Consider the following 57,518-nt stretch of genomic DNA (forward strand, 5'->3'; position numbering starts at 1 on the left):
CGTGAGACACCGGGCGGCCAGGTGATCTGAACCATCGAGGGCAACCGACTGAAAGCCACACCCGGTGTCTCTGGGCCCCATGACCATACGACTGGCCATGATCAACCCACACAACAACGTAGGACCGGCTGACCGCGGCGCCGCGGGGCGTCCGGTCAGTGCATGCCGGCGTGTTCTGCCTCGCCGGCCTGCTCGGTCGGGTCGGGCGGGGTGGGGCGGGTCGCGCGGTCGGCGTGGCCGGGCCACCAGGCGGCGTGGCCGATCAGGGCGGTGACCGAGGGGACGAGGAACATCGACATGATGAACGCGGCGATGATGATGCCGACCGAGACCGCGAAGCCCATCTGCGTCATCATCGCGATGCCCGCGAACATCAGCGAGGCGAACGTGCCGGCCAGGATGACGCCGGCCGCGCCGATCGACGGGCCGGCGTGCTCGACCGCCAATGCGGCGGCCTCGCGGGGCTCGTGGCCCTGCTGCGCCTCCTCGCGCAGCCGGGCGACCATCAGGATGTTGTAGTCCGTGCCGATCGCCACCACGAACATGTAGATCATGATGGGCAGTGAGAACATCACGCCCGGATCGCCCACCAGCCCCTGGAAGACGTACACCGTCGCGCCCAGCGTGGCCAGGAAGCCCAGCACCACGGCGGCCATCAGGTACCACGGCGCCACGAGGCTGCGCAGCAGCAGCGCGAGGATCAGGATGATCAGCGCGCCGGCCACCGGGAAGATGACCTTCATGTCGTGGTTGGTGGCGTCCCGGATGTCCGCGAACTGCGCGGTGCCGCCGCTGACCAGGACCTCCGTGCCCGGCGGCGCCTGCGCCTTCGCGGTCTCGCGCAGCGGGCCGATCGCGTCCAGCGCCTCGGTGGTGTACGGGCTTTCCTCGAGGACGACCTGGATCATCGCGGCGGTGCGGTCCGCGCTGTACGTCACGTACTCGGGGACCGCCGCGCCCGGGTTGACCGGCTTGAGCGTGCCCACGTCGTCGTCGGTCTCCAGCGAGCGGGCGAACGCGCCGACCGCGACCGGGTCCAGCGGGGCGCCGCCGGTGGACGAGACGAACACCTGCGTCGGATTGAGCAGGCCGGCCGGGAAGCCCGTCTCCAGGTCCTTGGCGGCCTTCGCTGACTCGGTGTTGTCCGGCAGCTGGCCGAGCGCGTCGTAGTCGGCCTTGAAGCCGAGCACGCCCGCGGACAGCGCCAGCATGATCAGCGCGGCGATGCCGCCGACCAGCACCGGGCGGCGGCCCACCTGGGCGCCGAGGCGCTGGAAGCCGTGGCCCTGCGGCACCTGCTGCCAGCTCTTGGACGGCCAGAACACCTTCGGGCCGAGCAGCGAGACCACCGCCGGGACCAGCGTCAGGGCGGCCAGCGCCATCACCACGACGGCGATCGCCAGGCCCGGGCCCATCGACCGGTAGCCCCCGAAGGTGGCCAGGATCATCGCGCCGAACGCCACCACGACCGCACCGGCCGCGGACGCGATCGCCTCGCCGACCCGCTCGACCGCGACCACCATCGCGAGCTTCGCGTCGTCGCCCGCGCGCAGGCGCTCCCGGTACCGGAACAGCAGGAAGATGATGTAGTCGGTGCCGATGCCGAACAGCACCACGATGAGGATCGTCATCAGCGACTGCTCGACATGCAGCCCGAACGCCTTGCCGAACAGCGCGATGACCGGCGGCGCGACCATCGCCACCAGGCCCACCATGACGATCGGCATGAGCGCGGCGACCGGGCTGCGGAAGATGACCAGCAGCAGGATGAGGATCAGCACGACGGTGGCGATGCCGACGATCGCCTCGGCGCGCTTGAAGGCGTCCTCGTTGTCCAGCGACATCGCCGGGCCGCCCGCGTAGCCGACCACCAGCCCGGTGTTCGCCACCAGCGGCTTGGTCGCGTCGCGCAGATGTTTGACCGCTTCGTTGACCGCGGTGTCCTGGGCGCTGCCCTTGATGGTCGCGGTGGCCACCGCGATCTGCCGGTTCGGCGAGACGAGCGCGGGGCTGACCGAGGTGACGTCGCCGACCTGCGGATCGGTCGGCACCACGGTCTGCGCGCCGACCTGCGTGAGGATCTCCTGCGTCCTGGCGACGTCGGCCTCGGTCAGCGGCGCGCCGTCCGCCCGCTTGACCACGATCTGCGCCAACTGGTCCTGGGACTGCGGGAACTGCGCCTCGGCGAGCTCGGCAGCCTGCGCCGACTCGTACTTGGAGGGCAGGAAGCTCGCGGTGTCCTGATCGGTGATGTCGGACAACTTCGGCGCGAACGCCACGAGGACGACGGCGGCGAGCACCCAGAGCCCGATGACCTTCCACGGGTTGTGGACCACCAGCCGGCCGAGTCGTCCGAACATGGAGGGCTCCTGTCCTCGTGGTCCTCGGGGCGGCCGCCACCGGGCCGCTGCCTTTTTGCGACATTAGGTGCATATGGCGCAGGGCGCGTCCGGAGCGGGGCACGCGCTGCGCCGAGTGGGGGACGGACCGTCGGAGGCGCCGCAGGACGGTAATTCGGTGGGCGGCGCTGCGGGCGCGGCGTAGCGTACGAACGCTTCCGAGGGGGTGGCATGCCGTCGCGTGCGTTGTTCCGGAACCGGGTCTTCCGGCGGGTCTGGGCCGGAGAAGCCCTGTCGGGACTGGGCGACCTGGCCTTCGAGGTCGCCTTCCTGTGGCTGGTCCTCGAACACACCGGATCCCCGGCCCTGCTGGCCGCCGTACTGGTCGTGCAGGCCGTGCCGCGCGGCGTCCTGATGCTGCTCGGCGGCGCGGTCACCGACCGCGTGTCGCCGCGGACCGTGCTGCTCGCCTGCCATCTGGTCCGGGCCGCGGCAGTCCTCGCGCTGGGCGCCGCATCGGCCGCCGGACAGGTGCACACCTGGCAGTTCTTCGCGCTCGGCCTCGCGGCCGGCGCCGCCGAGGCGTTCTCGGTGCCGGCCGGCGGCAGCATCCTGCCGCAGCTCGTGCCGCACGACGACCTCGCCCGCGCGAACGCCTGGGTGGGCTTCGGCGAGCAGGGCGGACGCCTGGCCGGCCCGGTGCTGGGCGGCGCCCTGGTGGTGTGGGCCGGGACCGCCACCGCGGCCTGGTTCAACGCCGCGACGTTCCTGGCCGCCGCGGCGGCGATCGCGTCGGTGCCGCGGCGGCAGCCCGCGGCCGAGCGCCCGGCACCCGCTGCCGACGGCGGGCCCGGCGCCGCGGGCACCGGTTCGGCGCTGCGCCGCGACATCACCGCGGGGCTCGCGTACGCCCGGCGCAGCCGCGACGTGCGGACCGTGCTCCTGCTGGTCGGCGCCGCGACGCTCAGCTACGCCGGGCTGTTCGCGGTCGGCCTGCCCGCCCTCGCCGCGACGTACCCGGACGGCCCGATGACGCTCGGCCTGCTGGTCTCGGCCTGGGGCCTCGGCCAGCTCCTGGGCTCCGCGGCCGCCGCGGCCACCGGGCTCCCGGAACGCTGGGGCCTGCTCATCGTCGGCATGACCCTGACCGAAGGCGCCGCCTTCGCGGTACTCGGCTTCGCCCCGACCGCCTGGGGAGCGGCCGCCCTGCTCGCCATGCTGGGCTTCGGCGTCGCCTACTCGAGCGACGTCGCCCTGCCGACGTACGTGCAGACGCGCACCCCGCCGGAGTACCTCGGGCGCGTCAACAGCGTCATCTACCTGCCGCGGGTGGTCCTCGAACCGGTCTCCGTCGCCCTCATGGGCGTCGTGGTCGCCGCCGGGGTGCGGTGGGGGTTCGCGGCCGCAGCCGTGCCGATGCTGGCGGTCGGCCTGCTGCTCGCCGCCGACCCCCGGGCCCGCGGCCTGCGCACGACGCCGACCGCCGAACCGGGCTGAGGCACGGCTGCCGCCTCCGGCTATCGGCACCCGGCTGTGGAACTTGCCCGCCTCGTGTGCCAGAGTCGGCGGCACTTGTGACCGGGGCGAGGGGAGAGGGGCGGCGTGAAACTGCGCACCCTGATACGGGGATTCGGCGAGCTGTTCATCACGCTCAGCATCGTGATGCTGCTGTTCGTGGTCTTCGAGCTGTATTGGACCGGTGTGCTCGCCCGCGAGGCGCAGGCCGACGAACTGTCCAAGCTGGAGAAGAAGACCGAGCAGGTCCAGGCCAAGGCGGCCGCCACCGGTACGCCCGCGCCGGTCGCACCGGTCGTCGGCCAGCCCGCCGTCGAGACCCCGGCCGTCCCGCCGCCGCCCCCGTACGAGATCGGCGAGACCTTCGCGGTCATGTACATCCCGCGCTTCGGCAAGGACTGGGACTGGACCGTGCTGGCCGGCGCCCGCACCGAGATCCTCAAGAAGGGCCTGGGCTGGTACGAGGGTTCCGCGGCGCTCGGTGCCGACGGCAACTTCGCGGTGGCCGGCCACCGCAAGACGTACGGCGACCCGATGCTGGACTTCGACAAGCTCAAGGTCGGCGACAAGGTCATCCTGCGCGACACCATGAACTGGTACGTGTACACGCTCGACCAGCCGCTGGTGAACGCCGCGAACAACCCCGGCAAGGCGGTCTACAAGACCGTCCCGAGCGACGTCGGCGTGGTCGCCGCGCTGCCGGAGTCCGCGTACGACAAGCCCGGCAAGTACATCACCCTCACCACCTGCGAGCCGAAGAACGGCAGCACGCACCGGCTGATCGTGTGGGGCCACCTGGAGTCCGTCCAGCCGCTGTCGGCGGGCGAGCCGGCGGCCCTCAAGGGCAAGAAGTAGCCGGATTTCAGGGCGAAACGGCCCTGTCGAGAGGCACCCCGCGGGCCCGCTTGGCGCCGAGCAGCCGGGCGTAGCGCGGCCGCGCGGCGAACTCCGCGTACCGCCACACCACCGGGACGCCGACCTCCTGGCACAGATGCAGCACGTGGTCCGGCCCGACGTGGACCGCGACGTGCGCCGCATAGCCTTCTTCCAGCCCGGGCTTGGGCCCCGAGTCGAAGAGCAGCAGGTCGAGCGGCGCCGGATCCGCCACGGTCTGCACGGCGTCGTGCTCGGCCCACAACCCGGAAGAGTGCAGCGGCGGCACGTACCGCCCGAAGTGCGCGAGCACGGCGTACGCGTAGACCTGGCAGTTCGCCCCGCCCGACACGTCCCCGGGCTCGGTCGCCTCCGGATGCCGCGCGTAGACGTACGGAACGCCTCGCAGATGCTCGGGCAAGAACGCGAGCGAAGCCAAGTCGCCGGAAAACTCCATGGGTCAAGAATTCCGCATGGCATGTACCCGACCTGCGCCGCCCCGGCTCGCCGCGCTGTTCGGTCCGGTGGCGCCTGTTCGCGCAGGGTGGTTCACCCGTTCGAATGAGTGCGGGCGTCCGCTGCCGCGGGGGTGGGCGACGATATGTCCTTGTGTCGGTTGCTGCGGCGGTGCGGTTGCTCGACGCCGGGCTGCGCGAAGGGCCCGCGGCCATGCGGGCCGCGGTGCTGCGCACCCAGGAGACCGCCGACCTCAGCAGTGGTCCTCGACGTACAGCATCCGCCAGCCGTCGTCGGACCGGAACTCGTGGCCCAAGTAGCGACCGTCCGGCTTTCCACCCGGGCCTGCGTACGCGTCCTTGAGCTGTGCCCAGACTTCACCCCGCTCCGCCTCCGACAACGCACGCGGGCTGATCCCGCCCATGTCTCCCCAGATGACGACCGCATCCCGGTCTTTGGCGAGCCGTCGGACCACGCGCAGGTCGAGGCGCTTGCGGTGCAGGCTCCACCGGCCCCCGCCGTCGTCGACGAGGACGACCGGACCGGCAAGGCTGTCAGGGTTCATGGGGAAGCTCTGCATGGGCGGAATCGTGCCGTCCCTGGCCTCGCGAGGGAAAGCGGGATTTCGGAGTGGGAGCCACCGGGGTCGCGACCGCCCGGGGATCGGGCCGTCACCCGTTCGCGGCTGGGCCGAGCGGGTGACGGGCCGCAGAGAGCCCTGTTGCTGCGGCTCGGGCGCGCCCGTTGCGCTGCGTACGCCGGCAGGTTGCCCCTTTTGCGGGCCTTCTGGGCCTCTGTTTGAGTGGGAAGGCACGTGCCCCCGACGGTTTCTCGCGAGGACTCCCCATGTCGTTGTCGTCCTTCGGTTCCTATGGCCCGTCCGACCCGTTCGCCGATCTCCTGAACCGGTTCTTCGGTACCTCGCCCGCGGCCTCGCCGCCCGCGGTGCAGCGGGTGCCTATCGGCCGACTGCTGACCGAGTCGTCCCGGGAACTCCTCGCGCGGGCCTCCGGCAAGGCCGAGGAAGACGGCAGTGCCGACCTGGACACGCTGCACCTGCTGTGGGCGGCCACCCAGACCGAGCCCTCCCGGGCGCTGCTGGCCAAGGCCGGTGCGGCCCCCGAACGGCTCGGGCAGGACATCGCGGCGGTGCTGCCGCGCGAGGACGGCATGCCGTCCGCCGAGCCGGGCCTCACCCCCGCCGCGAAGCGCGTGCTCATCGCCTCGCACGCGCGTTCGCAGGCCGCGGGCGGCTCGTACATCGGCCCTGAGCACATCCTCGGCGCGCTGCTCGACGACCCCGACACCGGCGCGGCCAAGCTGCTGCGCGCCCGCGGCACCGACGTCGACGCGCTGGACCAGGCCGTGGACCGCGGCGCCGGCAGCGGCCGCGGCGAACGGCAAGGTCCCGGAGCGGGGTCCGGCACCGGGCAGCCCAGCGAGACCCCGACCCTCGACGAGTACGGCCGCGACCTCACCGAGGACGCCCGCTCCGGCCGGCTCGACCCCGTGGTCGGCCGCGCCGAGGAGATCGAGCAGACCGTCGAGATCCTCTCCCGCCGCTCCAAGAACAACCCGGTGCTCATCGGCGAACCCGGCGTCGGCAAGACCGCGATCGTCGAGGGCCTCGCGCAGCGCATCGTGTCCGGCGACGTGCCGCAGACGCTCAAGGACAAGCGCGTGGTCGCCCTCGACCTCTCCGGCCTGGTGGCCGGCTCCAAGTACCGCGGCGAGTTCGAGGAACGCCTCAAGAAGGTCATCGACGAGGTGGCCGCCGCCGAGCACTCGACCATCTTGTTCATCGACGAATTGCACACCGTCGTCGGAGCGGGCGCGGGCGGGGAAGGGGCGATGGACGCCGGCAACATGCTCAAGCCGGCTCTGGCCCGCGGCGAACTCCACGCGGTCGGCGCCACCACGCTCGACGAATACCGCAAGCACATCGAGAAGGACCCCGCGCTGGAACGCCGCTTCCAGCCCGTCATCATCCCCGAGCCGACGGTCTCCGAGACCGTGGAGATCCTCCAGGGCCTGCGCGACGCCTACGAGGCCCATCACCAGGTGCGCTTCTCCGACGAGGCGCTGGTGGCCGCCGCCGAGCTGTCCGACCGCTACGTGTCGGACCGCTTCCTGCCCGACAAGGCCATCGACCTCATGGACCAGGCCGGCGCGCGCGTCCGGCTCGCCTCGCTGGGCCGGAGCACGGCCGTCGCGGACGGCGAGGACGAGCTCGCCAAGCTGCGCCGGGAGAAGGACGAGGCGGTGGCCGCCGAGGACTTCGAACGCGCCGCGGAGGTCAAGAGCAAGATCGCCGACGCCGAGTCCGTCCTGGCCGGCCTCGGGGAACGCCGCGAAGGCGTGGTCGCGGTGACCGCCGCCGACATCGCCGAGGTGCTCTCCCGCCGCACCGGCATCCCCGTCTCGCGCCTCACCGAGAGCGAGAAGGACAAGCTCCTCAAGCTGGAGGACGCCCTCCACGAACGTGTCGTCGGGCAGGACGAGGCGGTCGTCGCGGTCTCGCAGGCGGTACGCCGCAACCGGGCCGGCATGGGCGACCCGAACCGCCCGGTCGGCTCGTTCCTCTTCCTGGGCCCGACCGGCGTCGGCAAGACCGAGCTGGCCAAGGCGCTGGCCGGACTGCTGTTCGGCGACGAGGACCGGATGATCCGGTTCGACATGAGCGAGTTCCAGGAGAAGCACACCGTCTCCCGGCTGCTCGGCGCCCCGCCCGGATACGTCGGCCACGAAGAAGCCGGCCAGCTGACCGAGAAGGTCCGCCGGCAGCCGTACAGCGTGCTGCTCTTCGACGAGGTGGAGAAGGCCCACCCGGACGTCTTCAACACCCTGCTGCAGGTCCTGGACGACGGACGCCTGACCGACGCGCGCGGCCGCACCGTCGACTTCCGCAACACCGTGGTCATCATGACCAGCAACATCGGCGCGCAGCGGATCCTCGCGCACCAGGGCGACACCGCCGCGATCCGCGACGAGCTGATGGCCGACCTCCGGGGCCGGTTCCTGCCCGAATTCCTCAACCGCATCGACGACATCATCATCTTCCACGCCCTCGGCGAGGACGAGCTCGGCCGCATCGTCGACCTGCTCCTCGACCACAGCCGGCGCCGCGTCCGCGCCCAGAACATGGAGCTGCGGGTCACCGAGGCGGCCAAGAAGCTGCTCGTCGAGCAGGGCCATCAGCCCGAGTTCGGGGCGCGCCCGCTGCGCCGCACGATCCAGGCGGAGCTCGACAACCGGATCGCGACCCTGCTGCTCGGCGGCGAGGCGCAACCCGGCGACGAGATCGTCGCGGACGTCCGGGACGGCGAACTGGTCTGCACGATCGCCCGCCCGGCCGCGTCGGCGGCAGCGCCCGGTGCCGCGGAGCCGCCGGGCTCCCCGAAGGCTTCGGACTCCTAGGCGTTCCGCGCCGCGGCGTCGGCAATGCCGGCTGAACCGGCCGCATCAGCCGCATCCGCGGTGCCGCGGGTTGCCGTTTCCTCGTAGGCGAAGACCGCGGCCAGGACCAGGGCTGCGCCGGCGACCTGGGCCAGGGCGGAACCCTCGGTGCCCAGCGGTACGGTGGCGGCCACCGCGGCGGCGCCGATCAGCCTCGGGGTGTGCGGGGTCAGGCCCACCGAGCCGCGGATCGCCGCGTTCGCCAGGAGGAAGACCACGACGCCGCCGGCCAGTGCGGCGGCCGGTGCGGTGCCGATGGTGTCGGCCGGGTGGGCGACCACCGACTTCGCGCCGACCGCGGTCAGCAGCACGCCGAGCAGCAGGAAGTAGTGCGCGAGGTTGTAGAGGCGGACCGCCAGGCGGTTGCGGCGGGCGTCGTCGAGGGAGGCCAGGAAGTCCGCGCAGTGCTCGTCGTCCCCGTGGCCGAAGTACGCCCACCACAAGCCGACCAGGACGGCCAGCGACAGCAGCGCCGAGACCAGCAGCGGTGCGGTCAGCCGGGCGTCGCCCGCACCGATCCCGATGGCGAGGACCGTCTCGCCGAACGCCACGATCACCACCAGGCCGTGCCGCTCCACGAAGTGCGGGGCCTGCAGCCGGAACACCGGCAGGTCGACCAGCCGCGGGATCGCGAACTGGAGGGCGAACGCCAGTGCCCACAGGACCAGCTGCGGCCGGCCCTCGACGTAGCCGCCGAGCGTCACCAGGCCTCCGCCCAGCAGGTTGAGGCCGCCCATCCGCAGTACCGGGCCGGCCGGCACGCCCGAGGCGGCGAACATGCCGGTGTGCAGCACCACGATCGCCAGGTACGCCCAGCCGAACGCCACGCCGCTGCCGTCGAACGCGTGCGGAATGGTCAGCGCGATGACCAGGAACGCGCCCATGCCCAGCAGGTGCAGGCCGCGCCGCCGGTGGTTGGACGGCGGCATGGCGTTGGACAGCCATATGAACGCGTCGTACATCCACCAGATCACCGCCAGTATCACCAGCACGCGGGCCAGGCCGCCCGCGTCCAGGTGGTGCGCCAGGCTGTCGCCCAGCTGCATGACGGTGAAGACGAAGACGAGGTCGAAGAAGAGTTCCAGCGGGCTGACCCGCAGTTCGGAGCCGTGGTGCACGGCGTGCGGGCCGGCGGCTCCGGAGGCGGCGGCTTCGGGGATCATGGGCGACGAGTATGGGGCAGAGCGAAGCCGTCCCGTCGGCCGGGTGGCCGCGGCGGGCGGTATTCCGCACCGCCGGGACCCCGCGGCGGTGCGCCGCCGGAGCGCCGTACCGCCGCGGGGAAGCGGGGGAGTGGGGGAGCGGGAAAGAGCGTCAGGCTCCGGGCAGTTCTCCGGCCGCGACCTCGCCGCCCTTGAGCACCGCCAGCGGCTTGCCCTCGGCGATGACGCCGATGTCGGTGGCCGGGTCGCCGTCCAGGACCAGCAGGTCGGCCAGCTTGCCGGGCTCCAGGGTGCCCAGGTCGTGTCCGCGGCGGGCGAGTTCGGCGCCGTTGCGGGTGGCCCAGCCGATCACTTCGAGCGGAGAGATCCCGGCCTGCTCGGTGTACAGGCGCAGTTCGCGCCCGTAGAGGCCGTGTGCGAAGCCGATCGCGCCGTAGTCGTCGCCCAGCACAAACCGCACGCCGGCCGCCTGCGCCTTGGGGATCGCCTCGTACATGTGCGCGAGGTCGGCGCGGATCGCCTCGGCACCGAAGCCGAACCCGTCGCCCATGAGTTCGAGGAAGTGCTTGGGGAAGTGCAGCGACGGGACGACGGATGCGCCCGTCTCCACCAGCGCGGCGATGATCTCGTCGTCCATCTCGTCGCAGTGGTCGACGATGTCGATGCCGAGTTCGAGCGCCATCATGATGGCGGGCTTGTTGACCAGGTGCGCGCGGATCAGCACATTGCGCGAGTGCGCGGCCTCGATCGCCGCGGCCAGTTCGTCCCGCGTCATCTCGATGCGGTCTTTGGGGGCGAGCGTGCCGTGCCCGCCGGTCACGAACAGCTTGATGACCTCGGCGCCGCGCTTGATCTCCTCGCGCACCCCGAACCGGAACTCGTCCGCGCCGTCGCAGATCCGCACCGCGCCCGACTGCGGCATGCCCCAGTGCCACGGCACCGTGTCGTTGGCGTGCCCGGTCGTGGACAGTTCGCGGCCGCACGGCCAGAAGCGCGGGCCGGGGATCAGGCCGTCCTCGACGGCCCGCTTGACGCCGGGCTCGACCTCGTTCGCGCCGCCCGCGCCGACTACGCCGGTGTAGCCGTGTTCGAGCGCGGTCCGCAGGTTCTTCGCTGCGATCAGCGCCTGGTACGAGGGCGGGAAGTCGTTGCCGTACGGCACGTTCGGGCGCGAGCCGAGCTCGTGGTACGTGGAGTGGAAGTGGCAGCTCCACATGCCCGGCATCACGGTGCGCCCGGCGAGGTCCACCACGGTGTCGCCGGGGGCCGGGACCAGCGACGCGGCCGCCTCGGCGCCGTCGGCCGCGCTCGGACCCGGGCCGTCCGCGGGTGTCCCGATCGCGGCGATCCGGTCGCCGTCGATCACCACCGTGCGTCCCGCCGCGGGCCCGTCGATCCCGTTCAGCACCGTGGCGTTCGTCAGCAGCAATCGACCTTCTCGACCCACAACAGCCTCGTTTCCCCGGCGGAGCGGCTGCCGCTCCGCGTCCGCGTGACGTGTCCGCGAGCCGGATGCCGCGTCGTCCCTGCATATATCGCACGGCCGAAGGCAAGGAACAAGACCCACAACAGCGCGACTTGATCAATGCGCGGGTGCGGGAGGCCATGCCCCCGGTGCGGCCCGCCGGGGTCAGGCGTCCGCTGCCACCAGTTCGGCGCCGAACTCGGCCAGCGCGGTGACCAGCAGATGCGTGTTGGCCCGAGGCACGGCCGGCACCACCGACGCGTCCACGATGCGCAGACCGGCCAAGCCGTGCACGCGCAGCCCCGCGTCCACGACGGACGAGGCCGGGCCGTCGCCGATCCGGCAGGTGCCGACGCCGTGGTAGAAGGCGTAGAAGCCGGAGGCGGGGGCGAGTACGTCGTCCGGCGCCTCGCGGGTCGCGTGCGCGGCGCGTAGGGCGGCGTGGTCGAGCAGCAGTCCCGATTCCGCCACGACGTGGGCGGCCAGCCGCATACCTGCCGCGAGCCGGGACAGATTCCCGGCGTCGTCCGTGAACGGCCATGCGATCCGCGCCGGGTCCGCCGGCGCGGCTCCGCCGGGCGTCACCGATCCGCTGCCGTCCGGGAGTTGGAGGGCCACGCTGATCTCGATCTCGCGCGTGCCGTCCGCGTTGCGCCGGGCGATCGGCGTGAGTTGGAGGTCGTGCCGCCGGTCGGCGGCCGAACCCGGGGCGGTGGCGCGGGCGATGGTCTGCAATGTCGGACCGCCGTCCGGGACCGCCTCGGGGCGTACCGGGGCGCGGTACGACACCACCATATGGTCCGTCAGGTTCCGTCCCACCGCGGCCAGTTCGTGGACCGGGTCGATGCCGAGCGCGGCGATGCCGGCGGCCGGTCCTATGCCGGAGCGCCACAGCAGCAGCGGATTCTGCACGACCCCGGCGGCCAGCACGACCTCGCCCGCGTACAGGCTTGCCCCGTCGGCCAGTTCGACGCCGATCGCACGGCCCGCGGCCGGGTCCAGCAGGATGCGGCGTACGTGGGCGTCGCCGCGTACGGTCAGGTTGCGGCGCTCGCGGGCCGGCGCGAGGTACGCGGCCGCATTGGAGACCCGCTCGGTGCCGCGCCGGTTCATCGGGATCGGCCCGGCCCCGGTCGAGCCCGGGCGGCTGTGGTCGGCGCAGAACTCGAGGCCGGCACCCACGCATCCGGTCACGAAGCCGTGCTGCAGCGGCGACCAGTCGGCCTCCGGGTGCCGGACGATCGGGATCGGACCCGCGTCCCCGTGGTAGTCCGCGGCCCCGAAGTCCAGGTCGCGCTCGATGCGGTTGAGGTACGGCAGCATCCGGTCCCAGCCCAGCTCCGCGGGCCAGGCCGCGAAGTCCTCGGGCTCGGGCCGCATCGCGACCGCGCCGTTGGTCGCGGACGAGCCGCCGACGCCGCGGCCGCGGGCGTAGTTGAGGAGGCGCCCGTCGGCCGCGGCGACCTTGTCGCCCCAGTTGTACGGCCATGCCACCGGACGCGACAGGTACCTCAGCTCGTCCGGCACCGCGCCGTCCGCGGCATGGTCGGGCCCGGCCTCCAGGAGCAGGACCGTGCGGTCGGCCCGCTCGGACAGGCGGGCGGCGAGTACGCAGCCGGCGGATCCGGCGCCGACCACGATCACGTCGAACTCCGCGGTGGCCTGCGGTTGCTGCGGCTGAGCCTGTGCCATGGTGCGACGCCTCCAAGTCCGGGCAAGGCAGTCATCATAGCTATGATGGCTATGTTGAGACAGGGCGCGGCGCCGGTTTTCTGATGAATGGTCAGCAGTCCTGCACGGTGGGCCTTTCGGTTGCGGGGAGGGCTGCGCCTACGCCGCGCCTACGCCGCGCCTGGCCTCGGACTACGGCCCGGCGTCGGCGCCGGATGCGCGGCGGTCCAATTCGCCGTGGTCGACCTTGCCGTTCGGCAGCCGGGGCAGCGCGGGCACCACGACCACGCGCCCGGGCACGGCTGCGGCGGGGAGGCGCTCCGCGAGGTGGGCGCGCAGCGCGCGGCGGTCGAGCGGCGCGCCGGATCCCGCTGCGTCCGGGGCCGAGCCGAGCGCCGCGTCGACTGCAGTGCCGGGAGCGGTGTCGAGAGGGGCGTCGGGGGCGGTGTCGAGAGCGGTGAAGGCGACGACGCGCACCCGCTCGCCCGCGTAGGCGATGCCCGCACCCGCCTCGGCGACCCCGTCGAAGGATGCGACGGCGCTCTCGATCTCGGCCCGCTCGACCCGCATGCCGCCCAGCTTCACCTGCAGGTCGGCGCGGCCGCGGAAGACCAGCGCGCCGTCCTCGCGCAGCGCCACCAGATCGCCGGTGGGATAGGCGCGGACCGGGGGTCCGTCCGCGTCCGGGAGGACTGTGACGCCGACATCGCCCTCGGCCAACCCCGGCCCGGAGACGATGAGTTCGGCGCTGCCGTCGTCGGCTTCTGCGGGCCGCAGATATACGGTCGCCCCCGGGATCGGCCGCCCGATCGGCACCGCGGGGCCGTCCGCGTCCTCCGGTACGCAGCGGTGCACCGTGCTCCAGACTGTGCACTCGGTGGGCCCGTACTCGTTGTACAGCGCCGTCTCCGGCAGTGCCGCGAAGTGCCGGCCCACCAGGTCCGGCGGGCACGCCTCGCCCGCCACGATCACCGCCGCCAGGCCGCCGAGCCGCGCGCCCAGCCCGCCGCGCAGCGCGATCGCGTACAGCGACGGGACCAGCAGCAGATGGGATGCGTCCGGGGATTCGGCCGCCCGCGCGAGAGCCAGCAGGTCGCCGGTGCGCGCGCCCGGCAGGATGAGCCGGCCGCCGGAGGCAAGCGTCCACCAGATGCCCGCCGCGGAACTGTCGAACGCGATCGACGACGCAAGGACGAAGCCGCGCACCGGGGCGCCGTAGTAGGCGAGCCGCGCGGCCGTCGAGTAGCCGAGGGCCTGCGCCGAGACCACCACCGGTTTGGGCACGCCTGTGGAACCGCTCGTGAAGCAGGTGTACGCGTACGGCCCCCGCGCGACCTCGACCTCGGTCCCGGCGTCGGCCTGACCGCATGCGGCGATCACGGTCGTCTCCGCGCCGGGCCGCAACTCCGGCAGGCCGTCCTCGGCCAGCACGATCCGCGCGCCGGACGCCTCGGCTGTCTGCCGCTGCCGGGCGGCCGGGAACGCGGCGTCCACCGGCACGAACCTCGCGCCTGCGCACAGCACGCCGACCATCGCCGCCACCGACCACCGCGTCCCGCCGCCGTGCACCACCACCGGCTCGCCGGTCTGCACACCCGCCTTGCGCAGATGCTCGGCCACGCCGCCGGCCATCGCCGCCAACTCGGCGTACGACACGGTGCCTTCCGGATCCGCGACGGCCACCGCCGGCGATGCGAAATGCGGCTCCAGCAGATCGAGGATGTGCGGGACCGGCTCCGGGAAGTCCGGACCGCGCATGAGCGGCCAGGGCGCTCCGGGAGCCGCCGCGTCCCGTCCTCCTCGTCCGCCGGCCTGCCCCTGCGCCGCCTCTGCCACAGCCACGCCCCCTGTCCCGTCGCCCTGCCACCTGTGCCCCGCCGTGCCTTCGCGCCGTTGTCCCGTCTCCGCGGACGCGCATGATCGTGCCGGGACCGCGCCGCCGCCGGAACCCCCAATCAGGCCAATCGCCAAGGGCATCCGCCGTCTGCACGCCCCGTTCGTCTGCCCCGTCCGGGCACCCGGGTAGCCCGAACGGGCGGAATCGGCGGACACGCATCAGCCAGGTCCTCTTCCCCTCCCGGGTCCGTGATCGAGTGGCCGAGTGGGAGGACGACGATCAGGAAAATGCCGGCGCTGCTGCGCGGCACTGCTGCTCGGCGCGCTGACGCTCGGGCTGCCGGCCGCGGCGTACGCCGATCCGCTGCCCGTACCGCCGGCCGCCCCGGCGCCGGTGCCACCGGTCGCCGAACCGGCCTTGCAGAGCGGCAAGTTGCCGAGTTCCAGATCAGCAGTCGAGAACCTGCGCCCGGCGTCCGGCCCGCTCGCCGCCCTCACGCTGCCGTCCGCCCCGGCCACCGGCCCCGTCGGCCGCATCAGCCCCCGGACCCCCGCCGACCGCCTGCCGGGTATCGGCGAGACCCCGGCCGCGCAGATCCCGGCGGCCCCGCCCGACTTCGAACTCCTGCGCGTGGGACAGCGCATCGCCGTCCTCGCCAAGTCCATCGACGAAGCCGGAGCCCGCGCCGAGACCGCCCGCGCAGCCGCCGACCGCGAACGCACCCGCCTCGCCGAACTCCAAGGGCGGCAGGCGACCCTGCAAGCCCGGCTGGACGCGATGAAGGTCGAGATCGGCCAACTTGCCAGCCTGCAATACCGATCCGGCGGCGTCTCGCCGACCGCCGACCTCATCCTCAGCGGCGACGCGTTCGGCTACCTGCACATGGGCGCGGTCTACCGCCGCATCGCGGACGGCCAAGCGTCCCTGGAGAAGACCTACACCGAGCGCTACCACGATCTCGACGGCGTGGTAGCCGAAGCCGCCGCGGCAGCCCGCGCACTGGCCGTCGAGGAAGCCGCCGCGGCCCGCGAACTCACCACGCTGCGCGAGGCGTCCGCCGAGGCCACCCGGCTGCTCACCGGCCTCGACCTGGCCGGCCTGATGGCCGCTCCCGGCCACGACCCCGGTCCCGCGGCACGCACCGCGCTGCACTACGCGGTCTCCCAGATCGGCCGCCCCTACGTGTGGGGCGCCACCGGACCCGACTCGTTCGACTGCTCCGGACTCACGTCCCGCGCTTGGCAGTCCGCAGGCGCCACCGTGCCGCGGACGTCCCAGGAGCAGTGGGCGCAACTGCCCCGCATCCCGCTGAACGAGATGCGTCCGGGCGACCTCGTCGTCTACTTCCCCGACGCCACCCACATCGGCATGTACCTCGGCGCCGGCATCATGGTCCACGCCCCGCGCCCGGGCCGCCACGTCACCACGGCCAAGGTCGACTCCCTCCCCATCCTCGGAGTCGTCCGCCCCGCCGCCCCTGCCGCGCCCGCCGCCCCCGCAACGCCGCCACCCGCAGCGAGCAACTGAGGCTGTCGGCGGCCCGCGCGCGGGTCAGATGTACTCGGTCTCCTGGACGCCGCGGGACTGCGCGTAGGCGCACAGCGCGCGGGCCTCGGCGGAGAGGGGGCGGCGGGTCCAGGCGAGGGCCACAGTGCGGAGCAGCGGGGGAGAGAGCGACCGGATGGCCACCGTGGAGGCGAAGCGGGTGGCGAGGTCGCGGTACCAGAGGAGCGACCCGTGGCCGGCCGCGACGCACGAGACCCAGGCGCCGCGTTCGTCGGTCTCCATGACGATCTCGGGCTGGATCTCGTGGCGGCTGAACAACTGGTCGAACTGTCTTCGGCGCACGCTGCCCGCAGCGGGCATGATCATCGGCAGACCCTGCATGTCCGGCCAGGCGACCGGGTCGGGCAGCTGGAGGCCGGGCGGCGAGACGAGCACGATCTCGTGGTGGGCGAACGGCTGGACGCGCAGGTCGGAGGGGACCGGCAGATCGATCATGACCATGTCGATCGCGTTCTCGCGCAGGGCCTCGACGGCCAGATCCGGGCTCTCGTACGGCTGGACGTCGATGCCGATGCGGGGGTGGCGGTTCCGGAACGGCGGCAGGATCGTGGTGATCAGCTCGATGGCCAGGCTCTGCGTCGAGCCCAGCACGAGGCGGCCGGTCGGCTCCGGGATGTCGGCGGGCGCGAAGGTGTCCTCGATGGCCCGCACCCCGGTGAGGATGCGTTTGGCCAGGTGCGCGATGCGGGCGCCCTCGGGAGTGGGCGCCACGCCGCGGCCCGAGCGGACGAACAACTCGGTGCGCAGCTCGCGTTCGAGGGCCTGCAGGGCGCGCGAGAGAGCCGATTGGTCGACGAAGAGCGCCTGTGCGGCGGCGGTCATGCCGCCGTGCTCGACGACCGCGAGCAGGTAGCGCAGTTGCTGGAGGGTCACTGATCCCCCGTCCCGGCGGCGGCATCCGCTCGGAGGATCGCGAGGAATGCGCCGCGGATCTGCTCGGGGGCCAGGGGTTCCGGCGAGACGAGGCCCAGCATGGAGAGCCCGTCCATCGCGGCGGTCAGCGCGAGCGCGGTGGCCGGCGAGGTCATGCGGGACAGCATGGCGACCGTCGCGGTGGTGTAGACGGTGGCGAGTTCGCGTAATTCCGGGTGCCGCATGGCGGCCACGCTCAGCTCGAAATCGACGACGACCTGGTGCCGGTGGTCGCGGTGCGCCATGACGATCAAGTCGGTCAGCGCGGTGGCGAGTTCCTCGGGGGAGGGGCGGCCGAGCTCCTCGGCCCAGCCGTGCATCCAGCCGACGTAGCGCCGCACGACGCGCTGCAGCGCGGCGTGTCGCAGGTCGCCCAGGGTGGCGAAGTAGTACGTGGTGGAGCCCAGCGGCACGTCGGCCTGCTTGGCCACCGCCCGGTGGGTGAGGCCTTCCAGGCCGTGCGCCAGCAGGACTTCCTCGGTGGCCGCGATGACCCGCTCGCGGCGCTGCGGATCTGCCGGACCACGCCGGGCACGGTCGTGCGACAACATCGGGTCCCCCTCCCACGGATGCCGTAACACCGTACAGAGAACCGGAACACGTGTACACAGATTCGCGGCGAAGGCCCGGCGAAGGGCAGGGCCGCGACAGGCGTCCGTGGCAGGAGGATGATCGGACGACGGATTCCGTCGTGGACCAGCGGGTCAGTTGACGGCTTCGGCTGCCGCGGAGGCGTCCGGCTGCGCGTCCGGCCGCGGCGCGGGCCAGCCCGGGACCAGCCCGAGGTCCTTGCAGACCTTCTGCGCGCGCACGATCTCGCCGCAGTACGCGTCGGCTTCGGGCGCCGACGCCAGCCACCCGATCACCTCGCCCGGCACCTCGGCCGGCGCGCTGCGGAAGTGCGCGCTCAGGTGCGCCGCCGACCCGCGGGCCTTCTGCGCCTCGGTCACGATGTGCCCCGGGTCGACGTTGTACGCGCGCAGCCCGCGGTCGCGGTACTCGGCGTGCAGCACCCCGGCCACGCGCGCGAAGGCCGCCTTCGAGGCGGCGTACGCGACGCCCCAGCCGCCCGAACCGGCCGGGCCGGGCGGGTTGAGGGTGGCCGATCCGGAGGTCATGTTGATCACGTACGACCGCTCGTGCTCCAGCAGGTGCGGCACCAGGCGCTGGATCAGGACGAGTTGGTGGAGGTAGTTTCCGGTCAGCATGTTCTGCGCGGCGTCCAGCGGCAGGTCGAGCAGCCGGTCCATGGCGCCCGGGCCCTGGTAGATCGCGTTGTTGAACAGCACGTCGACCCGGCCCCACGCGTCCAGCGCGGCATCGCAGGCCGCGTCGAGCGAGGCCCGGTCCATGAGGTCCATGCGCAGCGGCAGCGCGCGGCGGCCCAGCGCGGTGATCTCGCGCGCGGTCGTCTCCAGGCTGCCGGGCACGGCCACCGCGGCCTGCCCGCTGCCCGAGGTGGTCGGGCCGGTGCGGCCCTCGCCCTCGTGCACGGTGCGCGCGGTCAGCACGATGTCGTAGCCCGCGCGGGCCAGCGCCAGCGCGCCGCAGCGGCCGATGCCGCGGCTCGCGCCGGTCACGAAGGCGACCGGCGCGCCTGCGGATCGGCGGCCGGGGGACTGGGGTTCGGTTGCCGGGGTGCCCATGATCGCACCCTTGCAGAATTAGTTGACCATGTCCATCACTTGGTGGCGTCGACCAGCTCCCCGGCCCGGCGCCGGGCCGCGGCCGCCTCGGCCGCCCGGCCCAGCCGGTCGGCCAGCCGGGCCTGCGCCAGCCAGTTGTAGGGACTGCTGGGCCGGACCCCGATCCGCTCGCTCAGCAGCGTGCGCGCCACATCGTCCCGGCCGGCCCGCAGCGCCGCCTCCACCAGCGTCTTCTGCACCGCGTCCCGCTGCGCGTGGCTGCCGCCGTAGGTGTTGAGCCGGTGCCGCAGCGGCAGCAGCAGGTCGACGGTCTGGTCGTAGCGGCCCTGCGCATACGCGATCAGCGCCCGCCCGACCGGCACCCCGATCTCCTCGGTCATCGCGTGGTTGGCCACCCCCGGATGCGGGGCGGCCAGCCAGACCTGCCGCTCCTTGACCAGCGCCTCGGCGTCCGCGATCCGCCCCGCGCCCAGGTACGCCATCAGCGCGTGCACGTCGTTGAACGCGTAGTACGGCCCGTCCCGCCGCGCCGCCCACGCGTCGGCCAGCCGCGCCCAGCGCTCCGACTCGTCCTCGCCGGCCAGCAGCAGCCGCCACAACAGCGCCGAGGCGTCGAGGAGTTCCATCGCCAGGCCCTCGGACTCCGGGGTGTGGATGGACGCGTCGTAGATCTCCAGCGCCTGCGCGGTGTTCCCGGACTCCAGCGCGTACAGCGCGTAGTGCCACCAGTTGTGCACGTTCAGGTAGTTGCCGCTCGACCAGTCGTCCGTCCGGGCGTCCAGGTACGCGATGCCCTCCGCGAACCGGCCCTGCATCTCGTACGTGTGCACCACCGCGTGGATGCCCCACACGTCCCGCGGATTCGCCTCGACCGCGGCCAGCCCGACCTGCTCGGACCGGTCGTAATGCCCGGCCTCCTCCAGGCCGAACGCGAACATCCCCAGCAGCAGGCCGTAATGCGGATCCGCGTCGTCCCACGCGGACAGCACCCCGCCCACCCGGTCGCGCAGCTGCACCGCGTTGCCGGTGAAGAAGTCGATCTGGTGCCCGACGGCCAGCGCGAGCAGGTCGCGCGGGTACGCCACGCTCACCTCGCCGAGCAGCCGCCCGGCCTTGTGGATGTCGCCCTCCAGCCAGGCCGACACCGCGTCCACATGGGCGAGTTCGCGCGGCGTCGCGGCCGCGCGGTCCAGCCCGGCACGGAACCGGCCGAACCATTCGAGCGTCTGCGCGGCGTCCTTCTCCTCGGTGCCGAGGAGCCCCAGGTACGCGGCGAACACCTGGGCGGACGGCGAACCCGGGGCCGCCTCCACCGCGCCCGCCGCCGCCTCGGCCACCGCCGGACGCAGGAACAGCATGTCGTCCAGGCCCTGTTCGAGCAGGGCTGCGGCCTCCGCGCCGGTGTCCGTCAACGCGTGCCCATGCCGGTCGGCAGTCATGGCAACTCCCCATCCCGGGCGGACGGCCCGCCCGACGTTCCGGTCTCCATTGTCCGCCGCAGTTGCCGCCGGTGGGCTCAGGCAACGCCGAACAGTGGGTCTGGACCCACCCCTGCCGGGCGCCTGGGGCCAATGTCCGCACCCCGGCGGCCCAGAAGACTCGAACCCGTGAGCAGGACCGACACACCGCACACACCGCAGACACCGGGAACACCGCACACCGGCATACCGAATCGAGGGGACGGGACCGCCATGGGAGCCGACCGCACGCCGTACCAGCCGTACGAAGGGCACGAGGCGTATGCGCCGCAGCGGCCGGACGGCGCCGCACACCGGCCGCAGTACGCAACGCCGCGGCCCGGGCACGCACCGCCGCGCCGGACCGCCACCGTGCGCCTCGCCCGGTGGAGCGCCACCCACCCGTGGCGGGCCATCGGCATCTGGGTGGCCATGGTCATCGCGTGCCTCGTGGTCGGCGGCATCGCCGGCACCGAGAAGGCCACCAACGCCGACATGGGCGTCGGCCAGTCCGGCCGGGCCGGCGAGATCGCCCGCGAATACGGCCTGGTCGCCCCGGCCTCCGAGAACATCCTGATCACCGCCGAGCAGGGCACCCTCGACCAGGAGGCGGGCCGCCGGGCGGCCGCCGCGATCGCGGCGAGCGCCGCAGGGCTGCCGGACGTCGCGAAGGTCGGCGAGGTCGCCGCCGCCGCGGACGGCAGCGGCTTCCTCGTCCCGGTCGACCTCAAGGGCGACCCGGACAAGGCCCAGGACCACGTCGGCGACCTCGAGAAGGCCGTCGCGCAGGCCGACAAGGACCATCCGGGCCTGCGCATCGAGCAGTTCGGCGACGGCTCCGCCGGCAAGGCCATCGAGAAGCAGATCGGCAGCGACCTCGCGCAGGCCGAGCTGTTCAGCCTCCCGGTCACCCTGCTCATCCTCATGGTCGCGTTCGGCGCGCTGATCGCCGCATCCGTGCCCGTGGTCCTCGCGATCACCGCGGTCGCCGCCTCGATCGGCCTGTACGGCCTCGCCTCCGCGGTCTTCCCCGACCCGGGCAGCGCGGCCAACGTGATCATGATGATGGGCATGGCGGTCGGCGTCGACTACTCGCTCTTCTATGTGCGCCGCGAACGCGAGGAGCGCGCCAAGGGCCGCACCCGCGTCGACGCCATCGAGATCGCCGCGGCCACCTCGGGCCACGCGGTCGTCGTCTCCGCCTTCGCCGTCGCGGTCGCGATGGCCGGCATGTACGTGGCCGGCGACGCGATCTTCTCCGGCCTGGCCACCGCGGGCATCATCGTCGTGGTCGTCGCCTGCGCCGGCTCGCTGACCGTGCTCCCCGCACTGCTCGCCAAGCTGGGCAACAAGATGGACCGGCCGCGCATCCCCGTGCTGTGGCGGCTCAGCAGCCGCCCGGAGAGCGAGCCGCGCATCTGGAAGGCCATGCTGCGCCCCGCCCTGAACCACCCGCGCGCGACGCTCGGCATCTCGGTCGCGGCCCTGATCGCGCTCGCGCTGCCGGCCTTCGGGATGAAGCTGCAGAACACCGCGGTCGACGACTTCCCGCGCGAGATGCCGGCCATGCAGACCTACGACCGGCTGACCGCCGCGTTCCCGAACGAGCACTCGCCCAGCGGCATCGTCGTCCTCGCCGCGCAGGGCCGGGAGGCCGCGACGCGTGCCGCACTCGACCAGGCGGTGGCCCGGACCGCCGCCGACCCGCTGTTCACCAAGGACCCGGCGGAGATCCGCGTCTCGGCGGACGGCCGCGCCTTCGCCGTGCAGGTCACCTCGCCGTACGGCAGCAGCAGCGACGAGGCGAAGGACGCGCTCGCCGCGCTGCGCGGCGACATCCTGCCCGGCACGGTCGGCAAGGTGCCCGGCGCGGAGTTCGCGGTGGAAGGCGAGACCGCCGAGAACGTCGACTACGCGGCGCACGTCAAGGACAAGCTGCCGCTGGTCATCGCCTTCGTGCTGCTGCTGACCTTCGTGATGATGGCGTTCACGTTCCGGTCGGTGGTCATCGCGCTCAGCGCGATCGCCATCAACCTGCTCTCCGCGCTCGCCGCGTTCGGCCTGCTCGTGGTGGTGTTCCAGTACGGCTGGGGCGAAGGCCTGCTGGACTTCACCTCGAACGGCGCGGTGATCTCCTGGCTGCCGCTCTTCCTGTTCGTGGTGCTCTTCGGCCTCTCGATGGACTACCACGTCTTCGTGGTCAGCCGGATCCGCGAGGCCGCCGAGACCGGGCTCGACACCAAGCGCGCGGTCGAGAAGGGCATCACCGGCTCGGCCGGCGTCATCACCAGTGCCGCCGTCGTGATGGTCTCGGTGTTCGCGGTCTTCGCCACGCTGAGCATGATCGACATGAAGCAGATGGGGTTCGGCCTCGCGGCCGCGGTCCTCATCGACGCGGTCGTGGTCCGCATCGTGGTGCTGCCCTCGCTGATGGTCCTGCTGGGCGACCGCAACTGGTGGCCGGGCAAGGTCCCGGGCGCCCGGGCGCAGCGGCAGGTGTCCGACCAGGCGTATGAACCGGCCCGCTCGGTGGGCTGAGCCGGTACGGCAAGACCGGCGGGGCACGGACCACCGCACAGGACGAAACGCCGTGCCGCAGGGAAATGCCGCGAGGCGCGGGAGGAGACCTCCCGCGCCTCGCGGCGTTCTGCCTGCCCGCCCTACTGCCCGCCTACTGCTCCCGCATGCCCCACGGGGAGCCGTACGCGGTGAGCAGGTCCAGGAACGGGCGCGGCGGCAGCGCCTCCGGGCCCAGCACCCCGGCACCCGACCAGGTGCCCGCCGCCATCAGCTCCAGCGCGACCACCGGGTTGATCGCGGTCTGCCACACCACGGCCTGCGAGCCGTACTCCGCCATCGACCACTGGTTGTCGACCACGTGGTAGAGGTACACCTCGCGCGCGGCGCCGTCCTTGACGCCCTTGACCCAGGTGCCCGCGCAGGTCTTGCCGTGCATGCGCTCGCCGAGCCCGGCCGGGTCCGGCAGGCACGCGGCGACCACGTCGCGCGGGGACACCTGCACGCGGCCCTGGTCCGAGGCGACCCCGACCGGCTCGGTGCGGTCCAGGCCGAGCTTGTGCAGCGTCTTGAGGACCTCGATGAACTCGTCGCCGAGCCCGTACTTGAAGGTCACGCGCTTGGCGTCGACCCAGCGCGGCATGAGGAGGACCTCCTCGTGCTCGACGTTGACGCACTCCACCGGGCCGATGCCCTCGGGGAAGTCGAAGACCTCCGGCTCGCTGAACGGCGGCGTGGTGAACCAGCCGCGCCCGGCCTCGTAGACCACCGGCGGGTTGAGGCACTCCTCGATGGTGGTCCAGATCGAGAACGACGGCGCGAAGTCGTAGCCGTCCACGGTCAGGTTGGCGCCGTCGCGCACCCCGATCTCCTCGATCTCGTCGAAGAGTTCGTCGGCGGCGTAGCGGGCGAAGACGTCCGAGAGACCGGGCTCGACGCCCATGCCGCACAGCGCCAGCCGGCCGGCCTGCTCCCATTCGCCGGACATCGCGAACTGCTCGTCGCCCAGCTTGACGCCGGTCAGCGCATGCGGCTGCTCGGGGTGCGGGTACGACAGCGACATCGCCATGTCCAGGTAGTTCGCACCGGCCGCCAGCGCGGCCCGGAACAGCGGCATCACGAAGCGCGGGTCGGTGGCGTTGAGCAGCACGTCGCAGCCGGTCTCGGCGAGCAGCGCGGTGACCGCGGCGGTGTCCGAGGCATCGACCCGGGCGGCCGAGAAGCGGTCGTCGGCGACCGCGGCGACCGCCTTGGCGGCGCGCTCGGGGTCGTAGTCGGCGACGACCATGTGGGCGAAGAAGTCCCGGCGGGCCGCGATCCGGACGACCGCCGAACCGACGCCGCCCGCTCCTACCAGCAGGATCCGCATGCTGAACGCACTTCCTTAACCGGCGCGGGGGCCGCGCCGTACCGCCGAATGAACGGGTCGTTCATCCGGACTGAACAATTTGTTAAGTGGACGCTAGCACGTCCGGCGCGGCGGTTTGCCCGGTTGTCGCCGTGCTCGCTAGGTTGCGCCGGTGCACATCGGAGAACGGGTCCGCGAATACCGCCTCATGCGCAGACTGACTCTCCGTCAGCTCGGTGCTGCGGCGGGTGTCAGCGCGAGCTTCCTCAGCCAGCTGGAGAACGGCCGCACCGACGCCAGCGTCGGCTCGCTGCGCAAGCTCGCCACCGCGCTCGGCGTGTCGGTCGCCGACCTCATCGAGGCGGGCCCGCCGGCCGGCCACCGCGTGCTGCGCCGCGCCGACCGCCCCGAGCTCGGACTCGGCGCGGGGGCCCGCAAGTTCATGCTGACCCGGCCGCCGCTGCGGCACCTCGAGGTGTACGCCACCGAATTCGAGCCCGGCGGGTCCACCGGCGACGACCAGTACGTGCACGGCGACGCGCAGGAGATCGTCCTGGTGCTGCGCGGCCGCGCCCGGCTGCTGCTCGGCGACGAGGAGCACGACCTGGCCGAGGGCGACAGCGTCGAGTACGCCACCTCGGTCCCGCACCGGCTGGTCAACCCGGGCCCGGAGACGGCCGAGGTGCTGTGGATCATCAGTCCGCCAACGCCGGACGCCGAGGTGCACAGGCCGCAGACTCCCGATGAATCCCCTTGAATACCAACGAATACCAACGAAAAGAAAAATAGCCCGCAAGGGTCGTGAACTGCGTCACCCCGCGTGCCGACGCGTGTCGGAAAGGGGCTAAGGTCCCCCCTTGTGTACGACACGAACGTCCAAGGCGCAGGAGCTGCGCCGCCTCGCATTCCCAGCCAGATGGGCTCCGGCGACGGCAACGCCAAAGGCAAAGGGCTCGGAAAAGGCTCCATAGGCCTGCTCGGCAGCACCGTCCTCGGCCTCTCCTCGGTGGCCCCGGTCTACGCCCTGACCTCCACGCTCGGCCCCACGGCCGGCGAAGTCGGCGTACACCTCCCGGCGATCTTCCTGGCCGGCTTCCTGCCGATGCTGCTGGTGGCGTTCGCGTACCGCGAGCTGAACCGCCGCATACCGGACTGCGGTACGTCCTTCACCTGGACGGTCAAGGCGTTCGGTCCCTGGGTCGGCTGGATGTGCGGCTGGGGCATGATGCTCTCCACCATCATCGTGCTGGCCAGCCAGGCGGGCGTGGCGACGTCGTTCCTGTACCTGACCGCGGGCGAGGCGTTCAACAGCGACTGGATCGCCGGCCTCGACGACAACAAGCCGGTGCACGTCGCCACGTGCCTGGTCGTCATCGCCGTCGCCACGGTGCTCAGCTGCCGCAAGATGACCGACGGCAAGGTCCTCCAGTACACGCTGGTGTTCTTCCAGATGGCCGTGCTGACCGTCTTCACCGTGGTGCTCTTCCTGCGCGTCGCCGAGGGCGGGACCCCCGGCTCGCTCGACTTCTCGTGGTCCTGGCTGAACCCGGCCAGCGGCTTCTCGGTCGCCGCGTTCACCGCCGGTCTGTCGCTGTCGATCTTCATGTACTGGGGCTGGGACACCTCGCTGTCCGCCAACGAGGAAACCGTCGGCAGCACCCGCACGCCCGGCCGCGCCGCGCTGCTGGCCATGGTCATCCTGGTGCTCTCGTACTGCCTGTGCGGCATCGCCGCCCTCATGTACGCCGGCACCGGCACCGAGGGCCTGGGCCTGAACAACCCGGACACCCAGGACAACGTCTTCGCCGCCCTCGCCGACCCGGTCCTCGGCTCCTGGCTCGGCCTCGCACTCTTCCTCGCCGTGCTGGCCAGCTCCGCGGGCAGCCTGCAGACCACCTTCATCCCCGGCGCCCGCACGCTCCTGGCGATGAGCGCCTACAAGGCCCTCCCGGCGAAGTTCGCCGCCGTGCACCCCCGCATGAAGACCCCCGTCTTCGCCACCGTCGTGCAGGGCGTGGCGACCGGTGTCTTCTACGCGGTGATGACCTTCCTCAGCGAGAACGTCCTCGTGGACGCCATCTACGCGCTCGGCCTCATGATCTGCTTCTACTACTCGCTCACCGCCTTCGCGTGCGCGTGGTACTTCCGGCACGAGGCGATGCGCTCGGTCCGCGACTTCGCGGTCAAGTCGGCCATCCCGATCGTCGGCGGCATCATGCTCTCCGCGGTCTTCCTCAAGACCCTGTACGACATCTGGGACCCGGCCTACGGCAGCGGCTCGCAGATCTTCGGCATGGGCAGCGTCTTCCTCATCGGCGTCGGCCTGCTGGTCCTCGGCGTGTTCGTGATGCTGGCGGTCAACGTCTTCCAGCCCGCGTTCTTCCGCGGCGAGACGCTGAACGCGAAGACCGCCGTGCACACCGAGGACGACCTGCTCAGCGACTGACCCGTCCGTCGCCGTTGGCGGCGCGGTCCGCCCCCGCCGGGCGGGCCGCACCGTCCTTGTCCCCCTTGCTCCCCTTGCCGTCCGCGTACTGCGCGGCCTGCATCGTGTACATCTCCGCGTACCCGCCCCCGCTCGCCATCAGCTCCGGGTGGCTGCCCTGCTCGGTCAGCCGCCCGTGGTCCAGCACGAAGATGCGGTCCGCCAGCCGGGTGCTGGCCAGCCGGTGGGTGATCAGGATGACCGTCTGCCCCCGGTCGGCCAGTTCGCGGATCTTGGCGAACGCGGCGATCTCCGAACGGGCGTCCAGCGCGGACGTCGGCTCGTCCGCGATCACCAGCGCGGCATCGCGGAACCGCGCCCGGGCCAGCACCATGCGCTGCCACTGGCCGCCCGACAGCGCCACCCCGCCGACGTAGGAGCGGTCCAGCAACGTACGCCAGCCCTTGGGCAGTTCGTCGATCACCGCATCGGCCTCGGCGTACTCCGCGGCGGACACCAGTGCGGGCTGCGGCGCCGCGGCCGGACCGGGGAGGTCGGCCGGACCGGGGGAGTCGGCCGGTCCGCGCGGCCGGCCGATCGCGATGTTCGCCGCCGCGGTGAACGGCCACTCGGTGAACGACTGCGACACCAGCGCCACATGCCGGAACAAGTCGTCGCGGTCCAGCCGCCCGTCGTCGGTGCCGTCCCACAGGATCCGCCCCGCCTGCGGCCGGTACAGCCCGGCGATCAACTTGGCCAGCGTGGTCTTGCCCGAACCGTTCTCGCCGACCAGCGCCACGATCTGGCCGCGCCGGATGGTCAGCGACACGGCGTCGACCGCGGGCTTCTCGCGGTCCGCATACGTGTACGACACCTCCTCGAGGGCGATCTCGTCCGGGAACCGCTCCACCGGCACGCCCCCTTCCGGGATCGCATGCTCGTCGGCCAGCACGCACGCCCGCTCGTAGTCCGCCAGGTACAGCGACTGCCGGTACGTCATCTGCACCTGCGTGACCAGCCGGCCGAGCCCGCCGGTCCCCGTCCGGATCGCCAGCACCGCGGTCCCGGACGCGGCCAGCCCGGTATGCCCGTTCAGCACCAGCCAGCCCAGCACCAGATACGTGAGCAGCGACGCCAGTCCGGACAGCGCCGACGACCCCAGGTCCGTCACCGCCTCGGCCCGGGCCAGCCGGCCCGCCTCGGCCTCGCCCGCGGCCGCCATACGGCGGTAGTGGTGCAGCAGATACCGCCCCACGCCGTGCACCCGGACCTCCTGCGCCGACTCGCGGTCCCGCAAGTGCCAGGCCAGCTCGGCCTGCTGCCGGTTGTGGTCGATCCACGCCTGGGTGGACCGGTAGCGGCGCCGCGCGTCGCGCACCGCACCCCACGCCTGGGGGAGGGTGATGAGGAACAGCAGCGGCAGCAGCACCGGGTGCAGCACGGTCAGCACCACGCTTGCCGCGGCCAGCGAGATCAGCGCGTTCACGATCCCGACGCTGTAGCCGACCATCTGCCGCGACGCATCGGTGCCCCACGAGGCGGACTGCAGCAGCCGCTTGAAGTCGCCGTCCTCCAGCTTCTCCATCTCCACCCGGGCCACCTTGGTCATCAGGGTGACCTCCGCGGCGCGCTCGACCTTCGGTTCGAGCCGGCCCGCGGCAATGGTGGACAGCGCCCGCAGCAGTGCGGTCAGCGTCCCGGACACCGCCACCGCGATCAGCGCGGGCAGCGCGTTGCGCACCCGGTCCGGCGTCGGGCCCTGCGCGAACAGCCCGACCAGCACCTCGTTCGTGGCCAGCAGGCTGAACGCGCCGGTCAGCCCCTGACCGAGCTCGGCGGCCGCGACCACCAGCGTGGCATTGCGGTCGGTACGCGCCGCCAGCCGCACGGACCGCGCCACCAGGCGCGGGAGTTGGCGGAACGTGTCCACCAGCGACAGTTCCAGATGCGCCTCGATATGCCTGCGGTAGCCGTGGTCGTACTCCAGCGATCCGCCGAACAGCTCCTCGCCGGAGGCGATCCCGGCCGCGATCGTCTCCGCCGCCTGGTCGCGGCGCCGCTTCCTGCTCCCCACCCGATCCCCCCGTGCCCTGCCGTCGCCGCGCGGACGCGAACGAACAATCGAGTTGTCGAGTGTCGCGCGCCGCGCCGCCCGGGCCAAGGACCGAACCGGGGGCGCGCGAAGCACCGGGAGCGAAGGGGCTCCGGTACGCGCCCCTACATGTGGGTGCCGCCGTCGATGCGGATCTCCGTCCCGGTCACGAACGCCCCGTCGTCCGAGGCCAGCATCGCCACCACGCCCGCGACCGCCTCGGGCCCGGCGAAGCCGAACGGCGAATCGCCGGGCTTCAGGGCAGGCATGAGCTTGGCGAACAGCGCCATGTCGGCGTCCTCGGGGATGCCCGGCCCGCGGTTCTCCCCGCTGGCCCCGGATGCGTCCGTCATGCCGCTGCTGATCGACCCCGGCGCCACGGCCACCGCGCGCAGCCCGCGCCCGGCGTACTCCAGCGCGATCGCATGCGTGAACGACTGCACGCCGCCCTTGCTCGCCGCGTAGGCCGCCATGTACGGATGTGCGAACGACGCCGACGTGGAACTGAAGTTGACCACCACACCGCGCCCGCTCGCGAGCAGCGCGGGCAGCGCCTCGCGGGTCACCAGGAACGTCCCGGTCAGGTTGACCCGCAGCACCTGGTCCCACAGGTCCAGCGACATCGACTCGGTGTGCGCCGAGCGCAGGATGCCCGCGGCGTTGACCAGCACGTCCAGCCCGCCCAGGTCGGCGATCGCGGCCGGGACCACGGCCCGTACCGACTCCTCCGCGCCGATGTCCACCACGATCGTGGTCAACCGCTCCAGATTGCCGTCCAGTTCGGCGCGGGCCGCGGTGTCGTCCAGGCCGGTCCGCGCGATGTCCGCGGCGGCCACCGTGGCGCCCTCGTCGAGCAGCCGCAGCACGGTGGCCTGGCCGATGCCCGAGCCGCCTCCGGTGACGAGGGCGTGCCGGCCGGTGAAGCGCTCCATGGTCCTTGGCCTTTCGGTGTCCCGGGTCCGGTGCCCGGTAGTTCGGATGCAGTGCGGGTGCAGTGTGGGTGCAGTGCGGGTTTCAGTGCCGGCTTCGGTGCCGGCTTCAGTGCGGGCGGATCCGCGAGGCGAGCAGCGCGATGTCGTCCTCGGCACCTCCGCCCAGCGCCTCGAGGACGGTGTCGAGCAGCTCGTCGAGGCTGCCGTCGACCGGGAGTTCGAGTGCGGTGAGGCGGCGCAGCGAGGCGTCGATGTCCTCGCCGCGGCGCTCCACCAGCCCGTCGGTGTACAGCAGCAGCACCGGACCGGGCCAGGACGGCACGTCCACCGCCTCGTAGCCGCCCACCCCGGTGCCCAGCGGCGGCCCGCCCGGCACGTCGAGCAGGCGCACCCCGCGGCGGCCCACCACGGCCGGCGGCATGTGGCCCGCGTTCGCCATCGTGCACACCCCGGAGGCCGGGTCGACGACCACCAGCAGGCAGGTCGCGGCCCGTTCGAAGCCGGCCGCGGCGATCATCGTGTCCAACCGGTCGAGCATCGCCTCGGGCCCGAGGTCCTCGGTGGCCAGCGCGCGCAGCATGGACCGGTAGTGGCTCATCGCCACCGCCGCCTCCACGCCGTGCCCCATCACGTCGCCCATCACCTGGAGCGTGCGCCCGCCGGACAGCGCGATGGCATCGAACCAGTCGCCGCCGACCAGCACCGTCGCCCCGGCGGGCCGGTAGCGCGAGGCGATCTCGACGTCCGGGTGCGGGCCGCGGGGCTCGTTGAGCAGCGCCTGCTGGAGTTCCAGGGCGATACCGTGCTCGTGCGTGTAGTGCACCGCGTTGTCCAGCGTCACCGCGGCCCGCCGGGCCAGTTCCTGCGCGGCCGCCACGTCCGCGGCCTCGAAGCCGGGGGAGTCGCCGGCCCGCAGCACGGTCATCGCGCCGATCGCGTGGTCGCGCGCGGTCAGCGGCACCACCATGCCCGAATGCACCCCGGCGGCCAGGTAATTCGCGACCCGCGCGATGTTGGGCGCGGCCTGCCGCATGGCCGCCACCGAGGCGAAGTTGTCGACCACCGGCGTGCCCGCGGCCAGGCACTGGTGGATGGCCGAGCCCTCCTGGAGGTCCACCGGGCCGCCCGGATGCTCGACGGCGTCCGCGACGGTCCGCAGCGCCGGGACGTACGCCAACCCGGCCCGGTGCATCCGCAGCACCCCGTGCACCGGGCCGCGCCCCAGGTCGGCGTGCCCGTGCGGGAAGATGTCGACGGCGACCATGTCGCCCAGCAGCGGCACCGCGAAGTCGGCCAGTTCGGTGCATGTGGTGTCCATGTCGAGCGTGGTGCCGATGTGCTGCATCGCCGCGTCGAACAGCGCCAGGCGCTTGTGCGCCAGTTCGGCTTCGAGGTGCGCGTGCTCCGCCTCGCTGACCTCCACCACGATCCCGGCCAGGCCGAGCACCCGGCCGTCCCGCTCGATGCGGTGGTAGACGCCGTGCCAGAAGCGCAGCGGATGCGGGGAGTCGGCCCGGGTCTGGCCGCTCGTGGTGATCTCGCGCGGCTGCCCGTCGGCGAGCAGCGCGCGCAGTTCCGCCTCGTTGGCGTCCAGGCCGGGCAGCACGTCGGCGATGGTGCGGCCCAGGTGCTCCTCGGCCGGGACCCCGTTCATCCGGGCCAGCGCCGGGTTGACGTACGCGTAGCGCAGCTCGGCGTCCAGGATCCCGACGCCCGCCGAAGTGCCGTCGAGCAGCAGCGCCAGCATCGGCTGGTCGACCCACGGCAGCGCACCCGATGACACCGGCGTCCTTTCCCGGGCGTTGTCCGATGTCGGCCGGTCCGACCGCCCGGAATCCATCGTCCGCCCGCGATCGGCGGGCCGCACGTCGTCCAGGGCCGCACGGGTGGTGCCGCGGACCGGAAACCAACGGCTTGGGAACTACGGTGGGCCGATCACCGTTGGCTCTCCGTAGCCAGTCCGCCGGCACCGACGATTCGAGGTCGCACCCGTGTCCCAGGCTCTCGGCGAGGTACGCGCGGGCCCGAAGGCGACCGGCGCGGCCGCGGCGCCGGCCGAGGCAGCGCCCGGCCTGTCGAAGCGGGGGCGGCGGGCGGTCCTGGCCGCGGCGCTCGGCTGCGTCCTGGTCGCGGTGTACACCGGCAGCCGCATGCCGAGCGCCTGGGCCGCGACCCTGCAGACGGTCGGCCTCCAGGACGGCTTCCGGCGGCGCTTCGCAGTCGGCACGCTGACCGGGCCGGTGCTCGACGTGACCGGGCACCGGTACGAGCTGCTGGCCGTGCTGTCGTACCTGGTCCTCGCCGCGCTGCTGGCGGTCCTGGTCCGGGAGGCCGTGACCACCGCGCAGCCTGCGCGGCGGCTGCTGGTCTTCGCGTTCCTGCTGCTCCCGACCGGCGGCTACCTCGTCCACGAGGTCGGCTACTTCGACCAAGTGCTCTACCTGCTGCTGTTCGGCGCGCTGCGGCTGCTCGGCAAAGGCCGGTGGACGGCGGCCGCACTGCTGATGGCGGCCGCGATGTGCGTGCACGAGATCGCCGCGCTGACCGTGCTGCCGGTGTTCGTGCTGGCCTGCGCCCGCTGCCTGCCCCCGGTCCGCGCGCTCGCCGCCGCCCTGCCCGCGGCGGCGGCCGGGCTGTTCGTGCTCGCCGCCCCGCCGACCCCGCCGGCCGCCTCGGCGGACCTGCAGCGCAGCCTCGCCGCCGAGGGCTTCCCGGTACGGCCGGACGCCCTGGACCTGTTCGCCCGTACGCAGATGGACAGCTGGCGGCTGTACTCGCCGGCCGACGTCCTGCTCTTCCTGCTGCCGCTGGCCCTGTTCGCCGCGGCAGCGCTGATCCTGGCCGCCCGGTGCGGGCCGCGGCGGGACCGCCCGCTGCTCCTGGGCCTCTCGCTCGGCGCGGCACTCGCGCCCGTACTGGCCGCGTTCGCGGGCTGGGACAAGGAGCGCTGGGCGTTCCTGCTGATCGCCAATTTCTTCCTGGTGCTCTGGCTCCGAACGGGTGATCTGCGCATCGGCGCCGGGCTCGGCATCGGCAGCCCGCAGGTCGCCGTCGTGGCGGTCGCGCTGCTGCTCACCGTGCACGTGCCGCTGAAGTACTTCGACGACTTCAAGCCGCGGCCGCTGACCGGCCCGGGCATCGGGAAATTCTGGGTGGACGTCTCATCGGGCCACTTCTTCGCCACGCCCCGCCGCTGATCCGGACGGGGGCGCGCGTTCCCCGGGCGTGGCCGGAAACCATCGGTTCGGTGGGCTCCGGAGGACAAAAACGCCTCTTCCCATTGCACGGCTCTTGCTGTTAGGTCCCGCTGCGGAATCCGCAAGATCCGGTTCCGCACCCGGCCGCCTCCGTCCGTCGGCCTGCTCCGCCATGCCCACCCACCCGCCCCCACGGGAGTCCACGCATGTCCGAGAACCTGGAAGAGTCCCCCGCACCACCCGGCCCCGCGGCCGGCGACGACGTCACCGGACGCCTCGAAGGCGCCTCCAAGGCCCGCGTGTTCAGCGTCCTCGCGGTGATCGTGCTGTTCTCCGAGGTCGTGCCGCTGCAGTACTCGATGGTGTCCACCGCGGTCCAGAAAGTCGGCATGGACTTCCCGTCGGCCGGCGACAACATCAGCTGGATGATCATCATCCTGGGCCTGGTGGGCGGCGCCACCACGCCCATCCTGGGCAAACTCGCCGACCTGGTGGGCAAGAAGCTCGTGCTGTTCGGCTGCAGCATCGCCTTCCTGGCCGGCTCGCTGCTGTGCGCGCTCACCGAGAGCTGGGCGATGTTCCTGGTCGGCCGCGGCCTGCAGGCCGTCGCGTTCGCGATGGCGGCCATCGCGGCCGGCCTGATCCGCGACCTGATGCCGCGCAAGTACGTGCCGCTGTCCATCGGCGTCATCGCCACCGGCTTCGGCGTCTCCGCGCTGGTCTCGCCGTTCCTCACCGGCTGGCTGACCGACCACTGGAGCTGGCGCTCGATCTTCTGGTTCCTGACGATCTACATCCTGGTGCTGATCCCGGTCTTCTGGATCGTGGTGCCGGAGACCAAGCTCAAGGTCAGCCAGAAGCTCGACTGGCTCGGGTCGGTCCTGGTCGGCGCGGGCGCCGCGCTCGCCCTGGTCTACATCTCCAACGGCCAGCAGTGGGGCTGGGGGCGCTTCTCCGCGTACATCTACCTCATCGGCGGCATCGCCCTGCTGATCGCGTTCTACCTGTGGGAACTCCGCGCCCCCGAACCGATCATGGACCCGAAGCTGCTGCGCACCCCGCGCGTCTCGATCGTCCTGGCGGTCGGCCTCTTCGCCAACATGATCATCGGCGTGCAGGCCTACGCGATCGCCTACATGGCCCAGATCGACAAAGAGTTCGTGGACGGCAATGTCATCGCCGGATTCGCCGAGAAGTCCGGCTTCCCCGCCGAAATGCTGAGCCAAGTCCTCGTCTTCGACGGCGACTTGAGCTACGCCCTCGGGTTCACCCTGATGGCGCTCGCGCTGCACATCACGGCCTGGCAGGCCATCCCGGGCATGTTCACCGGCCCGGCGGCCGGCGAATGGGGCAAGCGCACCGGACTGCGGCAGCCGTACCTGGCCTCGATGGTCATCATGACGCTCACCATGGTCATGTACGCGCTGTGGCACGGCAGCTGGGTGCAGTTGCTGCTGATCAGCATCCTGTTCGGCATCGCCTTCGGCATGTACTACGGCGCCGCCAACAACCTCATCGTCGAGGCCGTGCCGCAGGAGCAGCAGGGCATCGGGGCCAGCATGCTGGGCCTGACCCAGTCGTTCGGCAGCGCGGTGGGCACCGCCATCCTCACCGCGATCGTGTCCGCCCACCCGTACCAGGTGATCACCCCGGACGCGCCCGGCAACCCGTCGCAGACCATCGACATCCCGCAGGTCTACACCGACGAGGGCTGGACGCTGGTCTTCTGGGCGATGGCCGCGGCCGGCCTGGTGTGCGTGGTCCTGGTGTACGTCATGCGCGCCGGGCGCACCCCGGCGACCGGCGGCACCCTGCACTGAACCGGCGGGGGGGGGGGGGGGCCCGCCCCCCCCCCCCCCCCCCCCCCCGACTCCGCTCACCCGCCGGCCCGTTCGCGGGTGCGGCGCGGCGTATGCCCCGCTCAGGGCGCGGCGCGGTACGCGTCCAGCCAGGCCGGGAAGCCGGTCAGATCGGCGAGCACCGCGTCCGCGCCTGCGGCGGCCAGGTCCGACGCGCTGATCGGACCGGTGGCCACCGCCACCGACACCGCACCCGCGGCCCGCGCACCCCGGATGTCGCCCAAGTGGTCGCCCACGTACACCGAGGCGCCGTGCTCGCGCAGCGCCGCCCCCTTGCCGTCGCTCCACAGCCCGCCGACCACGTCGTCCACCGCCAGGCCCAGGTGCTCGACGTGCAACTCGGCGTTGCGCTGGGCCTTCGCGGTCACCAGGACCACCCGGCCGCCGTGCCGGTGCACGGCCGCGAGCGCTTCGTGCGCGCCGGGCATCGCGTCGGTGCCGGAGACCGCGAGGGCCGGGTAGATCGCCCGGTAGCGGTCCGCCGCCGCGGGGACCTGCTCCGCGGGGAACCACTGCGCCAGTTCCTGTTCCAGCGGCGGGCCGAGGCGCGACACCACCAGATCGACGTCCACCGGCACACCGGTCTCGTCGGAGAGCAGCTGCATGGCAGCTCCGATGCCCTTGCGGCCGTCGATCAGCGTCATGTCCAGGTCGAAGCCCACCACCAGTTTGTCCACGTCGAGCACAGTAACCCGCGCTCCTCGCCCGCCCGGTACGCCCCGGCCGTCCCCTCGCCGGTCAGGCGTGCGGGTGGTTTTCCCATGGCGGCCGCTGCTCGGCCTGCGGCGCGCCCGCGCCGCCGCCGTACATGCCGGGGCCGGTCGGCCCCTGGCCGGGAATCGCACCGGCGCCCGGTGCAGCGCCGGGTGCGGCGGGCTCGTTGGCGGCCCGGTAGGCGTCCGCGTACGTGGTGCCGCCCAGCCGGCCCTTCGACTCGACCGCGTCCTTCCACTGCTCCTCGGTCCAGCCGTCGCTGACCACGCGCCCCGCGGTGACGCGCGCGGCCTGCAGGAACACCTCGCGCAGCAGCGGGTCGTGAATGCGTGTCAGGCCGTAGAGCGCCACTTCGCCCAGTCCCTTGCCACCGGGCACCGCATCGCCGAGCCGCTGGACCACGGCCGGGTCCCGGACCAGGTTCCACAGGTGGAACAGCGCCATGTCGTTGAGCGGCGCGCGCAGCTTGTCGTAGCTGGTGAAGAGGAAGTAGTGCAGGGCCAGGCACAGCAGCGTGCCGAAGATCGCGACCACCAGATTGGCCACCCACAGGCCGGTGTCCTCGGACGGCGAACCGGCCAGCGGCTCCGCGAACAGCCCGGCGATCACCACCAGGGGGATCACGGAAAGCGTGACGCGTACCGGGCGCAGCTTGCTGTTGCGGGCCGACGGGTTGAGCAGGCCGGCCGCGAAGACCCGGTCGCGGACCGCGGTCACCGCAGGGTTCGCGGCGACCGCGAGCCGGGACCCGGCGACCGTGGCGCTGTCGCCCGCGGCCTGGGCCGCGGCGTCCACCGCGGCGGCGAAGGGGTCGGTCGGCGGGCCCTGCGGGCGCAGCACGAGGCGGCCGTTCTCCGCGACCGAGACCGCGCCGCGCCCGGCCGCGGCGAGCAGCGCGATGTCCGCGGTGCGCCCCGGGCCGCCGGCCAGGAAGGCGAGTTGGTAGAGGTCGAGCGCGTCCGGCGCCGGCGACGCCGCCCGCGCCGAGCGGGCCGCCTTCAGTGCGGGCGCGGTGACGGCCGCGGCCGCCACGAACAGAACCAGGCTCAGGATGAGCCACACCATGACCGATTCCCCCTCGTCTCTCTCGTCGCGCGTCGTGCTCGTTGTGCCTACTGTGCCTACTGTGCCTGCTGTGCCGGTGATGCGGGCCGGTCCCGGCGCGCGCCACCCGGTCCGGACGGGGACCACCCTTGCACGGCCGTGCGGGCTGCCGCCGAGGTGTTTGGCCCCCGGCGTCCGGCGAAAGCGATTCGTGAGGACCTGTTCAACCGTCGTTCGCCTGGGGCGGCCGGACCGCCGCGACCGGACTTCACGCCTCGGGGCTGCGCCACAGCTCCGCGTACCGGGCCATCGTCGGCGCATGGCCCGGCAGCGGCGGGTCCGGCTCCCCGGCCCGGGACCTCAGCCCGTCGAGCAGCAGCGCGACCAGGCGGGCCCGTACGTTGGGGTCCTCGCCGGTGGGGACCGGCGGGCGGCGCGCGAACTGCTCGATCACCGCGAAGACGTCGATGGTGGTGGCGTCCGGGCGGAGCACGCCGGCCCGGTGTGCGCGGGCGACGACCTCGTCGGCGAGCCGGTCGGCACGGTCCCCGGCCGCGGCCATCTCCGCGGTGAAGGCGACCGTCCCGGCGACCGGTGCCAGCGAGGCCGGCCCGAAGTCGACGCAGGCGCGGACGTAGTGCGCGAATCCGTCCCAGGGGTCCGGCACTTCGAGTGCGGCGCGGGCCGCCTCGGCGTACTGGTCGGCAGCCAGCACGCAGAGGCGCTGCAGCAGCTCTTCCTTGGTGCCGTAGCGCCGGTACAGCGAGGCGATGCCGACGCCGGCGCGTTCGGCCACCGCCGAGACCGGGGCGTCGGCGCCCAGCGTGCTGAACACCTCGCGGGCCGCGGCGAGGACGCGAAGGTCGTTTCGCGCGGCCTCGGCCTGCCGACCGCGTTTGCGCGGGCTTTCGCCGGTAGTCATGACCCCAGAATAAGCATTGCGGAGCGGACCGCTCCGATATAGATTGCCGGAGCGGTTCACTCCGTTATTCATCCGCCGGTCCACCCCGACCGGATACCCGGCGGACTTCCAGGGATCCGCACCGGGATCCGCACCGAGAGAGGCAGGGACTCCCATGCGCGCAGCGGTCGTCACCACGTTCGGCGGACCCGGGAACCTGCACCTCGCGGAGATCCCCGCGCCGCGGCCCGCGGCCGGCGAGGTCCTGGTCCGCATCCGCGCGGCAGGCATCCTGCCCTTCGACACCGGGCTGCGCGCCGGACACATGCCGCCCGCCATGACGCCCGGATACCCGGAGCATCCCGTGGTGCCGGGCAACGAATTCGCCGGGACGGTCGCCGAAGCCGGCGCCGGCGTCACCGCCTTCGCACCGGGCGACGACGTCCTCGGCTTCACCACCACCGGCGCGTACGCCGAGTACATCGCGGTCCCGGCCGGCAACCTCGCCGCGAAGCCCGCCGGCATGCCGTGGGACGTGGCCGCCGCCCTCTCCGGCAACGGCCAGGGCGCGCACATGGCCCTGCGGCAGCTCGGCGTCGGCCCCGGCGACGTCCTCGTCGTGCACGCGGCCGCGGGCGGACTGGGCACCATCGCGGTCCAGCTCGCCCGGCACTTCGGCGCCGCCAAGGTGATCGGCACCGCGAGCGAGGCCAACCACGACTATCTGCGCTCGCTCGGCGCCACGCCGGTCACCTACGGACCCGGGCTCGTCGACCGGATCCGCGCGGCCGCCCCCGAGGGCGTCGACGCCGCGCTGGACGCCGCCGGACCGGAGGCGCTGCACGCCTCGGTCGAACTGGTCGAGGACCGCAAGCGCATCGTCACGATGATCTCCGACGCCGAGGCCCGCGAACTGGGCCTGCCCGAATGGTCCGGCGTCCGCACCGGCGAACGCCTCGCCGAACTCGCCGACCTGTGGACGCAGGGCGCGTTCACGCTGCACATCCGCGCCGCCTACCCGCTCGCCGAAGCCGCCGACGCGCACCGCGCGATCGAGACCGGGCACGGCCGCGGGAAGCTCGTCCTCACCGTCGGGGAGGACGCATGACCGCCGCGGAGCCCGGTCTCGATCGCGCGGTGCGCGGCCGCGACCTCTTCGCCGACCGGCGCTTCCTGATCCTCTTCGCGGCCCGCACGATCTCGGTGCTCGGCGCGTCCTTCGGGCCGGTGGCCCTCGCCTTCGGCGTACTGGACCTGCCCGGTGCGGACGCCACCACCCTGACCATCGTGCTGACCGCCCAGACCGTGCCGCAGGTCGCCGGGATGCTGTTCGGCGGCGTCATCGCCGACCGCATGCCGCGGTTCCGGCTCATGATGGCGGCCGAACTCCTGTCCGCGGCCGCCTCCGCGGCGCTGGCCGTGATGTTCGTGACCGGACACGCCCCGGTCCCGGCGATCGCCGGGTTCGCCGCCCTCACCGGACTCGCGCTCGCCTTGTACTATCCGGCGCTGACCGGCGTGGTGCCCGACGTGGTCGCCGCCGACCGGCTGCAGACCGCCAACGGCGTGCTGCGGCTCGGCGTCAACAGCGCCCGCCTGCTCGGCATGGCGCTGGCCGGCGTCACCGTGGCGGTGGTCGGCGCGGGCTGGGCACTCGCGGTCAACGCGGCCGGATTCCTGCTCTCCGTCGGGCTGATCGCCACCCTGCGCGTGCCGCCCCGGACCGACCGGGCACGCACTTCCGTGCTCACCGACCTGCGCGAAGGCTGGCAGGAGTTCTCCGCCCGGCAGTGGCTGTGGGCGATCGTCCTGCAGTTCGCGTTCGTGGTGGCCGCCATGCAGGCCGCCTTCGGCGTGCTCGGGCCCGTCGTCGCCAAGGCCGAACTCGGGGGCGCCCCGGCCTGGTCCGCGATCCTGGCCGCGCAGGGCGCGGGCACGATGATCGGCGTGGTCTTCGCGATCCGCATCCGCCCGCGCCGCCCGCTGGCCGTGGCCACCGTGTCGACGTTCGCGATGGCCGTGCCGATCACCCTGCTCGGCCTCGGGGCACCGGTGTACGTGGTCGCCGCCGGCGCGTTCGTCATGGGCGTCTCGCACGACGTGTTCGGCGTGCTCTGGGAGACCACGATGCAGCGCGAGATACCGCGCGAGGCGCTCTCCCGGGTCAGCGCCTACGACGCCCTCGGCTCGTTCATGTTCGGACCGCTCGGCCTCATCGCCGCCGCACCCCTCGCGGACGCGGTCGGGGCGCGGCACGCGCTGCTGCTGTGCGCGGGCCTGATCGTGCTGGCGACCGCCGCTGCGCTGTGCGCCCCCGAGGTCCGCAACCTGCGGGCACCCGCGAACGCCGCCCGGCCCGAGGAGGGCACCGGTTCCGCGGCCGCCGCGCTGCCGGTGCCGGACGGGACGCCCGACGCGGTCCCCGGCCCCCGCGGCTCGGCCCCGGTGCGCTGACCGGCGCGCCGTCAGTCCGGCGGCTCCTCGGCCCGCGGCACGGGTGCCTGCAGGCGGGCGGTCACCGCTATCCGGTTCAGCGCATTGGTGACCGCCACGGTCAGGATCAGATTGCCCAACTGCTGCGGCCCGAAGTGGCGTTCGGCGGCCGCGTAGACGTCGTCCGAAACGCCCTCGGGCCCCAGTCGGGTGACCGCCTCGGCCAGCGCCAGCGCGGCACGCTGCGAGGCGGAGAACAGCGACGACTCGCGCCACCCGGCCAACTGGTGCAGCCGCTGCGGCGATTCGCCGAGCCGCAGCGCCTCGCGGGAATGCCGCTCCAGATGCAGTGCGCAGCCGTTCAGCTGCGAGGTGCGCAGTTTGACCAGCTCGCGCAGCCGGTCGTCGACCAGGCCGTCCCGCCGGATCAGGGTGTCCAGCCGGGCGAGCGCCTGGTAGCCGCCGGACGCCGCGGCGGGCAGGTCGATGCGCTGACGGTACACAAAGGACTCCATGTTCAAGGGTGTTCCGGCCGGCGGCCGGGGGGCGGCCGCCGGCCGGACGTACGCGAAGCCCGCGGCGCAGCCGCCGCGCGGCCCGAGCCGCTCGGCTCCGCACGTGCTCCGGTGGTTCAGGCGGCGAACGGGCGCGCCTCGCGGCCACGCCGCAGCGTCACCGCCCACCACGCCAATTGGTCGAGCAACGCCTGTGCCGCCGCCGCGCATTCGGCCGGCCGCCGCGGGGCGCCCTGCTCGTCGAAGAGCTCCCAGGCGTACGGCAAGGCCACGTGCCCGCGGACCGGCACCGCATGCATGTCGGCGAACAGCGGGCGTACTTCCTCGACCGCGCGCCGGCCGCCGATCGCGCCGCCGTACGACACGAACCCGACCGGCTTGGCCCGCCATGCCTCGCAGTGCCCGGCGATCAGCTCGCGCAGCGCACCGAGATTGCCGTGGTGGTACTCGGACGTCACCACCACATAGGCATCGGCCGCGTCGAGCCGGCGCCGCACCGTGAACGCCGAGGAGAACGGCACCGCCGGGTCGGTCGGATCGGTATCCGGCGGAAGGCGTTCGCCGACGTCGAACGGCAGATCGACCTCGGCCAGGTCGATCACGTCGATGTCCAGTTCGTCGCGCTGCTCGACCTGGCGGATGAACCAGTCGGCGACCACGGTCCCGTGGCGCCCGGCCCGCACGCTTCCGATGATCACGGCCAGCCGGAACGTCTCGACGCCCATGTCGCGGGGGTAGTCGTCCTCCGGTGTCGTGCTCGTGCCCATCCGGTCCTCTCTCGGCAGTGGCGATGGATCTCCGCCACTCCACGATCGGGCACCGCACGCGGGCGAACAACGACCAACCTCGTAATGAGCGTTAAGCCCCGCTAACCGATCGAACGCGCAGGTCGCAGCCCCGTCGGGACAGCCGGTCCCGGGTAGTTCGGGGCAGGCCGGGGCAGGCGGGGGCAGGCGGGGGCAGGTCAAGTCAGGCCGGTACAGTCGCGGCCCGCACGCACAGCACGTCGGGCAGGTGCTCGGCGATCCGCTGCCAGCTGCGGCCGCCGTCCTTCCCGACGTACACCTCGCCGGAACGGGTGCCGAAGTACACGGCCGGCTCGGGTGCGTCGTCCAGGCACAGCGCATCGCGCATCACCCCGGTCCAGAAGCCCTCCGGAGGCAGCCCGTCGCCCACCGCGGTCCAGCTGCGGCCCGCGTCGTCGCTGCGGTGGACCAGGCAGCGGCCGTCCGGCGGGAACCGCATCGCGTCCGCGGTGAGCGGGAACACGTACACGGTCTCGGGCCGGTGCGGGTGGACCGCGACCGGGAAGCCGAAGTCGCTCGGCAGGCCGTCGGCGATCGAGGTCCAGGTGCCCCCGCCGTCGTCGCTGCGGTAGACGCCGTGGTGGTTCTGCAGGAACAGCCGCTCCGGGTGGTCCGGATGCCGGGCGACCTTGTGCACGCACTGCCCGAACTCCGGGTACTCGTCGGGCAGGAAGTACGCCCGGATCCCGGTGTTGGAGGCCGCCCAGGTCGCCCCGCCGTCGCGGGTGCGGTAGACGCCGCCGGTGGACATCGCCACCGTGACGTCGCCCGGCTCGGTCGGATGCGGCAGCACGGTGTGCACCGCCATGCCGCCGAACCCCGGCGTCCAGTGCGGCCGGTGCGGGTGCTCCCACAGGCCGCGGACCAGCGCGAAGCTGCGGCCGCCGTCCTCGGAGCGGAACAGCGCGGACGGCTCGATCCCGGCGTACACGGTGTCCGGCTCGGCGGGCGGCCCGGGCTGGAGCTGCCAGACGCGCTCCACCGAGGCGTCGGTGTCCTTGGGGAACGCGACCACCGCTCCCTCCGGGCCGTCCCAGGTGGCCCCCAGGTCGTCGCTGGCCGCCACCAGGGGCCCGAAGTGCTCGCTGGTCACCCCGGCCAGCAGCCGCGGAGCCGCGCGGCGTTTGTCGATCAGCACCGAATACACCCCGGTCATCGGGTGGTGCGGTCCGCTGAACTCCCACGCGTCGCTGCCGACTTCCGTACGGCCGAGCCACAGCCCCTTGCGGGTGCCGACGGCGAGCAGGATGGAGTCGGTCATGGCAGCCTCCCGGAGGCGCGGGTCGTCGGCCGGCGTGTCAACGCCCGGCCCGAACCCTCTGCACGCTACGCCGCACCGCCGACGCGGTCCTGCGGAACCGCCGGGAATCGTTCGAACGAGTGAACGAAATCGGCCGCGGGCGGGCTTGGCCGCGGCCATTGTGGAACGCCGTTCCGCATCAATACCATGAGCCGGTCCGCCCGGCCGGGCGGCGGGGGCGTCCGGGCAGTCTGGGCAGTCTGGGCAGTCTGGGCAGTCTGGGGGGATTCCGGGTGATCTACCTCGTGTACCGCATGCGGCTGACCGAGCGTTCGCGCCGCGACCAGAAGGCGTTCTGGTCCTGGCTGGAGGAGCGCGAGCGCTGGTTCTACCGCGACCTGCCGATGGTCCGTGAAGTGCGCTGGTTCTACAGCGTGGTCGGCGACGTGTACGTCCTGGAGAACTGGGCCGCGTTCGAGGACGAGGCGGCCTGGGGCGCCTACCGCGCGGCGCTGGCCGGCCTCAAGGCGGACGGCGGCTGGGAGGCCGAGCGCGTCACCCAGGACGACTGGTGGGAGTTCCTCGACACCCGCATCGTCACCGACCCTCCGGTGCCGGTGGGGTTCCGCGCGGCCACGTGAACCCCGCGCGCGGGTCGGCCCGGCCCCGGCGCCGACCCGCGTCCGGCCCCGGAAAAGAGCGGAGCCGGCCGGGTCAGGGGGAGTGACCGGCCGGCTCCGCGGGGGAGGGAATGGCTCAGGCGGCGACGGCGACCGCGGTGCGGTCGAAGGCCGGGATGCGCGGCGCGAGCACCGGGGCGACCGCCGGGCGGGTCTGGGGGGCCTTGGCGGCCCCGCCGCGCGCGGCGGCGAAGACGAACACCCGCAGCACCGCGAACCGGCCTATGCCCGCCAGACCCGACGCGGTCAGGTAGACCGCCTGGTCCAGCAGCACGCTCGGCGACGCCACCACCGCGTGCAGCACCAGCATCGCGGTGGTGGTGAACAGGTAGCTCACCGCCACGGTGCCGGTCGACTTCAGGTGCATCCGCCAGCCGCGCTCCGCGCTGCGGAAGGTCAGCCGGCTGTGCAGCTCGTTCGCGACGATCGTCGACGCGACCGTCACCAGCGCGTTCGCGAGCACGAGCGACATGTAGCCGGACAGGAACAGCAGGACACCGCTGGCCGCGAGGCCGGTGCCGCCGCCGAACGCCACGAAGCGGACGAACGAAGCCAGCGGGCCGTTGCTCTTGGCGGCTGCCGCTGCGGTGCTCGCGCTGCTGTTCACAAGTGGCTCCTTCGTCCCCCGCGGACCGGTCGGTTCCGCCGTCTTCCTGCACTTACGACTCTAGGATTCAAATAGGAAGGGTCGGTTCCTGAATGCTTCCTGGATGTCGTGCTGGCCTTCCCTTTTTCAGACCGGTCCGCTGTGCCGAACTCATCGGTGGTGACAACAAGAAACCCCGGCCGGGAACTCCCGGCCGGGGTGTGGTCCGCAGCACACTCGACGGTGGCGGACCTGTCGATCTTGTGACGTTCTCGTGAACTCCTCAGGCCGCCGTGCGCCGCGACCGCCGGCCCCGCTGCTCCAGCCACTTGGCCAGTCCGGAGAGCAGCATGCACAGCCCGATGTAGATCGGCGCGATGACGATGACGACCGGGATGAACGGCAGGCTGTAGTCCAGGTTCGTGGCGATCTGCTTGCCCGCGTACAGGAACTCCTCGTACGAGATCAGGTAGCCCAGCGAGGTGTCCTTCAGCGCCACCACCAACTGGCTGATGATGGCCGGCAGCATCGTGCGCACCCCCTGCGGGATCAGCACGTGCGCCATGACCTGCGTCTTGCGCATGCCCAGCGCGTACGCCGCCTCGCTCTGGCCGCGCGGCACCGCGTGCACGCCGGCCCGGAACACCTCGGCCAGCACCGACCCGTTGTAGAGCGTCAGTCCGGCGATCAGCGCGATCCGCGGCTCGACCTTCATGGCGATGAAGATGAAGAAGATCATCACCAGCACCGGCATGGCCCGGAAGAACTCCACGACCAGCGTCGAGACCCAGCGGACCAGCCGGTGGTCGGACAGCCGCCCGGCCGCGAAGACCGCGCCGAAGACCAGCGAGAGGACCGCCGCCCATGCGAACGCGCGCAGCGTGTTGCCCAGGCCGCGCAGCAGCAGTTCCTGGATGCCGGCGTATGTGAACGCGTTCCACTTCTCGGCGGTGAACTGCCCCGTGTCGAACATCTTGTACACGAACCACGCCACGATGCCGGCCAGGACCAGCGTCGCCGCGATGCCGTACAAGCGGTGCCGGGCCAGCGCCTTCGGGCCCGGCTGATCGTAGAGCGCGGTGCCGTCCGTGCTCACCGGGCCACCTCCCAGTGCTTCTCCAGGTACGCGAACACCGCGCTGATCGACAACGTGATGATCAGGTAGCCCACGGCGATCCAGACGAAGGTCCACACGATGTTGAAGCCGAGTTCACTCAGCGTGCGGTAGGTGCCGAGCAGTTCGACCACGCTGAACGACCCGGCGATCGCCGAGTTCTTCGCCAGCGCGATCAGCGTGCTGCCGATCGGCGGGATCACCGACCGGAACGCCTGCGGCAGCACGATCAGCCCGAGCGTCTGACCGAACGTCATGCCCAGGCTGCGGGCCGCCTCGCCCTGCCCGGTCGGCACCGTGTTGATGCCGGCGCGCACCGCCTCGCAGATGAACGCGGAGGTGTAGCAGCCCAGCGCCAGCACCGCGAACACGAAGAACGGCAGCACGATGCCGAACCGCGGCAGCCCCAGCACCACCGCGAAGAACAGCAGCGTGAGCGGGGTGTTGCGCAGCACGTTCACCCACACCGCGCCGAACATCCGCATCGGAGCGACGGGGGAGACCCGGCAGGCCGCCACCAGCACGCCCAGGACGAGGGCCAGCGCGGCCGACACCCCGGTCAGCTTCAGCGTGCCGAGGAACCCCTCCCAATACGTGTCCCAGTTGTCGAAGAGGACGTTCAACGTCGGATCCCTGCCCTAGTACGTCGTGCGCCGTGCGGCATGCGTGGGCCCGGCCGCTCAGTAGCGGTCGATCGGCGGCGGGGCCGGCGCGGGCACGCCGGACAGGCCGAGCGTCGCGTCGTACGCCCGCTTCCAGTCCCCGTTGGCCTCGTGCCGGGCGATCGCGTCGTCCAGCGCGAGCCGGAACGCCCGGTCCCCGCGCGGCACCCCGATGCCGTACGGCTCCTGCGAGAACGGCTGCCCGGCCAGCTTCAACTGGTCCGGCACCTTGGCCGCGTAGCCCATGAGGATCGTGTCGTCGGTGCTCACCGCGTCGACCTGGAAACTGATCAGGTTGTCGACGCACACCGAGTAGCTGTCGTAGCCGATCAGCTTGACCTTCGGATAGTCCTTCTGCAGCCGCTGGTACGGCGTCGAACCGGCCACCGAGCAGACCTTCTTGCCGTTCAGGTCCTGCGGCCCGTTGATGTCCTTCTCGTCCGCCCGCACCAGCAGCGACTGCCCCGCCATGTAGTACGGCCCGGCGAACCCGACCGACTTCTTGCGGTTGTCGTTGATCGTGTAGGTGCCCGCGTAGTAGTCGACCTGGCCGTTCTGCAGCGCGGTCTCGCGGTTCGCCGAGGTGATCGTCTTGAACTCGATGCGGTCCACCCCGAACCCGAGGTCGGCCGCGATCATTTTGGCGATCTCGACGTCGAAGCCCGAGTAGTAGCCGGTCGCCGGATCCTGCTGGGCCACGTACGGCTGGTCCGCCTTGGTGCCGACGACGAGCCTCCCGCGCTCCTTGGCGTTGCGCCAGGTCGGCGAATCCGGGACGTCCGCCGCCGCGTTCACCTCGTACGTCGGCAACTCGCCCTGGTCCGGGCCCTTCGGCGGCGGCGTCCCCTCCTTGCCGCACGCGGCCGCGGCGAGCAGCAGCGCGGCGCAGGCGAGAGCGAGGAGCCGCGGGCGGGCTCGTGGAGTGCTGCGCATGGTGCCCGCCCTCAGTGGTGGAGGATCTTGGAGAGGAAGTCGCGGGCGCGGGCGCTCTGCGGGGAGTCGAAGAACTCCGCGGGCGGGCGCGACTCCACGATCTGCCCGTCGGCCATGAAGACCACGCGGTTCGCCGCCGAGCGGGCGAAGCCCATCTCGTGGGTCACCACGATCATCGTCATGCCCTCCGCGGCCAGCGACCGCATCACCTCGAGCACCTCGTTGATCATCTCGGGGTCGAGGGCCGAGGTCGGCTCGTCGAACAGCATCAGCTTCGGGTCCATCGCCAGCGACCGGGCGATCGCCACCCGCTGCTGCTGCCCGCCGGACAGCTGCGCCGGGAACTTGTTCGCCTGGTCCGCCAGTCCGACCCGGTCCAGCAGCTCGCGGGCGCGCTTCTCGGCCTCCGCCTTGCCGCGCTTGCGGACCTTGATCGGGGCCAGCGTGACGTTGTCCAGCACGGTCTTGTGGGCGAACAGGTTGAACGACTGGAAGACCATGCCGACCTCGGCCCGCAGCCTGGCCAGCGCCTTGCCCTCCTCGGGCAGCGGCTGCCCGTCGAGCGTGATGCTGCCCGACTCGATGGTCTCCAGCCGGTTGATGGTGCGGCACAGCGTCGACTTGCCCGACCCGGACGGGCCGATCAGCACGACGACTTCGCGCTCGTCCACGGTCAGGTCGATGTCGCGCAGCACGTGCAGCGACCCGTAGTGCTTGTTGACGCCCTGGAGGACGACCAGCGGGCGGCCCGTGGCGGGCCCGGGGCCCGGGGGCGTCGGGGCGGTTGGCGCGTCGGTCACACCGGCAACCCTGCCGCGGACCGGTCGTGCGGGGCGGTGCGGCGCCGGGCGTGCACCCGTACGGCGGACGCCCCTCACCCGTACGGCCGGGCGTGCGCGCGGCCGTACGGGTGAGGGGCGTCCCGGAGTCGGAGCCCGGCTGCCCTCGGTCGGGCGTCCGGCGTCAGGCGTCCTTGCGGTTGAAGCGCCACCAGCCGAAGAACAGCAGCACCGCGACCTCGAGGCAGAACACCCCGAAACCCACCCACGGGCTCAGCGCCGACGAGTCGAACTGCCGGGCGGTGGTGATCTGCGCACCCGCGTTGCCGGGCATGAGCTTGGCGACCCACTCGCCCCACTCGCCGGGCAGCAGGCCGACCACCGAGCCGATCACGAAGATCATCGCCAGGCCGACGGTGATCGCGCCCGCGGTGTGCCGCAGCAGCAGCGCCAGGGCGAAGCCGAACAGCGCCAGCACCGCCAGGTACAGCCCGACGCCGAACAGCGCCCGCGTGATGCCCGGCGAGTCCAGCGGCACGCCGATGTCCTTGTTCTCGAAGAACGGATTCGCCGCGAAGTACCCGACGAACGCGACGATCGTGCCGACCACGAACACGAGCAGCAGCAGGATGAGCGCCTTGGCGACCAACACCGACGTACGCCGCGGCATCGCGGTCAGCGTCGAGCGGATCATGCCGGTCGCGTACTCCGACGACATCACCAGGACGCCCAGCACGAGCGCGGCGACCTGCCCGAACGCGGCGCCCACGGTCAGGAACTGGTCGGGGTGCTCGTCGTTGCCCACCCGGCCCTCGGCGACGTCCTTGGCCAGCGAGTCCGCGGACAGCGAGCAGATCAGCACGGTGATGCCGATGCTCACCACGGCCAGCGCGATCAGCGTCCAGAACGTGGAACGCACGGTCCGGATCTTGATCCACTCGGCGACCAGGAACGCGCCGAACCCGACGCGGCCTTCGGGCGCCGCATCGCCCTCGGGCAGCCGCACCGTCTGCGCGGGCGCGCTCATCGGCCCGCCTCCGAACCGCTCGGGTCCTGCGGGGGACCCCAGCCGCCGGCCGCCTGCGGCGGCCCCCAGCCGGGCGCGGCGCCGGTCTGCGGCGGATGCGCGGGCTCGTGCAGCCCCGGCACCCCGGCGTGGTACTCCACGCTGTCCGCGGTCAGCTTCATGAACGCCTCCTCCAGCGACGACTGCACCAGCGTCAGCTCGTGCAGCCAGATGCCGGCCTGCCCGGCCGCGTTGCCGATCCGCACGGTGTCGGCGCCCTCCACCCGCAGCGACCCGTCGGACTCCGCAGCGGCCTTCAGGCCCTCGGCGTTCAGCAGGTCGCGCAGCGCCTCGTGCTGCGGCGACCGCACCCGCACGTGGTTCGTCGAGTTCTGGTCGATGAAGGTGCGCATGTCGGTGTCCGCGAGGATCCGGCCGCGCCCGATCACCACCAGATGCTCGGCGGTCAGCGCCATCTCGCTCATCAGATGGCTCGACACGAAGACCGTGCGCCCCTCGGCGGCCAGCTGCTTCATGAGGTTGCGGATCCACAGGATGCCCTCGGGGTCGAGCCCGTTGACCGGCTCGTCGAACATCAGCACCCCGGGGTCGCCGAGCAGCGCCGACGCGATGCCCAGGCGCTGCCCCATGCCCAGCGAGAAGCCCTTGGCCGGCTTCTTCGCCACCTGCGCGAGGCCGACCAGGTCCAGTACTTCGTCCACGCGCCGCTTCGGGAGCCGGTTCGACGCGGCCATCCAGCGCAGGTGGTTGTAGGCGGTGCGGCCGCCGTGCATCGCCTTCGCGTCCAGCAGCGCACCCACCTCGCGCAGCGGCGCGGCCAGCTTCGCGTACTGCTTCCCGTTCACCGTCACCTGGCCCGCGGTGGGCCGGTCCAGTCCCAGGATCATCCGCATCGTGGTCGACTTGCCGGCTCCGTTCGGCCCCAGGAAGCCGGTCACCGTGCCGGACGGGACGGTGAAGTCCACGCTGTCGACCGCGGTCTTGTCGCCGTATCTCTTCGTCAACCCCTGCGCCACGATCATGGAACCACGGTGCGGCCAACCGGCCGGTCCCGCCACCAGGCGGGACCGCGGAACGTCCGAACGGATGAGCCGGAGCGCCCATTTGAGCACCCGTCAGGCGACCGGGCGAGACCGCGCCGCAGCCGGCGCGCGCAGCCGCCCCACGCGGCAGGCCCCGCGTCCGGCAGACTGTCCCCGTGAACGGAACAGTGCTGGTCCTCGGGGGCCGCAGCGAGATCGGTACGGCCGTCGCGGTGCGCCTCGCCCGGCGCGGCGCGCAGCGCATCATCCTCGCCGCCCGCCGCAGCGGCGACCTCGACGCCCAGGAAGCCGAGATCCGCGAGGCCGGCGCCCTCGATGTCGTCCGCGCGGAGTTCGACGCCGACGACATCGCCGCCCACCAGGACTTCCTCGACGGCATCACGGCCAAGTACGGCCCGCTCGACGTCGTCGTCACCGCCTTCGGCATCCTGGGCGACCAGCAGCGCGCCGAGTCCGACGCCGACCACGCCATCGCCGTCGTGCACACCGACTACGTCGCCCACGTCGGCATCCTGACCCGCCTCGCGACCCTGCTCCGCGCCCAGGGCCGCGGCAGCCTCGTGGTCTTCTCCTCCGTCGCCGGCGTGCGCGTCCGCCGTGCGAACTACGTCTACGGCTCCGCGAAGGCCGGACTGGACGGATTCGCGAGCGGCCTCGCCGACGCCCTCGCCGGCAGCGGCGTCCACCTGCTCCTGGTCCGGCCCGGCTTCGTCATCGGCCGGATGACCGAGGGCATGACCCCTGCACCCCTCTCCAGCACCCCCGACCAGGTCGCCGACGCCACGGTCAAGGCCCTGGTGCGCGGAAAGGGCGAAGTATGGGTGCCCGGCACGCTGCGTCCCGTCTTCGCGGGAATGCGGCTGATGCCCCGTTCGTTGTGGCGACGGTTGCCGCGCTGACCTCCGACTCCCGACCGGATCGTCCCAGCAGGTCCGGACCCGGGTGCACGGTGACCGGACCGTGATGCTGGGATGGCTTGAGGAACCGAGCGAGAGGGGAATCCGCGCATGGCCGACGGACATTTCGACGTGGTGGTCCTGGGGGCGGGACCGGGCGGCTACGTCGCCGCGATCCGTGCGGCGCAGCTGGGGCTGCGCACCGCGATCGTGGAGGAGAAGTACTGGGGCGGCGTCTGCCTCAACGTCGGCTGCATCCCCTCCAAGGCGCTCCTGCGCAGCGCCGAGCTCGCGCACATCGTCACGCACGAGGCCAAGGGCTTCGGCATCGACATCGAGGGCCCGGTCAAGCTCAACTACGCCGAGGCGCACGCGCGCAGCCGCCGCGTCGCGGACGGCCGCGTCAAGGGCGTGCACTTCCTCATGAAGAAGAACGCCATCACGCAGTACGCGGGCCGCGGCACCTTCCTCGACGCCAACACCCTCCAGGTCGCCGGCAGCGACGGCACCTCGTCGCGCGTGACGTTCGACAACTGCATCATCGCGGCGGGCGCCACCACCCGGCTCCTGCCCGGCACGCAGCTGAGCTCGCGGGTGCGCACCTACGAGGAGCAGATCCTCGCCGACCAGCTGCCCGCGAGCATCGTCATCGTCGGCGCGGGCGCCATCGGCGTCGAGTTCGCCTACGTCATGAACAGCTTCGGCGTGCAGGTCACCATCGTCGAGTTCCTCGACCGCGTGGTGCCGCTGGAGGACCAGGACGTCTCCGCGGAGCTCTCCCGCCGCTACCGCAAGCTCGGCATCGACATCCTCACCTCGACCCGCGTCGAGGGCATCGCCGAGGACGCCGACGGCGTCACCGTCACGGTCACCGGCAAGGACGGTCAGCGCAAGGACCTGCGCGCCGACCAGGTCCTGCAGGCGGTCGGCTTCCAGCCGCGCGTCACCGGCTACGGCCTGGAGAACACCGGCGTACAGCTCACCGAGCGCGGCGCGATCGACATCGACCCGTACTGCCGCACGAGCGTCCCGCACATCTACGCCATCGGCGACGTCACCGCGAAGCTCATGCTCGCGCACACCGCCGAGTCGATGGGCGTCGTCGCGGCCGAGACCATCGGCGGCGCCGAGACCATGCCGGTCGAGTACGTCATGGTGCCGCGCGCCACGTACTGCCAGCCGCAGATCGCCAGCTTCGGCCTCACCGAGGCCCAGGCCCGCGAGCAGGGCTACGACGTCAAGGTCGCCAAGTTCCCCTTCACCGCCAACGGCAAGGCCCACGGCCTCGGCGAGGCGGTCGGCTTCGTCAAGATCCTCAGCGACGCCAAGTACGGCGAACTCCTCGGCGCCCACCTCATCGGCCCCGAGGCCACCGAGCTCCTCCCCGAGCTCACGCTGGCCCAGCAGTGGGACCTCACCGTCCACGAGATCGCCCGCAACGTGCACGCCCACCCGACCCTCGGCGAAGCCGTCAAGGAAGCCATCCACGGCCTGGCCGGCCACATGATCAACATGTGACGCCCGCACCCCCGAACGCCGCGGCGCCCACCCCGAAGCGGGGCGGGCGCCGCGGCGTTCTGCCGGAGGTCACATCTTGCGGGCGACGGTGACGTCCTTCAGGACGATGAGGTCCTTGGGGATGCCGTCCTCGGAGCCGTCCCAGACGCCGTCGGCGGCGATCGCGCGGACGATGTCCAGGCCGGCGGTCACGGTGCCGAAGGGCGTGTAGTTCGGCGGCAGCGGGGTGTCCTGGTAGACGATGAAGAACTGGCTGCCGTTGGTGTTCGGCCCCGAGTTCGCCATCGCGACGGTGCCTGCGGGGTAGGTGGCGCCCGCGAGGTTCTCGTCGGCGAATTTGTAGCCCGGCGTGCCGGTGCCCCGGCCCGTGGGGTCGCCGCACTGCAGGACGAAGATGCCCTGCGTGGTGAGCCGGTGGCACGGGCTGTTGTCGAAGTAGTCCTTGCCGGCCAGGAACGCGAACGAGTTGACCGTGACGGGCGCCTTCGCGGTGTTCAACTGGACCTTGACCGTGCCGCAGCTGGTCACCAGGGTCATCTCGTAGGCGGCGGCCGGGTCGATGACCTGCTCCGCTGCGGAGAACGTCAGCTTGTTCGGCGGCTTGTCGGACGGCACGCACTTCGCGGCGCCGGCCGAGATGCCGCCGGGCGCGGCGATCGTGGTGGGGGCTCCGGGCTTGGTGGCGGCGGCCGAGGACGGCTGCTTCGAGGAGCCTGCGGACGAGGGGGTCCCGGCTCCGGTCGGGGACGGGGCGCCCGCGCCGCCGGTCGCGGCGACCGGGGTCTGGGGGTCGTCCTTATCGTCGCCGTCCGCAGCGGCGTACCAGATGCCGCCGCCGATCAGCGCGGCCGCGACGACGCCGGCCACCGAGCCGAGGACCAGCTTGCGGCGCCCGGCCGGGCCCTGGCCGCCCGCGGGCGGGGTGCCATAAGGGGTGGGCGGCTGCGGCGGGCCGAGCGGTCCCGGCTGCCCGAACTGGCCGGGCTGCCCGAACTGCCCGGCGGGCGGGGCGCCGTACGGGCCCGGGGCCTGCGCGTACCCGGGGCCGCCGGGAGCGTACGACGGCGGCGCGGGCGGGTTCTGCGGGGTGCCCTGCGGGGCCTGCGGCACGCCGTACTGCGGGGGACCGGCGGGCGGCTGCGGCGGGCCGGATCCGTACGGCTGCCCGGGGCCCGGCGCTGCGCCCTGCCCGGGTCCCCAATCCGGCTGCCCCGCCCATCGCTGCTGGTCGTCCACGCGCCCGCTCCCCAAAGTCATGGGCGGCCCTGCTGCGCCGCCGCCCTCGGCCGATGCCGGAGCGAGCCTACGGCGTGCCGGCGGCCGGGCGGGCCGCGGCAGCCGCTGGGCGCGCCGGGGCTCCGCGCGCGCCGCTTCGCGGACCGACGTAGGTTTTGAGGAGGTATGCCGCATCTGTCATCGAGGCAGGGAGACCAGGATGCGCGGGCGCTCGCTGGCGGACGAAGTCCTCAAACGGCTCGGGGACGAACGGCTCGGCAAGATCGCCGGTGCCCTCGGGGTCGACCAGGCGCAGGCCCGCAAGATCGTCCAGGACTCGGTCCCGCCCATCGCCGGCGCCCTCGCCGACGACGCGGTGCGCAACAAGACCGAGGCCACCCGCGTCGCGGGCGCCATCAACGAGGCCATGCCGCCCGGCCCCGCGCACGGATTCGCCGCCGGGGGAGCGGGCCGCGGCCGGAGCCGCATCCCGCTGGCCGGCATCAAGGGCGGCATCCTCGCCCTGGTCATCCGCAAGGTCGCCGGCCCCGCGGCACGCCGCATCGCCAAGAAGACCGGCCTGCCCGCGCACGTCGCCATCTCCCTGGCCGAGACGCTGCTGCCGGTGGTCATCGCGGTCCTCGCCAAGCGCCTCAAGGCCCGCAACTCCGGAAAGGGCATCGGCGCGGTGGACGTGGGCGGCGCCATCGCCACCGAGGCCGCGCTGCCGCCGCGCGCACCCCGCCGGGGCCTGGCCGGGCTCGCGGACCGCATCACGGCGGCCCTGCGCCGCTGACGCTGCGCCGCCGATCCCGGCGCAGCCCCTCGGACCGCCCCGCCGGCCCCGGAACCGGCGGGGCTTTCGCATGCCCGAGGGGGTGCGGACCGGGGCTCAGCCCGAGTCGGACGAGTGCCCCGGGAACACCTTCGCCGACGGGTCGATCACCGTCATCGCGTTGTTGACCGCGGTGGCCGCCTCGCCGAACCCGGTCGCGATCAGCTTGACCTTGCCGTCGTAGTCCGCGATGTCGCCCGCCGCGAACACGCGCGGCAGGTTGGTCCGCATCGTCGAGTCGACCAGGATGTGCCGCTTGCGCTGCTCCAGGCCCCAGCGGCTCATCGGTCCCAGGTCGGCGACGAAGCCCAGCGCGGCCACCACCGCCTGGGCGGGTACGGTCCGCTGCGCGCCGTCCTCCTTCGCGGTGATCACCGCGGACTCGACGCGCCCGTTGCCCTGCAGTGCGGTCACCTCGGCCGAGGTGATCACCTCCACCGACGAGGCCAGGACCCGCTGCACGGTGTGCTCGTGCGCCCGGAACTTGTCGCGCCGGTGCACCAGCGTGATCGACTTCGCGAGCGGCTCCAGGCTCATCGCCCAGTCGAACGCGGAGTCCCCGCCGCCCACGATCAGCACGTCGAGGTCCGCGAGTTCGGCCAGGCGCGGGACGAAGAAGACGACGCCCTCGCCGTCGAACGCGTCCGCGGCGGGCAGCGGGCGCGGGCTGAAGGTGCCGATGCCCCCGCTGATCAGCACCACCTTCGCGGTGACCACCAGGCCGGTGTGGCAGGTCACCACCACCGCGTCGTCGCCGTGCACCAACTGCTCGGCGCGGTGCCCGAGCAGGTACACCGGCTCGAACGGAGCCGCCTGCTCGCCGAGCGCGTCCACGAGGTCCTGGCCCTTGACCGCCGGGAACCCCGCCACGTCGTAGATCATCTTTTCCGGGTACATCGCGGTGATCTGGCCGCCGATCTCCGGCAGCGAGTCGAGGACCGCGACCTTCAGTCCCCGGAACCCCGCGTAGTACGCGGCGTACAGGCCGGTCGGGCCGGCCCCGACGATCAGCAGATCGGCCTCGACCGGATCGGGGACGTCCGCCGGGACCGCCTGGGCCGATACCTCGGCTTCGTCCGGCTGAGCAGGCTGAACAGGCTGGGACACGCGAGCTCCCTCCGCTAAGGGTGTGCGTGGAGACGGTCGAGGGCCGTGCCCGTGCCGACCGGATTCCTGACGGCTGGTCAGCCCTGAATGTGATCAGCCGCAGAAGCCGCGACGACCATACCGACGGCGGTCGTGCACTACCTGCATACGTGCCCGGCGTCACAACCCGGAAAGCCCGAAGTCCCCGCAAAGCACCATCGAGGGGCCGCATACGGCAACGCCCGCACGGAGCAACGGCGATAGGCCGTACGGGGGAGCCCGCACACCGCCGCCCGGCCCCCGCGCAGGTGCGGCCCGGACGGCGCGACGCAAGGAAGAACCTGTTCTCATTTCCGTCACGTGTCACTAGGGTCGCGCCATGCAAATATCGTGCGCCCTGCCGCCCTCGGCGGAAGCCCCCGCCCTGATCGCCGAGGCCGAGCGCCTCGGCTACACCCGCGCCTGGTGCTACGACTCGCCGGTCCTCTACGGCGACGTGTGGATGACCCTCGCGCTGGCCGCCGAGCGCACCAGCACCATCGGCCTCGGCCCCGCGGTGCTCGTCCCCAGCCTGCGGCACCCTATGGTCAACGCCGCCGCCATCGCGCACCTGGCCGAACTCGCCCCCGGGCGTGTCGCGGTCACCCTCGGCGCCGGCTTCACCGGCCGCATGATGCTCGGCCAGCGGCCCATGCCCTGGTCCCAGGTCGAGCCGTACGTCGCGGCCGTGCGCGCGCTGCTGCGCGGCGACGAAGTCCTGTGGGAGGGCAAGATCCTGCGCATGCTGCAGCCGCCCGGCCACGGCGCCCCGCGCCCCCTGGCCGACGTGCCCATCCTGCTCGGCGCCGAAGGCCCCAAGGGCATCGCCGCCGCCGAACGCCTTGCCGACGGCGTCTTCTCGGTCGGCTCGGTCCAGAAGGCCGGCGGCTTCGGCTGGCGTGCCACCCTGCAGTTCGGCACCGTCCTCGAAGACGGCGAACACCCCACGTCGGACCGGGTCCGCGAGGCCGCCGGACCCGCCGTCGCGGTGATCTACCACGCCGTCTACGAGCGCGCCGGGGCCGGCGTCGACGGGTTCCCGGGCGGCGAGACCTGGCGCGAGTCCGTCGAACTGGCCGCCGAGGACTCCCGCCACCTCTCCGTCCACGACGGACACCTCGTCGCCCTCAACCGGCACGACCGGCTCATCTGGGAGCAGTCCCGGGACCTCGCCACCCAGCTCACCATGACCGGCACGCCCGCGCAGGTCCGCGAGCGCATCGCCGAGATGGAGAAGAACGGCGTCACCGAACTCGCGTACCAGCCGGTCGGACCCGACAAGGTCCGCGAGCTGCGCGCCTTCGCCGCGGCGGCCGGTCTGACCGGAGAAGCAACCGAATAGGCGGGTTCGCTTCGCCGGCCGGGCAACCAACTCGTCCCCGGCCATGGCCGAGCGGCGTACCCGGCCGCTATGTTCTCCCTCCCACAGCCTCCGCCGGACCTCGTGACCGGCGGAGGCGACGACCATGTGATGGAGAATCAGATGTCCTACCCGCCGTCCCCCGGCTACCCCCAGGACCCGAACGCCGGCTACGGCTACGGCCAGTACCCGCAGCAGGGCATGCCCGGCTACGGCTATGGCGCGCCCGCCCAGTTCGCGAGTTGGGGGGCACGCGTCGGGGCGACGCTCATCGACTCCCTCATCGGCCTGGCGATATCCCTGCCATTCCTGGTCGCGGGAATGGCCACCGAGAGTCCGGCTCTGGTGTACGTCGGCTACATCCCGTCCATCGGCTTCTACCTCTGGCAGTTGCACAGGCAGGGCACGACCGGCGCCACCATCGGCAAGAAGTACGTCGGCATCCGCGTGGTACGCGAGGCCGACGGCCAGTACACCGGGTTCGGCATGGCGTTCGTCCGCATGCTCGCGCACATCCTGGACGCGCTCCCGTGCTACCTCGGCTACCTGTGGCCGCTGTGGGACGAGAAGAAGCAGACCTTCGCCGACAAGATCTGCGGCACGCTCGTCATCCGCTAAGCGCCAAGAGCTAAGCGCCAAGAGCCAAGCCCAGGCAGGCCGGGCCGGGGAGCTACTGCCCCGAGCCCGGCTCGCCGCCGCCCTTGCGGCGCAGATACCGCTCGAACTCCAGCGCGATCGCCTCGCCGGACGCCTCCGGCAGATCCTCCGCATCGCGCGCCGCCTCCAGGGCCTGCACGTACTCGGCGACCTCGGTGTCCTCCGACGCCAACTGGTCCACGCCCAACTGCCAGGCGCGGGCGTCCTCGGTCAGGTCGCCCATCGGGATCGACACGTCGAGGAAGTCCTCCAGCTTGCGCAGCAGCGCCAGCGTCGCCTTCGGGGACGGCGCCTGCGACACGTAGTGCGGCACCGCAGCCCAGAAGGTCAGCGCCGGCATGCCCGCGTGCGCACACGCCTCCTGCAGCACGCCCACGATCCCGGTCGGCCCCTCGTACCGGGTCTGCTCCAGACCCAGCCCGCGCGCCACCACCGGATCCGACGTCGTCCCGGTCACCGGCACCGGACGCGTGTGCGGCGTGTCGCCGAGCAGCGCGCCCAGCGTCACCACGGTCTCCACGCCCAGCTCGTGCGCGAACGCCAGCAGCTCGTTGCAGAACGACCGCCAGCGCATGTTCGGCTCGATGCCGTGCACCAGCACGATGTCGCGCCGCGGCTCCGGCACCCGCAGCACCGAAAGGCGCGTGGTCGGCCACGTGATGCGGCGCGTGTCGCCGTCCATCCACACCGTGGGCCGGTTGACCTGGAA

General features: G+C 72.5%; 48 protein-coding genes (1 of these 48 running past the window's edge). 17 read left to right on the top strand and 31 right to left on the bottom strand.

The features are described from left to right. Positions 1–155 precede the first annotated feature (155 nt). Positions 156–2,360, bottom strand: a complete 2,205-nt coding sequence (locus LZ495_RS09085) for an MMPL family transporter (RefSeq protein WP_235051522.1) — start codon at positions 2,358–2,360, stop codon at positions 156–158. Between the two features lie 210 nt (positions 2,361–2,570). Between LZ495_RS09085 and LZ495_RS09090 the strand changes: the two genes are divergently transcribed. Both LZ495_RS09090 and LZ495_RS09095 read left to right on the top strand, forming a co-directional pair. After that, positions 2,571–3,836, top strand: a complete 1,266-nt coding sequence (locus tag LZ495_RS09090; protein ID WP_235051523.1) for an MFS transporter — start codon at positions 2,571–2,573, stop codon at positions 3,834–3,836. Between the two features lie 105 nt (positions 3,837–3,941). Beyond that, positions 3,942–4,709 (top strand): class E sortase, encoded by a 768-nt coding sequence (locus LZ495_RS09095; protein ID WP_235051524.1) that lies wholly within the window; start codon positions 3,942–3,944, stop codon positions 4,707–4,709. Positions 4,710–4,716: 7 nt separating this feature from the next. On the opposite strand, the gene LZ495_RS09100 is transcribed toward LZ495_RS09095, so the two are convergent. After that, on the bottom strand, positions 4,717–5,184 hold the full coding sequence (locus tag LZ495_RS09100; RefSeq protein ID WP_235051525.1) for a cell wall hydrolase: 468 nt from the start codon (positions 5,182–5,184) through the stop codon (positions 4,717–4,719). A 252-nt stretch (positions 5,185–5,436) separates the two neighbouring features. Continuing rightward, positions 5,437–5,763, bottom strand: a complete 327-nt coding sequence (locus LZ495_RS09105) for a hypothetical protein (RefSeq protein WP_235051526.1) — start codon at positions 5,761–5,763, stop codon at positions 5,437–5,439. A gap of 266 nt (positions 5,764–6,029) precedes the next feature. Here LZ495_RS09105 and LZ495_RS09110 point away from each other — a divergent pair, with 266 nt between their 5' ends. After that, complete coding sequence (locus LZ495_RS09110) at positions 6,030–8,600, top strand: ATP-dependent Clp protease ATP-binding subunit (protein ID WP_235051527.1); 2,571 nt, start codon at positions 6,030–6,032, stop codon at positions 8,598–8,600. Here LZ495_RS09110 and LZ495_RS09115 read toward each other — a convergent pair. From LZ495_RS09115 to LZ495_RS09130, 4 genes are all read right to left on the bottom strand, one after another. Beyond that, positions 8,597–9,802, bottom strand: a complete 1,206-nt coding sequence (locus LZ495_RS09115) for a low temperature requirement protein A (protein ID WP_235051528.1) — start codon at positions 9,800–9,802, stop codon at positions 8,597–8,599. The two genes, LZ495_RS09110 and LZ495_RS09115, sit on opposite strands and share 4 nt — an antisense overlap. Before the next feature lie 151 nt (positions 9,803–9,953). Then, positions 9,954–11,231 (bottom strand): metal-dependent hydrolase family protein, encoded by a 1,278-nt coding sequence (locus LZ495_RS09120; RefSeq protein WP_235051529.1) that lies wholly within the window; start codon positions 11,229–11,231, stop codon positions 9,954–9,956. Positions 11,232–11,432: 201 nt separating this feature from the next. After that, positions 11,433–12,959 carry a GMC family oxidoreductase gene (locus LZ495_RS09125; RefSeq protein ID WP_235051530.1) on the bottom strand — a complete coding sequence of 509 codons (1,527 nt, stop codon included), beginning with the start codon at positions 12,957–12,959 and terminating at the stop codon, positions 11,433–11,435. A 171-nt stretch (positions 12,960–13,130) separates the two neighbouring features. Next, positions 13,131–14,780, bottom strand: coding sequence for an AMP-binding protein (locus LZ495_RS09130; RefSeq protein WP_235051531.1), 1,650 nt, complete (start codon positions 14,778–14,780; stop codon positions 13,131–13,133). 259 nt (positions 14,781–15,039) lie between these two features. Between LZ495_RS09130 and LZ495_RS09135 the strand changes: the two genes are divergently transcribed. Then, the gene (locus LZ495_RS09135; protein ID WP_235051532.1) at positions 15,040–16,302 is read left to right on the top strand and encodes a C40 family peptidase; all 1,263 of its coding nucleotides are present in this window, start codon (positions 15,040–15,042) and stop codon (positions 16,300–16,302) included. A 24-nt stretch (positions 16,303–16,326) separates the two neighbouring features. Here LZ495_RS09135 and LZ495_RS09140 read toward each other — a convergent pair whose 3' ends face one another. From LZ495_RS09140 to LZ495_RS09155, 4 genes are all read right to left on the bottom strand, one after another. After that, positions 16,327–17,214 (bottom strand): LysR family transcriptional regulator, encoded by an 888-nt coding sequence (locus LZ495_RS09140; RefSeq protein WP_235051533.1) that lies wholly within the window; start codon positions 17,212–17,214, stop codon positions 16,327–16,329. Then, entirely contained in the window at positions 17,211–17,804 is a 594-nt protein-coding gene (locus LZ495_RS09145; protein ID WP_235051534.1) for a TetR/AcrR family transcriptional regulator, read from the bottom strand. Before LZ495_RS09145 ends, LZ495_RS09140 begins: the two co-directional genes overlap by 4 nt. Before the next feature lie 153 nt (positions 17,805–17,957). Further along, complete coding sequence (locus LZ495_RS09150) at positions 17,958–18,899, bottom strand: SDR family NAD(P)-dependent oxidoreductase (RefSeq protein WP_235051535.1); 942 nt, start codon at positions 18,897–18,899, stop codon at positions 17,958–17,960. 35 nt (positions 18,900–18,934) lie between these two features. After that, the gene (locus LZ495_RS09155; RefSeq protein WP_235051536.1) at positions 18,935–20,338 is read right to left on the bottom strand and encodes a tetratricopeptide repeat protein; all 1,404 of its coding nucleotides are present in this window, start codon (positions 20,336–20,338) and stop codon (positions 18,935–18,937) included. Positions 20,339–20,590: 252 nt separating this feature from the next. Here LZ495_RS09155 and LZ495_RS09160 point away from each other — a divergent pair, with 252 nt between their 5' ends. Next, entirely contained in the window at positions 20,591–22,894 is a 2,304-nt protein-coding gene (locus LZ495_RS09160) for an MMPL family transporter (protein WP_235051537.1), read from the top strand. A gap of 133 nt (positions 22,895–23,027) precedes the next feature. On the opposite strand, the gene LZ495_RS09165 is transcribed toward LZ495_RS09160, so the two are convergent. Beyond that, positions 23,028–24,242: a saccharopine dehydrogenase family protein gene (locus LZ495_RS09165; protein WP_235051538.1), complete on the bottom strand. Its 1,215-nt coding sequence runs from the start codon at positions 24,240–24,242 to the stop codon at positions 23,028–23,030. 151 nt (positions 24,243–24,393) lie between these two features. Here LZ495_RS09165 and LZ495_RS44765 point away from each other — a divergent pair, with 151 nt between their 5' ends. Then, the gene (locus LZ495_RS44765; protein ID WP_235051539.1) at positions 24,394–24,978 is read left to right on the top strand and encodes a helix-turn-helix domain-containing protein; all 585 of its coding nucleotides are present in this window, start codon (positions 24,394–24,396) and stop codon (positions 24,976–24,978) included. Positions 24,979–25,137: 159 nt separating this feature from the next. Continuing rightward, positions 25,138–26,667, top strand: a complete 1,530-nt coding sequence (locus tag LZ495_RS09175) for an APC family permease (RefSeq protein WP_235051933.1) — start codon at positions 25,138–25,140, stop codon at positions 26,665–26,667. On the opposite strand, the gene LZ495_RS09180 is transcribed toward LZ495_RS09175, so the two are convergent. The 3 genes from LZ495_RS09180 to LZ495_RS09190 all read right to left on the bottom strand — a co-directional run bounded on the left by LZ495_RS09180 (position 26,657) and on the right by LZ495_RS09190 (position 31,453). Then, positions 26,657–28,720 (bottom strand): ABC transporter ATP-binding protein, encoded by a 2,064-nt coding sequence (locus LZ495_RS09180; protein ID WP_235051540.1) that lies wholly within the window; start codon positions 28,718–28,720, stop codon positions 26,657–26,659. The two genes, LZ495_RS09175 and LZ495_RS09180, sit on opposite strands and share 11 nt — an antisense overlap. A gap of 143 nt (positions 28,721–28,863) precedes the next feature. Then, positions 28,864–29,670 (bottom strand): SDR family NAD(P)-dependent oxidoreductase, encoded by an 807-nt coding sequence (locus tag LZ495_RS09185; protein WP_235051541.1) that lies wholly within the window; start codon positions 29,668–29,670, stop codon positions 28,864–28,866. Between the two features lie 106 nt (positions 29,671–29,776). Then, entirely contained in the window at positions 29,777–31,453 is a 1,677-nt protein-coding gene (locus LZ495_RS09190; protein ID WP_308267833.1) for a SpoIIE family protein phosphatase, read from the bottom strand. A gap of 208 nt (positions 31,454–31,661) precedes the next feature. Here LZ495_RS09190 and LZ495_RS09195 point away from each other — a divergent pair, with 208 nt between their 5' ends. After that, positions 31,662–32,867 (top strand): hypothetical protein, encoded by a 1,206-nt coding sequence (locus LZ495_RS09195; protein WP_235051542.1) that lies wholly within the window; start codon positions 31,662–31,664, stop codon positions 32,865–32,867. Positions 32,868–33,073: 206 nt separating this feature from the next. Next, the gene (locus LZ495_RS09200) at positions 33,074–34,687 is read left to right on the top strand and encodes an MFS transporter (RefSeq protein WP_235051543.1); all 1,614 of its coding nucleotides are present in this window, start codon (positions 33,074–33,076) and stop codon (positions 34,685–34,687) included. A 101-nt stretch (positions 34,688–34,788) separates the two neighbouring features. Here the strand turns inward: LZ495_RS09200 and LZ495_RS09205 are convergent, their stop codons facing one another. The 3 genes from LZ495_RS09205 to LZ495_RS09215 form a co-directional block, all read right to left on the bottom strand. Next, the gene (locus LZ495_RS09205) at positions 34,789–35,412 is read right to left on the bottom strand and encodes an HAD family hydrolase (protein ID WP_308267835.1); all 624 of its coding nucleotides are present in this window, start codon (positions 35,410–35,412) and stop codon (positions 34,789–34,791) included. A gap of 52 nt (positions 35,413–35,464) precedes the next feature. Further along, positions 35,465–36,505, bottom strand: coding sequence for a TIGR04222 domain-containing membrane protein (locus LZ495_RS09210; protein WP_235051544.1), 1,041 nt, complete (start codon positions 36,503–36,505; stop codon positions 35,465–35,467). Between the two features lie 247 nt (positions 36,506–36,752). Then, a complete protein-coding gene (locus LZ495_RS09215) occupies positions 36,753–37,406 on the bottom strand; it encodes a TetR/AcrR family transcriptional regulator (RefSeq protein ID WP_235051545.1) in 654 nt (217 codons plus the stop codon). 154 nt (positions 37,407–37,560) lie between these two features. On the opposite strand from LZ495_RS09215, the gene LZ495_RS09220 reads away from it, so the two are divergent. Continuing rightward, positions 37,561–38,493: an NADP-dependent oxidoreductase gene (locus LZ495_RS09220; RefSeq protein WP_235051546.1), complete on the top strand. Its 933-nt coding sequence runs from the start codon at positions 37,561–37,563 to the stop codon at positions 38,491–38,493. Beyond that, entirely contained in the window at positions 38,490–39,839 is a 1,350-nt protein-coding gene (locus LZ495_RS09225) for an MFS transporter (RefSeq protein WP_235051547.1), read from the top strand. The genes LZ495_RS09220 and LZ495_RS09225 overlap by 4 nt, the downstream gene beginning before the upstream one ends. Before the next feature lie 11 nt (positions 39,840–39,850). On the opposite strand, the gene LZ495_RS09230 is transcribed toward LZ495_RS09225, so the two are convergent. The 3 genes from LZ495_RS09230 to LZ495_RS09240 form a co-directional block, all read right to left on the bottom strand. After that, the gene (locus tag LZ495_RS09230; RefSeq protein ID WP_235051548.1) at positions 39,851–40,333 is read right to left on the bottom strand and encodes a carboxymuconolactone decarboxylase family protein; all 483 of its coding nucleotides are present in this window, start codon (positions 40,331–40,333) and stop codon (positions 39,851–39,853) included. 116 nt (positions 40,334–40,449) lie between these two features. After that, positions 40,450–41,100, bottom strand: a complete 651-nt coding sequence (locus tag LZ495_RS09235; RefSeq protein WP_235051549.1) for an NADPH-dependent FMN reductase — start codon at positions 41,098–41,100, stop codon at positions 40,450–40,452. A 202-nt stretch (positions 41,101–41,302) separates the two neighbouring features. After that, positions 41,303–42,400 carry a WD40/YVTN/BNR-like repeat-containing protein gene (locus LZ495_RS09240; protein WP_235051550.1) on the bottom strand — a complete coding sequence of 366 codons (1,098 nt, stop codon included), beginning with the start codon at positions 42,398–42,400 and terminating at the stop codon, positions 41,303–41,305. A 272-nt stretch (positions 42,401–42,672) separates the two neighbouring features. On the opposite strand from LZ495_RS09240, the gene LZ495_RS09245 reads away from it, so the two are divergent. Next, positions 42,673–43,020: a hypothetical protein gene (locus LZ495_RS09245; RefSeq protein ID WP_235051551.1), complete on the top strand. Its 348-nt coding sequence runs from the start codon at positions 42,673–42,675 to the stop codon at positions 43,018–43,020. A 115-nt stretch (positions 43,021–43,135) separates the two neighbouring features. Here the strand turns inward: LZ495_RS09245 and LZ495_RS09250 are convergent, their stop codons facing one another. The 7 genes from LZ495_RS09250 to LZ495_RS09280 all read right to left on the bottom strand — a co-directional run bounded on the left by LZ495_RS09250 (position 43,136) and on the right by LZ495_RS09280 (position 49,182). Next, entirely contained in the window at positions 43,136–43,666 is a 531-nt protein-coding gene (locus LZ495_RS09250; protein WP_235051552.1) for a GtrA family protein, read from the bottom strand. A 262-nt stretch (positions 43,667–43,928) separates the two neighbouring features. Further along, positions 43,929–44,741 (bottom strand): amino acid ABC transporter permease, encoded by an 813-nt coding sequence (locus LZ495_RS09255; RefSeq protein WP_235051553.1) that lies wholly within the window; start codon positions 44,739–44,741, stop codon positions 43,929–43,931. After that, on the bottom strand, positions 44,738–45,382 hold the full coding sequence (locus LZ495_RS09260; protein ID WP_235051554.1) for an amino acid ABC transporter permease: 645 nt from the start codon (positions 45,380–45,382) through the stop codon (positions 44,738–44,740). The genes LZ495_RS09255 and LZ495_RS09260 overlap by 4 nt, the downstream gene beginning before the upstream one ends. A gap of 57 nt (positions 45,383–45,439) precedes the next feature. After that, a complete protein-coding gene (locus tag LZ495_RS09265; protein ID WP_235051555.1) occupies positions 45,440–46,354 on the bottom strand; it encodes a glutamate ABC transporter substrate-binding protein in 915 nt (304 codons plus the stop codon). Positions 46,355–46,365: 11 nt separating this feature from the next. Next, the gene (locus LZ495_RS09270) at positions 46,366–47,154 is read right to left on the bottom strand and encodes an amino acid ABC transporter ATP-binding protein (RefSeq protein WP_308267840.1); all 789 of its coding nucleotides are present in this window, start codon (positions 47,152–47,154) and stop codon (positions 46,366–46,368) included. Positions 47,155–47,317: 163 nt separating this feature from the next. After that, the gene (locus LZ495_RS09275) at positions 47,318–48,160 is read right to left on the bottom strand and encodes a DUF2705 family protein (RefSeq protein WP_235051556.1); all 843 of its coding nucleotides are present in this window, start codon (positions 48,158–48,160) and stop codon (positions 47,318–47,320) included. Beyond that, positions 48,157–49,182: an ABC transporter ATP-binding protein gene (locus tag LZ495_RS09280; RefSeq protein ID WP_235051557.1), complete on the bottom strand. Its 1,026-nt coding sequence runs from the start codon at positions 49,180–49,182 to the stop codon at positions 48,157–48,159. The genes LZ495_RS09275 and LZ495_RS09280 overlap by 4 nt, the downstream gene beginning before the upstream one ends. Before the next feature lie 176 nt (positions 49,183–49,358). Here LZ495_RS09280 and dprE2 point away from each other — a divergent pair, with 176 nt between their 5' ends. Continuing rightward, positions 49,359–50,102, top strand: a complete 744-nt coding sequence (dprE2, locus tag LZ495_RS09285) for a decaprenylphospho-beta-D-erythro-pentofuranosid-2-ulose 2-reductase (protein ID WP_235051558.1) — start codon at positions 49,359–49,361, stop codon at positions 50,100–50,102. Positions 50,103–50,210: 108 nt separating this feature from the next. Next, complete coding sequence (gene lpdA, locus LZ495_RS09290; protein ID WP_235051559.1) at positions 50,211–51,617, top strand: dihydrolipoyl dehydrogenase; 1,407 nt, start codon at positions 50,211–50,213, stop codon at positions 51,615–51,617. 69 nt (positions 51,618–51,686) lie between these two features. On the opposite strand, the gene LZ495_RS44770 is transcribed toward lpdA, so the two are convergent. Further along, positions 51,687–52,853 (bottom strand): peptidylprolyl isomerase, encoded by a 1,167-nt coding sequence (locus LZ495_RS44770; protein WP_308267843.1) that lies wholly within the window; start codon positions 52,851–52,853, stop codon positions 51,687–51,689. Between the two features lie 199 nt (positions 52,854–53,052). On the opposite strand from LZ495_RS44770, the gene LZ495_RS09300 reads away from it, so the two are divergent. Then, a complete protein-coding gene (locus LZ495_RS09300; RefSeq protein ID WP_235051560.1) occupies positions 53,053–53,628 on the top strand; it encodes a DUF937 domain-containing protein in 576 nt (191 codons plus the stop codon). A 96-nt stretch (positions 53,629–53,724) separates the two neighbouring features. Here the strand turns inward: LZ495_RS09300 and LZ495_RS09305 are convergent, their stop codons facing one another. After that, complete coding sequence (locus LZ495_RS09305) at positions 53,725–54,774, bottom strand: NAD(P)/FAD-dependent oxidoreductase (RefSeq protein WP_372498546.1); 1,050 nt, start codon at positions 54,772–54,774, stop codon at positions 53,725–53,727. A 358-nt stretch (positions 54,775–55,132) separates the two neighbouring features. Here LZ495_RS09305 and LZ495_RS09310 point away from each other — a divergent pair, with 358 nt between their 5' ends. Beyond that, complete coding sequence (locus LZ495_RS09310) at positions 55,133–56,134, top strand: LLM class flavin-dependent oxidoreductase (RefSeq protein WP_235051561.1); 1,002 nt, start codon at positions 55,133–55,135, stop codon at positions 56,132–56,134. Positions 56,135–56,275: 141 nt separating this feature from the next. Further along, positions 56,276–56,770: an RDD family protein gene (locus LZ495_RS09315; protein ID WP_235051562.1), complete on the top strand. Its 495-nt coding sequence runs from the start codon at positions 56,276–56,278 to the stop codon at positions 56,768–56,770. Between the two features lie 52 nt (positions 56,771–56,822). Here the strand turns inward: LZ495_RS09315 and LZ495_RS09320 are convergent, their stop codons facing one another. Then, positions 56,823–57,518, bottom strand: partial view of a PAC2 family protein gene (locus LZ495_RS09320; RefSeq protein ID WP_235051563.1) — the 3' portion only. Its footprint extends 165 nt past the window's final position; only the last 696 of its 861 coding nucleotides appear in the window; the start codon falls outside the window, past its right edge; its stop codon occupies positions 56,823–56,825.

The sequence above is a fragment of the Yinghuangia soli genome (assembly GCF_021502675.1).
In the GTDB taxonomy this organism is placed as follows: Bacteria; Actinomycetota; Actinomycetes; order Streptomycetales; family Streptomycetaceae; genus Yinghuangia; species Yinghuangia soli.

Coding starts and splice junctions, on each gene's coding strand:
- LZ495_RS09085 (WP_235051522.1), bottom strand. CDS start 2,360: ATGTTCGGACGACTCGGCCGGCTGGTGGTCCACAACCCGTGGAAGGTC.
- LZ495_RS09090 (WP_235051523.1), top strand. CDS start 2,571: ATGCCGTCGCGTGCGTTGTTCCGGAACCGGGTCTTCCGGCGGGTCTGG.
- LZ495_RS09100 (WP_235051525.1), bottom strand. CDS start 5,184: ATGGAGTTTTCCGGCGACTTGGCTTCGCTCGCGTTCTTGCCCGAGCAT.
- LZ495_RS09105 (WP_235051526.1), bottom strand. CDS start 5,763: ATGCAGAGCTTCCCCATGAACCCTGACAGCCTTGCCGGTCCGGTCGTC.
- LZ495_RS09110 (WP_235051527.1), top strand. CDS start 6,030: ATGTCGTTGTCGTCCTTCGGTTCCTATGGCCCGTCCGACCCGTTCGCC.
- LZ495_RS09115 (WP_235051528.1), bottom strand. CDS start 9,802: ATGATCCCCGAAGCCGCCGCCTCCGGAGCCGCCGGCCCGCACGCCGTG.
- LZ495_RS09125 (WP_235051530.1), bottom strand. CDS start 12,959: ATGGCACAGGCTCAGCCGCAGCAACCGCAGGCCACCGCGGAGTTCGAC.
- LZ495_RS09145 (WP_235051534.1), bottom strand. CDS start 17,804: ATGTTGTCGCACGACCGTGCCCGGCGTGGTCCGGCAGATCCGCAGCGC.
- LZ495_RS09150 (WP_235051535.1), bottom strand. CDS start 18,899: ATGGGCACCCCGGCAACCGAACCCCAGTCCCCCGGCCGCCGATCCGCA.
- LZ495_RS09155 (WP_235051536.1), bottom strand. CDS start 20,338: ATGACTGCCGACCGGCATGGGCACGCGTTGACGGACACCGGCGCGGAG.
- LZ495_RS09160 (WP_235051537.1), top strand. CDS start 20,591: ATGGGAGCCGACCGCACGCCGTACCAGCCGTACGAAGGGCACGAGGCG.
- LZ495_RS09165 (WP_235051538.1), bottom strand. CDS start 24,242: ATGCGGATCCTGCTGGTAGGAGCGGGCGGCGTCGGTTCGGCGGTCGTC.
- LZ495_RS09175 (WP_235051933.1), top strand. CDS start 25,138: ATGGGCTCCGGCGACGGCAACGCCAAAGGCAAAGGGCTCGGAAAAGGC.
- LZ495_RS09185 (WP_235051541.1), bottom strand. CDS start 29,670: ATGGAGCGCTTCACCGGCCGGCACGCCCTCGTCACCGGAGGCGGCTCG.
- LZ495_RS09200 (WP_235051543.1), top strand. CDS start 33,074: ATGTCCGAGAACCTGGAAGAGTCCCCCGCACCACCCGGCCCCGCGGCC.
- LZ495_RS09210 (WP_235051544.1), bottom strand. CDS start 36,505: ATGGTGTGGCTCATCCTGAGCCTGGTTCTGTTCGTGGCGGCCGCGGCC.
- LZ495_RS09215 (WP_235051545.1), bottom strand. CDS start 37,406: ATGACTACCGGCGAAAGCCCGCGCAAACGCGGTCGGCAGGCCGAGGCC.
- LZ495_RS09220 (WP_235051546.1), top strand. CDS start 37,561: ATGCGCGCAGCGGTCGTCACCACGTTCGGCGGACCCGGGAACCTGCAC.
- LZ495_RS09225 (WP_235051547.1), top strand. CDS start 38,490: ATGACCGCCGCGGAGCCCGGTCTCGATCGCGCGGTGCGCGGCCGCGAC.
- LZ495_RS09230 (WP_235051548.1), bottom strand. CDS start 40,333: ATGGAGTCCTTTGTGTACCGTCAGCGCATCGACCTGCCCGCCGCGGCG.
- LZ495_RS09235 (WP_235051549.1), bottom strand. CDS start 41,100: ATGGGCACGAGCACGACACCGGAGGACGACTACCCCCGCGACATGGGC.
- LZ495_RS09240 (WP_235051550.1), bottom strand. CDS start 42,400: ATGACCGACTCCATCCTGCTCGCCGTCGGCACCCGCAAGGGGCTGTGG.
- LZ495_RS09265 (WP_235051555.1), bottom strand. CDS start 46,354: ATGCGCAGCACTCCACGAGCCCGCCCGCGGCTCCTCGCTCTCGCCTGC.
- LZ495_RS09275 (WP_235051556.1), bottom strand. CDS start 48,160: ATGAGCGCGCCCGCGCAGACGGTGCGGCTGCCCGAGGGCGATGCGGCG.
- LZ495_RS09280 (WP_235051557.1), bottom strand. CDS start 49,182: ATGATCGTGGCGCAGGGGTTGACGAAGAGATACGGCGACAAGACCGCG.
- lpdA (WP_235051559.1), top strand. CDS start 50,211: ATGGCCGACGGACATTTCGACGTGGTGGTCCTGGGGGCGGGACCGGGC.
- LZ495_RS09300 (WP_235051560.1), top strand. CDS start 53,053: ATGCGCGGGCGCTCGCTGGCGGACGAAGTCCTCAAACGGCTCGGGGAC.
- LZ495_RS09310 (WP_235051561.1), top strand. CDS start 55,133: ATGCAAATATCGTGCGCCCTGCCGCCCTCGGCGGAAGCCCCCGCCCTG.
- LZ495_RS09315 (WP_235051562.1), top strand. CDS start 56,276: ATGTCCTACCCGCCGTCCCCCGGCTACCCCCAGGACCCGAACGCCGGC.